Here is a 41509-nt window from a genome sequence, read left to right on the forward strand (position 1 = left end):
AAACCGGAGCAGTTCTTTCTGTACTTTTTTCTTTAATTTGCAGTGTGTTATCTTCATATTTCGAGGGTAACATATCTGCTAATCTAGTACAGCCCCTTTTTATAATGCGGTACTGTTTTATTTTGTTTTTCGGTAAACGAGTTATAATTATAGATTTATAAAAATCAGTCCCGCGATTACGGGTCTCCTGAAAGATGCAAACCATGAAGAAAGTTTTTATACGTACGTTCGGTTGTCAGATGAATGAATATGACAGCGAAAAAATGTTATCTGTTTTAGAGGAAGAGCATGGCGGTATAGAGCAGGTTGCAGAACCTGATGAAGCAGATATTATCCTTTTTAATACTTGTTCGGTGCGTGAAAAGGCGCAAGAAAAAGTATTTTCAGATTTGGGGCGAGTACGCCCGTTAAAAGATAAAAAACCAGATTTGATTATCGGTGTCGCGGGCTGTGTAGCTTCCCAGGAAGGTGAAGCAATCGTAAAACGCGCACCGTTTGTAGATATAGTGTTTGGTCCGCAAACACTTCACCGTTTGCCGCGCCTGATTGATGATAAGAAGGAAACAGGCCTTCCTCAAGTTGATATTTCTTTTCCCGAAATTGAAAAATTTGATCATTTACCACCGGCGAGAGTTGATGGTGGGTCTGCTTTCATTTCTATTATGGAAGGTTGTTCGAAATATTGTTCTTTTTGTGTAGTACCGTATACTCGAGGCGAGGAATTTTCCCGCCCCTTGAATGATGTATTGACGGAAATTGCCGGTTTGGCACAGCAAGGTGTAAAGGAAATCAATCTCTTGGGGCAGAACGTTAATGCTTATCGCGGATTGATGGATGATGGCGAGGTATGTGATTTTGCTACTTTGCTGAGAATTGTGCATGAAATTCCCGGGATTGAACGTCTTCGTTTTACGACCAGTCATCCAAGGGAATTTTCTGATGCGATCATTGAATGTTACCGCGATTTGCCCAAGTTGGTTTCCCATCTGCATTTGCCAATTCAAAGTGGTTCAGATCGTGTATTAAGTGCAATGAAGCGAGGCTATACGGCTTTGGAATACAAGTCGATTATTCGAAAGTTGCGTGCAATTCGTCCGGATTTGTGCTTGAGTTCTGATTTTATTGTTGGATTTCCAGGTGAAACTGAGCGGGAATTTGAGCAAACGTTGAAATTGGTTAAAGACATTGCTTTCGATTTAAGCTTTGTATTTATTTACAGTCCGCGTCCCGGAACGCCGGCGGCCAATCTGCATGATGATACTCCTCATGAAGAAAAAGTGCGTCGGCTGGAGGCATTAAACGAAGTTATCGAGGCTGAAACGGCACGTATCAATCAAACCATGGTTGGTACGGTGCAGCGTTGTTTGGTTGAAGGTGTGTCCAAAAAGGATCCGGAGCAGTTGCAGGCTAGAACGGCCAATAACCGTGTGGTAAATTTTGTCGGTAATCCCGAATTGATCAATCAAATGGTTGAAATCAAGATTACGGAAGCATTTACATTCTCTTTGCGGGGTGAGTTGCTTTAAATGAGCCGATTTTGAAGCATAACAGGCTGTATATGTTAGAGGCCGTCTGAAAAATATTTTTACTTCGATGAAGTTAATATTTTCAGACGGCCTTTCTCTATTTCAGTTTTGATAAAGTAGACGCTTTTCCTTTAAGTGAGGTGAAATTTCGTATATATAGCCCTACGCATAATGCCTAATACCCGCTACAATACGACCGTTAATAACTAGGCAGTTTGTCCGCAAACTGCCTGTTTTCGAAAGGATACCTTATGATTCCGAATATGGCCAAAATAAAAATATTGTCGGCTACTGTTTTGACAGCCTTTTTTCTGAGTGGTTGCGCTGTAGCACTTATCGGTGGTGCGGCTGCCGGTACTTCTTCCGTGATTGATCGTCGCACTACGGGTGCTCAGGCTGACGATCAGATTATGGAGATGAGGATTAAGAATACCGCTATTTCCTATCTGAAACAGAATAATAATTTGGAAGGCTACAATCCAAATTTGAGTATTGTCAGCTACAATCGGCATATTTTACTTTTGGGCAAGGTTGCTACAGAGGATGAACGTCGTTTTGTTGAACAAGTGGCCCGTTCCGAACAGTCTGCACAGGCCGTATACAACTATATCGAAATCGCTCCTCAAGTTCGTTCGTTTGGCAATATTTCTGCCGATACTTGGAGTACGACAAAAGTAAAAACCGTGATGTTGGGTGTGAACGGCGTTTATCCCGGTCGGGTGAAAATCGTTACTTATGACGGCGTTACTTACGTCATGGGTATTTTGACACCTGAAGAGCAGGCGGCGGTTACACAGAGGGTCAGCACAACGGCCGGTGTGCAAAAAGTTGTTACCCTTTATCAGAGTTATATGCCGAATAATTAAGCATAGCGTCAAACGATATTTGAATCGTGCAAGGAAATACTATTCGGATGCAGGCTGCTCAGTTTTGCAGCCTGCTTTTCTACGAACTTTATATAGTTTCAACCGTCCTGAAAGACGGTTTTATCCGCATTAAAAGGAAACCTGAATGAACGAAGAAAACTCATCAGAAAATCAGCCGGTTAAAAAGAAAAGTTTTTTAAGCATCGGCAAATTGTTCTGGTTCTTTATCTTTCTCCTCGCCGTTGCCGTAGCGGCATTACTGATCAATGTTTGGCTGGAGTTGCAACGTCCGCAGCCGCCGCAGAGTCAGCCTGTTCAGCAGCAAAATACAGTAGAAGTTTGGTCGCCGAATGGTGCATCAGCTGTGGCCCCGGCCAATAACGGCAACCCGCTGGTACCGCAGGCGCCGAAAAACGAACCTGCCTCCAAGCCGGATGCGCCTGATGATTCGGCGGTTGAAGCCGTTACCCCTCCGGCCAATAACAAACCGAAAGCGAAAGACAACAAAGTCAAAGACGATCAGATTAAGCAGGAAAAACTATCGCCTAATCAAGAAAAGCCGTTGGAGCCGATAAATCGATCTTCAAACAGCGGTGAAGTACCGTTGGAGCCGATCAACAAACGTCCTAAAAACAGCGAATCCGCGGTAGAGCCGGTTAACAAGCCTGCCCCTAAAGCAGACAAGCCCGCCAAGCCGGCACCCAAGCGGCAGACAACCGACATGGACAACCTGTTCTGACATTAAACCTGTAACGGCAAAAGGCCGTCTGAAAAAACAATCCGTTTTCAGACGGCCTTTGATTACATATTCTGGAAGAATACCCGTAAATCCGTTAAAATTTTGCCGTTTTCCCCCTATGGATAATTGGAAGTAAAACGTGAATAGCCCCCACAAATATCTCGCCCTTACCGCTGCCATATTGTTGGCATTGACCGCGTGCGGTAAAGAAGAAAAAAACAATGATGTTCCGGCAGTCAAACCGCAAGAGCAGGTTTTTGCCAAGCCGGTCGAGGCACAGACCGGCCAAGGGAAAGTCGATATGCTGCTACCCGACTTTACCAAGCTTATGGAGCAGGAAGGCGCGACCGTAGTCAACATCCAGGCAACCAAACAAACCGAAAATAATGCCGACCAAACCGACCACAGTCCTTTCCCCGAAGACGATCCGTTTTACGACTTCTTCAAACGCCTAGTGCCCAACGCCCCGCAACTGCAAGACCCCGATGAAGATAAAGACCAGAATTTCGGTTCCGGCTTCATTATCAGCGCAAACGGCTACATCCTGACGAACGCCCACGTGGTGGCCGGCATGAACAGCATCAAAGTGACATTGAACGACAAGCGCGAATTCAGTGCCAAACTCATCGGTTCGGATGCTCAATCAGATGTCGCCTTGCTGAAAATCGAAGCCGAAGGCCTGCCGACAGTGAAAATCGGCGATGTCAAAACCCTCCGCATCGGCGAATGGGTAGCCGCCATCGGTGCGCCGTTCGGATTTGAAAACAGCATCACGGCCGGCATTGTTTCAGCCAAAGGCCGCAGCCTGCCGAATGAAAACTACACCCCTTTTATCCAAACCGACGTCGCCATCAATCCGGGCAACTCGGGCGGCCCGCTGTTCAACCTAAACGGACAGGTGGTCGGCATCAACTCCCAAATTTACAGCCGCAGCGGCGGCTTTATGGGCATTTCCTTCGCCATTCCGATTGATGTCGCCATGAATGTGGCCGACCAACTCCGCACCACGGGTAAAGTGCAGCGCGGACGGCTGGGCGTCATCATTCAGGAAGTCAATTACAACCTGGCCAAATCTTTCGGCCTCAGCAAACCGATGGGCGCGCTGATTACCCAAGTGATGCCCGACGGTCCTGCGGCACAGGCCGGATTGAAGCAGGGCGACGTCGTCCTCAGCGTGAACGGCGAAGAAGTGCGCGCCTCCAACGACCTGCCCGTCATGGTCGGCTCCATTGCCCCCGGCAAGGAAATTACGCTCCAAGTCTGGCGCAACGGCGAAGTCATCGAACAGAAAATCCTGCTCGACAATGCCGATAAAAACAACGGCAGCCGAAGCGGCCATACCGGCGGCGGCGACGGTGCCAATCTGCAAAACCAAAGTTTCACCCTCGACAACATCGGACTGACGCTGGCCGAACAGATCACGGGCGACAAACACCGCCTGTTGGTACTACGTGCCGACAAAGTGGCGGCCCAGGCCGGACTGAAGCGCGGCGACTACATCCTGTCCGTCGGCCAAAATCCGGTAACGGACGAAGTCTCGATACGGGGCGCGTTGGAAAAAGCGGGCAACAATATCCCGCTGCTCGTCCAGCGCGGCGAGAACACCCTGTTCCTCGCGCTCAACCTGCAATAACCATCCGACCACCCGTTTCAGACGGTCTCCAGGCCGTCTGAAAAATCTTTCATACTCCGAAAACCATGATGCCGAAAACCCTGCCGCGCGGCCCCGTGATGGCCGATGTTGAATTCTTCCGACTCACCGACGAAGAAAAAGAACGCCTGCTTGATCCCGCCATCGGCGGCGTGATTCTGTTCCGCCGAAATTTCCAAGATAGAGAACAGCTGACCCTGCTCGTGCAGGAAATCAAAGCCCTGCGCCAACCGACCCTGATTGTGGCCGTCGATCACGAAGGCGGACGCGTGCAACGGTTTATCACGGGTTTTACCCGCCTGCCCGCCATGCGCGTATTGGGCGAAATGTGGGACGGACAAGGGGCGGAAGCCGCCACAGAACGGGCGGAAACGGTCGGTTGGGTGTTGGCTGCCGAACTGGCCGCCTGCGGCATCGATTTGTCGTTTACACCGGTATTGGATTTGGACTGGGGAAATTGCGCCGTTATCGGCAACCGCAGCTTCCACAAAGATGCCAACGTGGTGATTGAATTGGCGTTGGCATTACAGCGCGGCCTGAAACGCGGCGGCATGAAATCCTGCGGCAAACATTTTCCCGGCCACGGCTTCGTCGGTGGCGACAGCCATCTGACCCTGCCGCACGACTCACGCAGCTTGGACGAATTGCAGGCTGACGACCTGCGTCCGTTTGCCGCCCTGTCTGCCGCAGGCATGGCCGCCGTTATGCCCGCCCACGTGGTGTACGGACAAATCGACAGCCGCCCTGCCGGCTTTTCACCCGTTTGGCTACAAGACATTCTGCGCGGCCAGCTCAAATTCGACGGTGTGATTTTTTCCGATGATTTGACCATGGAAGGCGCGGCTGCCGCAGGCGGCATCGCGCAGCGGGCACAGGCGGCATTCCGTGCCGGCTGCGACATCGCGCTGGTTTGCAACCGGCCGGATTTGGTGGACGAACTGCGCCGCGATTTTGTCGCGCCCGACAATCCGCAGTTGGCGGCGCGTTGGCAATACATGGCCAATGGGCTGACGCCCGCGCAGGCGCAGGCCGTGCTGCAAACCGAAGCCTTCCGGCACGCCCGTATGCTGACGGAGCAACTGTCGGGCGTCAGGGATTTGGCCGGCGGCGTTCAGGTAGGCGAAGCGTTTTAAATACGATGGCGATAGAAAAGGCCGTCTGAAAGTGTGGCTGCGGTGCGGCGACAACTTTTCAGACGGCCTTTTTATGCCTGCTTTCCTGTGCGGCTGCTGTCTCGTGCGTTGGAGAACCTGCCGTGTGTTCGGTGTGCCGGGTACGTTTAAAACTGTTTCTCCACGCTGACAAACCATTGCATATTCCGCCGCGAATAGAAGCCGCCCATATTGCTGTCCACTTTCAGGTATTGCAGGTTCAGGCGCGGCACCAAGCCTTTCCACGACAATTTTTCGTGCCAGACGGATGCGCCGGCCTGATATTCGCGGTCTTTGCGCACAAATCGGTAGACCAGCGTGCCGGGCGCGTCGAAAATACGGCGGGAGTAGCGCAGATTGGCGCGCAGGCCGAGGCCGTCTGAAAAGGTTTTGAACACGCCCAGCCGAACGCCTTTGCGCACGGAAGCCTGTTCCGCTTCGCGCGTGATGTCGTGCGACCAGTCCGCGCCGCCGAACAGCAGCCAGTTTTTCGGCGCGGCATATATCAGGGTCGCGCCCGCCGACGGCATGTGGCCGTCGTAGCGTGCCGCCGTACGTTCTTCGCGATAGCGTTTCCAGATATGGCCCGCGTTAAGCGCGATGCGCCATTTGTCGTTCAGACGGCCTGAAAAGTCGGCCTGTGCGCCGAATACTTGGTTGTAAGGTTCGCCGCCGAGCCGGTTGTATTCGATAAAGGGCAGGATGCCGAACGAGCGCGTTACGGAGCGGTTTTTGTAGCCTGCGGCAAGGTGGATGCTCTGCTCGTTGTATTCGCGGCGGTCCCAATAATGTACGCCGTCGCCGTTCAGACGGCCTGCGGCGAAGTGGCGGCCGCCCAAGTTGATTTCGCGCGATACGCCCAATCCGTAGCGGATACCGTGCGCGCTTTGGGGCAGGCTGTCGGCGGTTTTCCGCCATTGCCTGCCGTCCCATTCGATGATTTCGGCTTCGGAAGCATTGTTTACATTGTCGGTGGCGGCGTATTGCAGGGAAATTTCGGGCTGCCAGCCTTGTTCTTTTTTGATGGCTGTCAGATAACGGTCGGCCAGTGCCTGCATGTCTGACTGCAGACCGGGTTTGGCGCGTTGCAGTTCCGCCGCCGCTTCGCGGTATTGTTTGTTTTCAAACAGCATGACGCCCAAATCGAAGCGCGGATAGGCCAAGTCCGGCTGTTGCGCCAAAATGCCGCGATACAGTGCGACGGCTTCGTCATGGCGGAGTTGGGCGCGGCGGAGCGCGCCGAGTGCGTAGTCGTGGAGGACGGGGTCGCGCGCGGGCAGGGTTTGGTATTTTTGCAGCAGTTTTGTCAGGCGCGGCCAGTCTTGTTCGGTCAGTGCGCGGCTGATTTGCGCTTCCGGGGTGCTGCCGTTGTCGTCGGTAAGGACGGCGGCGGGCGGTGCGGGTTGGGGCGGCGGCTCGGGGCTGATGGGTGTTTCCGGCAGTCGGTCGAATGAAACCGGTGCGGGAACGTGCACGGTTTCGGATACGGCGTGGAAGGGTAAAAGCAGCAGGAGCAGGGGGGCTATTTTCATGGCGGTATCGATGGGAGGGGGATAGAGGCCGTCTGAAAACACCGGCCGGCGGCGATTATAGCGGAAATGCTTTGGCAGGACGGAATATGGCGGTTGATGCGGGGTGCGATGATATGGCCGCAGTCTTGGCGGAATTTCTGAATGGCTGATGCCGTTTGCGTCCGTATCCGAGTTGGAAATGAAAAGGCCGTCTGAAATGGTTTTCCGTTTTCAGACGGCCTCTCGAGCATCTTATCCTGTGTACGGCTTAATCGTCGTTGCCGGCCAGTGAAAGCAGGATGTGCAACAGGCTTTGGAAGATGTTGTACAGTGAGATGAAGATGGTCAGTGCCGCGCTGATGTGGCTGTCTTCGCCGCCTTCGATGACGGTGCGCACTTGCCACATGATGACCAGCGAGCTGAAGAAGACGAATGCGCCGGCAATGGCCAGTCCGAAGACAGGCATTTGCAGGAACAGGTTGGCCACCACGGCAATCATCAGGATGACGCCGCCGACGGAGAGGAAGCGGCCGAGGGCGTTGGTGTCAACGTTGGCTTTTCGCGCCATCACCGACATGACGCCGAATACCGCCGCAGTCATCAGGGCTGCGGTGGCGACGAGGTTCGCGCCGCCGGGAATGCTCAGGCTGTATTGCAGCAGCGGGGAAATCAGCGCGCCCATGCCGAAGGTGAAAACCATCAAAAGGCCTGCGCCCACGTTGCTGTAGCGGTTTTTCTCAATCAGGAAAACCATGCCGTAGAAGAAGGCGAAGAAGGCGATGATGCCCGCCCAGCGGTTGCCGGTGAGGCTGAAGAGGTTGAAGCCCGTGGCGGCAGCGGCGAATGCGCCCAGCGCACAGGGGATGAAGGACACTGCCAAGAGGCCGTAGGTTTTGCGCAAAACGCTGTTGCGCTGCACGCCCATGGCCGGGTTGGTATAGTCGTAAACATCATGTTGCATGGTGTCGTTCCTATGTGTGGGTTGGTGAATAAGGATGCGGATTGTAACAGTAAGTCTTGAAAATGCGAAGGTTTTACTTTGTTTATTCAAAATAATGGCGAAGAGGCCGTCTGAACAATCCGTTTTGGGAGGCCCGGTGTTCCGATTCTGCCGGAAGCGGTCTTTCAGACGGCCTTTTTGCGGTTTAGCGTTTCCCGTTCAGGCGGCTGTAAACGGCAAGGATGGCGACGGCCGCAATGGTGGAGACAATCCAGCCTGCGGGTTGGCCCGGCCCGTACCAGCCGAGCGTCTGTCCTGCCCAGCTGCCGAGCACCGAGCCGCCGATGCCGAGCAGGGTGGTGAAGATGAAGCCGAGTTTGTCGCGGCCGGGATAGAGGAATTTCGCCAGAACGCCGATGACGAAACCGATAAGGATGGTGGCCAGCATGTTTTTTCCTTTGTTTAGGTGTGTACAGGGCGGCAATATGCGGCAAGGGGGGTGGATTTAAAATGCCGTTTGCAGGATTTGATGTTTTTTGATGCTTGTTTACATGGAGGCCGCCTGAAAAACCGGTTTGAACGGTTTGTGATGGGTGTTCGCGCGCTTAGTGCCTGCCCGAACGCCAGATGGACCAGATAATCCACAGGCTGTTGGCAAAGGCCAGCAGGTAGCCGGTCAGGCCGAGGAAGCCTGGGGCGTTGTCCACGCTCATGACGATGGAGGAGCCGATAATCAAGGCGGCGGTAACGATGCCCATGGTCAGGCGGTTGGTGGCGCGGTCGAGCTGGTGGCTGAGGTCGTCCAGCCGTTTGAGGTCGAGGTCGAGGCTGAATTGTCCTTTTTGCAGCCGCCGCGACAGGCGGATGAGGGTTTGCGGCAGTTCGTCGGCGGTTTGCAGCAGGGTGTTCAGCTGCCTGCGGCTTTTCCGTACGATGTAGTCGGGCGAGGCGAGGCGTTTCAGTTCGGCCAGTACGATGGGTTTGGCCTGTTCCAGCAACTCGGTCGAGCCGTCCAGCCGTTTGACCACGCCTTCGAGGGTAATCAGGGTTTTGAACAGCATCACCAAATCGGCGGGCAGCGTCAGGCCGTGGCCGCGCATGATTTGGGTGATGTCGTTGATGACTTGGCTGATGCGTAAGTCGCTGACGGGCGTGTTTTCGTAGTTCAACAGCATTTCCAGCACGTCGGCACCCAGCAGGTTTTCGTCGGGCAGTTCGCCCTGCGCCCAGTTGCCCAGCACATATTGCATGGTAAACGGGTCGCGCTCCGCCAGGGCTTTGATGAGGGAAAGGATTTCGTGCCGCCTCGGGGCGGAAAGGTGGCCGACCAGGCCGAAATCAATCAGGCTGATCCGCCCGTCGTCGCGGATGAAGATGTTGCCGGGGTGCGGGTCGGCATGAAAGAAGCCTTGCTGCAAAATCATGGCAAACAAGGTGTCGGTAATGCGCCGTGCCAGCATGGCGCGGGTTTCAGACGGCATCCGGTCGATATCGGCATGGCGCAGGAGGGTGCCGCCGACATATTCCTGCACTAGAATCTGGCGGTTGGAATACTCGGCATAGACCTTGGGAATGTGGACGAAAGGATGGCCGGAAAAGGCATTGGCGAAACGTTGCATATAGCGCAGTTCGAACGACAAATCGGTTTCCCTGGCCAGGCTGCGGGCAAAATACTGAACCATCTGAACCGGCCGGTAGCGGCGGGTTTCGGGGATTTCCGTTTCGATGAGGGCTGCCAGATGGTTCAAAATACGCAAATCCGCGCGTATGCTTTTTTCAATGTCCGGCCGCTTGATTTTAACCGCCACCCGTTCGCCGTTGCGCAAAACCGCGCCGTGCACCTGTGCGATGGACGCGCTGCCGACCGGTTTGCCGTCTAACTCGGCAAACACTTCGTCCATCGACCGGCCGAGCCGTGCCTCAATCAACGCGCCGATGTCTTCCGTGGCAATCGGCGCGACGTTGCATTGCAGCTGTTCGAATTCCTCTATCCACTCGGCATTGAAAATGTCCACCCGCGTGGACAAAATCTGCCCCAGCTTGACAAACGTCGGCCCCAGTTCCTCGAAAGCCAGGCGGAAACGGCGCGGCGTAGGGATGTAGCGGCTGTCCGCATCGGGGTTTTCAGACGGAGTTTTGCCCGACAATTTGATACGCTGCACAAACTCGCCCAGGCCGTGTTTGGTCAAAATGGCAATGATTTCGCGCAGCCGCGAAAAATCGCGCATAGCGAGTAAAGTTGGTATCATCATGGCGGTTATGTGGTATCTTTCGGCTCGACAGATGCCCAGCATAGCATATTTTTGCGCGCGGACGGCACAGGAGGCCGTCTGAAAAAAAATGGTTACCAACACCGTCGGCAGGCTGCCGGAGAGCAGGGCCGACAAGCAAGCGAAACAACAGCATGACCCATTTGAAACAAATCCTTACCTACTTCTTTACGGTGTTTGCCCTATTGATGGCAACCCTTCCCGCCGCCTACGCCGACAATAAGAAAACGGCCAAAAAAGAAACCGTCAAAAAAGACGCAGCTAAAAAAGACAACGCCAAAAAAGAGCCGGCCGACAAGAAAAAAGACGATAAAAAGAAAGACGGGGCAAAGTCGGAAAACAGCAAAAAAGACAATGCCAAAGGCGGCAAAAAACAGGAAAAAGAAAAGAACAACGCCAAAAAAGAAACCCCAAAAGAGGCTGCCAAAAACAGCAAAGAAAAAAAAGATAATAAAGACAGTAAAAATAAAAAAGAAGCTGGCAAAGATAAAAAAGAAAACAAACAAGCAGCACAAACAGGCGGCAGAAACCAAGAAAATCAAAAGAAAGACGGCAAACAAAAGGACAAAAATGCCGATGCCGCCAGACAGGAAACCCTGAAAAAGCAGGAGGCCGCGAAAAAAGAAGCGGAACGCCACGAGGCGGCAAGAAGGGAAACCGCCCGCCAAGAAACTGTACATCGAGAGGCTCCGCCAGCCCCGCCGCCTCCGGCTGCCCCCCCTCAGCCTTATGACGAAGACGGCATGCAGGCACTGGTCAAACAACAGTCGGAAAAAGAACGGCGGCAGGAAGCAAAGGCACCTCCTGTTCCTTCTCCAAAAGTGGAATTCTCCGAGCCTGCCTCAAGCCAATCTTCTTCAAAACGTACCGCAGCCCTTTCCCGCCGCGAAGCAGACGAATTGATCGGTAACGCGATGGGATTACTCGGCGTCAGCTACCGTTTTGGCGGATCGTCCGTCAGCAGCGGTTTCGACTGCAGCGGCTTCATGCAGCACATTTTCCGCAAAACCATGCAAATCAACCTGCCCCGCACATCGGCAGAGCAGGCGAAAATGGGTGTTGCGGTCAGCCGCAGCGAACTCCAGCCGGGCGACATGGTGTTTTTCAGCACTTCGCGCGGGCGCATCTCGCACGTCGGCCTCTACATCGGCAACAACCGCTTCATCCATGCCCCGCGCACCGGCAAAAGCATCGAAATCACCAGCCTGGGCAACAAATACTGGAACAGCAAATACGTTACCGCCCGCAGGGTGAAACGCTACGATTCAGGTCGTTTTACCAGATAAACCATAAGGATAGAGGAGTCTGAAATATGGCCATGCCCGACATGCCGAAATGGTACGGCGACGACGGCAGCATCGTTTCCTGCACCGAAAAAATCAAAGTCATGAACGAAAACATGACCGAACTCTTCCAGCTGGCGCAAGATGCGTTTGAGGATGCCCTGCTGATGGGCTGCGGAGAGGAACAGCTGCGCGAATACCTTGCCGCCTTGGTGGCCGGAGTGGAAAACCCGTACCAAGGATAAAGGTATTCGCAGCCTGCAAGCAGAGGCCGTCTGAAAAGCAGAGTATTGTTTTTTCAGACGGCCTCCTTCGTTTTTTTATTGCGACATAACATCTGAGGAATTTGTCATGCGCCGTTTCTGCATGGTTTTACTATTTGTCCCCCTTTTGAGTGTTGCGGCGCAGCCGGAAGGCTTGGCCGTAGTGGCCGACCCGGACGGCCATGCCAACCTGCGCGCCCGTCCCGACTTGAAAAGTAAAGTATTGGCCAAGCTGCCCAACGGTACGCCGATTTATTGCCTTTCCGACGAAGCAGGCGACGGCGGCGCGCAGTTTTGCGACGCGAGGCTGCAAACGCCGTCTGAAGGCGGCTTCGTCCATCACAGCCGATTGGTTTTCCCCAAACGCGGCGGCGGCTTTGTCCCCCTTCGGTTGCGGCACAACGGTTCGGACGGCATAACGTTGTCCGCCGCAGGGCAAACCATCCGCATTACCGCCGCCCGTTTCAAGCCGAACAAAGCCGATTTTTCCGGCATCGACAAGCAGGGGTATACGGCCCGCCGCTATCGGGGCCATCCTTTCTATGGTACGGACAACATGATTCCCGACGAAGTCTTCGTGCCTGCAAGCATCACGCTGAACGGCCGCCCCGTACCCGCTACCCAGTTGCAGGGGCTGTTTCATCCCGTTTATGCCGCCAACCCGCAAGCGGGCAATTTTTGGCATACTTGGGAAGCCTATTACCGCCCGGACAGCGGAACCGTTTATCTCTATGCCTCATTGGGGGCGGACGGCGCACCTTTCGGCGTTACCTTCGTGTTTGAAAAAGGCCGGTTTGTCCGCCGTTATTTGTGGGGGGAGGCGGTTTAAAGCGGAATCGGGCTTGGACTGCCGCTTTCGTTACATTTGAATAGAAAAAAGTTCAAGGTGTTTGTTTATGAAGAAATATTTTCCGATTTTTGTTTTGTCCGCCCTCTCGGCATACAGCGTGCAGGCGGCCGATACGGCGCAGCAGTTGCGGAAACGCGATCGTGTTCAGCTGCCCGTATTGAAAATATTGCCGACCCAGGACGGCGCGGCGGGCGGAGAACTGGTCATGCTGCTCGATATAGACGAGAAGGGCAGGGTAAAACGCCGCGTGTGGCAGGAAGGGAAGTCGGGCAATCCGGCATTGCGCAGGCAGGCCGTTGCCGATGCGGGGCAGCCGCAGTTTACGCCGCCGAAATCGTGTGAAATGGCAGAGGATGGGCAAACAGTCTGCAAACCGGTGAAATCTTATGCCGAATATGTTTATTGGTTTTACGGCCCGGGCGACAACCGCGCGGGCAAGGCCTATGTCCTGCCGGCTCCGCACTATCCTGCCGCATCGGCCGATGAGGGCGAGGAGGGGACTGTCCGCATAGCGGTGCATATCTCGCCGGAAGGGAAGATCGATTCGGCAACAGTCCTGTCTGATTCCCAAATGGAAAACAGGCCCATCAGGTTGGAGAGGGCTGCCCGCAAGGCGGCATTGCTGGGAATTTATCTTCCTACCATACGGGACGGGAAGCCGGTAGATACAAGACTCCTCCTTCCATTTAAGTTTATTTTGCCACAGGATAAGCCGTCTGAAAGTGCGGCTTCGGCAGAGTGAAAACGGTATGGCCGTCAAAACGGAACGAAACGCCGGTAAAAGTTAAAACCGGCAAGGCCGTCTGAATTTTCAGACGGCCTTTGTTACAATGCGGCCTTCCGCCGTTCGGCTTTTTGAAATTCGCAACATGAAACAATCTTCCAGCTGGCTGCATGCCGCCGCCGTTTATACCGACCCGCGCGCCGTCGTGCTGTTTTCCCTCGGATTTTCCGCCGGTGTGCCGATTATGCTGATTTTTTCCAGCCTGTCGTTGTGGTTGAGCGAGGCCGGCGTGTCGCGCGATATGGTAACGATGTTCAGCTGGGCGGCTTTGGCTTATTCGTTCAAATTCGTTTGGGCACCGCTAATCGATTCGTTGCCGCTGCCTGTTTTGGGAAAGTTGGGTTGGCGGCGTTCCTGGCTGCTGTTGTCGCAGGCGGCCGTGGCGTCGGCCATCGTTTGGATGGCGATGGTTGATCCGGCGCAGCCCGGGGCTTTGGCGATGATGGCGGCGGCGGCGGTGCTGCTCGGCTTTTCTTCGGCCACGCAGGACGTTGTTATCGATGCCTACCGCATCGAGGCGGCGGGGGACGATACGGCGATGCAGTCGGTAACGTCGGCCACTTACAATGCGGGATACCGCGTCGGCATGATTGTTTCCGGCGCGGGCGCGCTGTATGCGGCGGAAACGCTCGGGTCGAAGACGGGGCATTATGTGTATGCCGCGTGGCAGCAGACGTATTTGCTGATGGCGGCGGTGATGGCGGTGGGCATGGCGACGGTTTTGCTGATGCGCGAGCCGGAGGTGGCCGCCCGTGCGGACAAACGGCGCAGTTTGGCGGACAGCCTGCGCCTGATTGTGCTGTTCCTCGGTTCCGTGTCGGCATTTGCGGCAATGTTTTCCTGGTTCGGCGGTTTGTTTCCGAAGCAGGAGGACGCGCTGTTGGGCTTACTGGTTGAGGCGGCCCGCCTGACGATGTCGGTGGGTGCGGCGGGGCTGGCCGGTGCGTTTTTGGTGTGGCTGAAAATCGTGCCCAAGCAGTTGGCCGTCGATACCTGGGTAACGCCCGTGGCCGATTTTTTCCGGCGTTACGGCCGTTCGGCCCTGCTGCTTTTGGCTTTAATCGGGCTGTACCGCATTTCGGATATTGTGGCCGGGGTGATTTCCAATGTGTTTTATCAGGAAATGGGGTTCAGCAAAAACGAAATCGCGGCGGCGGTGAAAACCTTCGGCGTGGTGATGGCGGTGGCGGGCGGTTTCCTCGGCGGGCTGCTGTCGCAGCGGTTTTCGCTGATGAAGATGATGATGGCCGGCGCGGTGCTGGCTTCGGCCACCAATCTGCTGTTCGTCACGCTGGCTTATCGCGGGCACGACGTGGTATTTATGTATTTGGCGGTCGGTTTCGACAATTTGGCTTCGGGGTTGGCGGGCGCGGTGTTCGTCGCCTTCCTCTCTTCGCTGACGAATATCCGTTTCACCGCCGTACAATACGCCATTTTCAGTTCGCTGATGACCTTGCTGCCGAAAACGCTGGGCGGCTATTCCGGCACGATTGTGAGCAAAATCGGCTACCCGGGCTTTTTCCTGTTTACCGCGCTGATCGGCCTGCCGGTGCTGTTGCTGGTGTATTGGGTTGATAAGAAAATCTACCGTCAGGCTGAGGCCGTCTGAAAACCGTCTGCAAAGGAAAGACATGACTTCCGTTTCGCAATACGCCGTGTTCGGCAATCCGATTGCCCACAGCAGGTCGCCCGAAATCCACCGACTGTTTGCCGCCCAGGAAGGGGTGGAAATCGAATACGGCCGTTGTTTGGCCGACATCGGCGGCTTTGCGCCGGCGGTGCGGGCGTTTTTCGCTTCGGGCGGCGCGGGGGCGAATGTTACCCTGCCGTTTAAAACTGAAGCCTTCGCATTGGCCGACGAGTTGTCCGAACGCGCCGCAGCGGCAGGTGCGGCCAATACGCTGATACGGCTTTCAGACGGCCGTCTGAAAGCCGACAACACCGACGGAGTCGGTTTGGTGCGCGACATCGCCCGCCAAAACGTTTCCCTGCGCGGCAAACGGATTTTGGTGCTGGGTGCGGGTGGCGCGGTGCGCGGCGTGCTGCAACCGCTGCTGGCGCAAGAACCTGCCGCCGTTACCGTCGCCAACCGCACGCCGTCCAAAGCGCATGAGTTGGCGGAACAATTCGGCGTGCTGTCTTGCGCTTTGGCAGACGCGGCGGAAGGCTTCGATATCGTCATCAACGGCACGTCGGGCGGTTTGAACGGACAAGCCCCCGATATATCTCCCGCCGTTTTCGAACATTGCGAACTGGCCTACGATATGGTTTACGGCCGCGAACCGACCGCCTTTATGTTGCTGGCACGCCGAAACGGCGCGCACAAGGTTTCAGACGGCCTCGGCATGCTGGTCGGCCAGGCCGCCGAATCCTACCGCCTGTGGCGCGGGTTTTCGCCCGATGTCGAACCCGTTATCGAAACCTTGAGAAAGGCCGTCTGAAAATGTTGAAATGGTTGATTGCATTACCTTTTGCCGCCTTCATCCTGTTTAACGCCTATGTTTACGGCAGCATACTGACCTACCGCGCCGTCGCCCCGCACCACAGCGCGTTTATGACCATGCGGATGAACGAATTCCGCAGCGAAGGGCGGGAAGTTGCCTTGGACTACCGCTGGGTTCCCTACAACCGCATCTCCGTCAATCTGAAAAAGGCACTGATTGCCTCGGAAGACGCGGCCTTTGCCGAACACGGCGGCTTCGACTGGAACGGCATACGCAACGCCATGCGCCGCAACGAACAAAGCGGCCGCATCAAAGGCGGAGGCTCGACCATCAGCCAGCAGCTTGCCAAAAACCTGTTCCTTAACGAATGGCAGAGCTACATCCGCAAAGGCGAGGAAGCCGCCATCACCGCCATGCTCGAAGCCACCACCGACAAAGACCGCATCTTTGAACTCTACCTCAACGTTATCGAATGGGATTACGGCGTATTCGGCGCGGAAGCCGCCTCGCAGCGTTTTTACCGCAAACCCGCCGCCACCCTGAGCAAACAACAGGCCGCCGCCCTGGCCGCCCGCGTTCCCGCCCCGTTGTTCTACGCCGATAACCCGAACAGCAAACGCCTGCGCGCCAAAACCAACATCATTTTGAAACGCATGGGTTCGGCGGAACTGCCGGAAGAATAGGAAGAGGCCGTCTGAAAGCTGTTTTCAGACGGCCTTCCCGCCGCAGAACCGATACAGGGTATAGTAAGGCCGTACCGCTATTCCCGCGCAGGCGGGAATCCGGATTTAGGTTGCCGGAAATATGCAGGACTGCCGCAAGCCGATGGCGGCAATCGGATATTGGCCGTTTCAATTCACCGCAGAAGGAGCAGGCATCATGCTGACGCCGAAACACAGCGAACTGTTCGACATTCCGTTTTACCAGTTTTCCCAGTTGAAAAAATACCAGCCGGAGTCGATTCCGCAAATCAAAGCCGACTACAAGGCGGCGTGGCAGGATTGGCAGGCCTTGATTCGGCAGGTGGCGGAAGATTTGGGTGCGCCGTTCGCTCCGCCGCACATCGAACGCTGGTGCAACGGCTGGCAGGTACGGGCGCATTTTTTCGCCTATTTCAAATACACGCAATACAGCGATGCGGCGGCGATTTTGTCGGTGTTGCTCAACCGCCGCCGCCTGACCGTCAGCCTCGACTGGCATTGCTACAAGGCCGATGTTTCGCCTATCGCCCTGCCGCAGTACAACCGCTGGCTGGATGTTTTGGAAGCCGAACGTTATGCGGCTTTCGATATTTGGCACGGTGCGGACGACGAATACGCCAATTATCCGACCGTGGCGCAAAGCGGCGTGCCCGTATTGGACGGCAAAGACGATTTCTTCTGCATCGGCCGCCACATCGAACGCGCCGATTTGGGCAAAACCGACAGCGCGGCCTGGATTGTGGATACGGTGCGCGCGCTGCTGCCGCTGTATGAAGCCTGTTTCGATGATTAAAAAGGATGCCGGAAAGATGGAGGCCGTCTGAAAACACATTTTCAGACGGCCTTTTGACGATTAGGGAACAGTGCCGGCTGCTACGATGGTGCCGGGCAGGCGGGAATTACATCAATTCTTCCACCCAGCCGACACCGACGGCATCGGGGCCGAGGTGCGCGCCGATAACGGGCGAAATCGGAAAGCCGGTTATTTTCAAGCCGGTTTTGTCCTGCAGCTTTTGCGCCAGCTGGTCGTAAAGACCGCGGTTGCCGCTGTAGAGGCCGTAGGCGCGGACATGTTTGCCGTGAGTCTGCTTTTTGACGGCTTCGACCAAGGCGTCCAAGGTGTTTTCGGTCTTTCTGCCGACATCGAGCCGTGAAAATTCACCGTCGCGGAAACGCAGGACGGGCTTCAGGTCCAGCAGTCCGGCAAAGAATTTCTCGGTCGGATTCAGATGGCGTTGGCGACGCAGTTGGCGTGTGTTGTGCACGCTGAATATGATTTCGGCGGTGGGCTTCAATCGTTCGAGGTGCGCCACGACGTCGGCGGGGGCAAAGCCCAGGTGCAGCAGTTGCAGCGCTTCGAGTGCGAAATGGCCTTCGGGCATGCAGGCCGTGCCGGTATCGACGACGTAAACGGTAATCTCGCGCGCCATTTCCACCGCCACTTTGCGGATGATGTCGGCCGCGCCGCTGATTTTGCCGCTTAAGGTGGTTACGATGACTTCGCGGTAGCCGAGGTCGCGCAGTTCGGCAAACTGCCTTCTGACGGTTTTTTCCGCCGGCGGCGAAGTGGTGGCCGCGTCGTCGGGCGTTTCGACTTGCCAGAGGTAGAAGGCATCGGGGTGCAGGTCCAGGCCGTCTGAATAGACGATGCCGTCCATATGGATGTTGAGGCGCAGGATGTAGAGCAGGTCGTCATCCGATGCGATTTCATCAAGGGAACTTGTAGACGTGGCTACGACGGCGCAACGGGCCGGCAGCCGGTAATTATCGAGCATGGCTGTTGTGGTAGTGTGTGATACTGAAAAAAAAGGGCGGATGGTAAGGGATTGTGCGGGGAAAGTCTAGTATAAAAACGGGTGTAAACCGTTAAATTTTCAAAATAAATATGAATATCACATTTCTGCCTGCTTATTGTGCAGATGACAGGGTTTCGTTGAGGAACGCGAGGGCGAAATCGACGGCCTGCCGCCGTATTTCGTCGCGGTTGCCGCTGAAGCGGGCGGTGCGGGCGTAGGTGGTTTGACGGTCGGCAAGGCCGAAGCAGACGGTGCCGACGGGTTTTTCGGCGCTGCCGCCGCCCGGGCCGGCGATGCCCGAAATGCTGAGGGCGTAGTCGGCATCCGCCGCCCGCCTTGCCCCCGCCGCCATTTCGTGTACCACGGTTTCGCTGACTGCGCCGTATTGCCGCAGGCTGTCGGCGGAAACGCCCAACAGCCGTTGTTTCGCTTCGTTGCTGTAGGTAACGAAGCCTGTTTCAAACCAGGCGGAACTGCCGGGCAGGCGGGTGAATTCCGCCGCCAGCAGGCCGCCGGTGCAGGATTCGGCGCAACTGACGGTAAGGCCTCGGGCGGCGAGGCGGGCGGTCAGCAGATGGAGGACGGAGTCGGGTGTTTGGTTTGGCGTCATGGTTTCAGCCTCGTGGTGTTTTTATTGTGCCGGAACGGCGTTCGGCTATGCGGGTCGGGTGCTTTCAGACGGCCTGTGTGCCGGTGAAGGGCTTGGCCGCGTGCGGGGTCGGGTGTTTGCCCGTTTCGGGACGGTTGTCCGCCGTTCGGCGGGCGGTTGGGTTTAGGCAAGGGCTTGCCGTGATGGAAAGGCCGTCTGAAAAACAGGTTTCAGACGGCCTCAAACCGTTTAGCGGCGGCGCAGCGAGAACATGCCTTTGCGGTCTACGTCGAACACGAAACGTCCGTCTTGAACCGCGCCGTAAGCGCGTTGTTCCGACACAGGCTGCAAACCGCCGTGGCTGAGTAGGTAGTTGCCGATAACGTCGGGTTTGGCGGTTACGGCGGCGGTCAGTTTGTCGAATAGGTCGCGGCAGACGCCGCCCTGCGCCCAGCCGGCAGCGGGGTCTTCCATGCACCGGCCGTTAACCGCATGCATGTTTTCCGGGAATTTGCCGCTGATTTCGACAAAATTGTCTTCCGGCAGGCCGTTAATCGGATAGCGGTAGGTTTTTTCGCCGTCCTGCCCTTCGCTGATTTTCGGCTCGCCCAAAGGCAGCTTCGGCACCAGCACCGAAATATCGAGGAATTTGGCGGTAAATTCGGGTTTCGGCGGCTGTTCGACATTTTCGGCAGGCTGGCCGCCGCAGGCGGACAGGGCGGCAAGCAGCAAAACCGGCAGGTATTTCTTCATGGGGCTTTCCTTTCGGGGATGTGGGTGCGGGTATCAAGCCGCGTCATTATAAAGAAACGGCAGGCCGTCTGAAACCGTCTTTCAGACGGCCTTGCGCGTTCTGTTTCGGGCGGCGGCAAATAACGGTACAATCCGCCGTTTCGAAACACAAACGGGCCGACCAAACCATGAGCGCACATATTATCGCCATTGCCAACCAAAAAGGCGGCGTGGGCAAAACCACCACCGCCGTCAACCTTGCGGCTTCGCTGGCCGCCGACGGCCGCCGCGTCCTGGTGGTGGACCTCGACCCGCAGGGCAACGCCACCACGGGCAGCGGTGTGGACAAAACCGCCATCCGGCACGGTGTCTACCATGTCTTGCTGGGCGAGGCCGACGTGAAAACGGCGGTCGATACCGGCGGCAGCGGCGGCTATCACGTCTTGGCCGCCAACCGCGCGCTGGCCGGGGCGGAAGTCGAGCTGGTGCAGGAAATCGCCCGCGAAATGCGGCTGAAAAACGCGTTGGCCGAAGTGGCGGACGATTACGACTTCATCCTCATCGACTGCCCGCCCACGCTGACCCTGCTGACCCTGAACGGGCTGGTGGCCGCCGACGGCGTGATCGTGCCCATGGTGTGCGAATACTACGCGCTCGAAGGCATTTCCGACTTGGTGGCCACCGTCCGCAAAATCCGTCAGGCCATCAACCCCAAGCTCGACCTGACAGGCATCGTCCGCACCATGTTCGACAGCCGCAGCCGTCTGGCGGCGGAAGTCGGCGAACAATTGCAACAGCACTTCGGCGGCAAACTCTTCGCCACCACCATCCCGCGCAACGTGCGGCTGGCCGAGGCACCCAGCCACGGCATGCCCGCGCTGGTGTACGATGCCAAAGCCAAAGGCACGCAGGCCTACCGCGAACTGGCGGCGGAACTGCAACGGCGGCTGGCTTGAAAGCCTGAATAAAAGGCCGTCTGAAAGCACGAATAACACATCGGTTTGACCAAAACCGCGCTTTCAGACGGCCTCAACCGCATTCGGGCGGTACGCCGCCATTCAGACAGTCAAACAAAAACACATCCTCCGAACACATGAACAAAACCTCCCCCCTCATCGCCCTGTGCGCGGGCGAAGCCTCGGGCGACCTGCTCGGCGCGCACCTGATGGAAGCCATCCGCGCCCGCTGTCCGAACGCCCGTTTCACCGGCATCGGCGGCCCGCGCATGACCGCGCTCGGTTTCGAAAGCCTTTACGAACAGGAAAAACTCGCCGTGCGCGGGTTTGCCGAAGTCGTCAAACGCCTGCCCGAAATCCTCTCCATCCGCAAAGGCCTGATTGAAAAAATGCGCGCCGCACGGCCGGACGTGTTCGTCGGCATCGACGCGCCCGACTTCAACCTCTACGTCGAAGAAAAACTCAAACAGTCGGGCATCCCCACCGTCCACTACGTCAGCCCTTCCGTTTGGGCATGGCGGCGCGGGCGCGTCAATAAAATCGTCCGCCAGGCCAACCGCGTCCTCTGCCTCTTCCCGATGGAACCGCAGCTCTACCGCGACGCGGGCGGGCGGGCGGAATTCGTCGGCCATCCGATGGCGCAAACCATGCCGCTGGAAGCCGACCGCGCTGCCGCCCGGCAGAGAATGAAACTTGACGGCGACACCCCCGTATTCGCCCTACTGCCCGGCAGCCGCGTCAGCGAAATCGACTACATGGCACCGATGTTTTTTCAGACGGCCAAACTCATACTGCAACGCTACCCCGACGCCCGCTTCCTGCTGCCCGTCGCCACCCACGCCACACGCAACCGCCTGACCGCCCTGCTGGCCGAAGAGCGGTTCAAACACCTGCCCATACAACTGATGACCGCCCATGCCGACCTGGCCTGCACCGCCGCCGATGCCGTATTGGTAACCAGCGGCACCGCCACCCTCGAAGTCGCCCTGTGCAAACGCCCGATGGTCATCAGCTACAAAATCTCTCCGCTGACCTACGCCTATGTGAAGCGGAAAATCAAAGTGCCGCACGTCGGCCTGCCCAACATCCTGCTGGGGCGCGAGGCCGTGCCCGAACTGCTGCAAAGCCGCGCCAAACCGCAACTGCTGGCCGACGCGCTGATCAAATGGTACGAATCGCCCGAAGACTGCGCCGCCCTGCAGCGCGATTTTCACGAATTGCACCACATGCTGCGCCGCGACACGGCCGAACTCGCCGCCCAAAACGTACTCGAAGAGGCAGGGGCTTTATAAAGAAAGGCCGTCTGAAAAGTGGCTTAACCCTTCAATACACACATAAAAAAATATATGAAAAAAACTTTCAGAGTCGGTATGTTGGCATTTGCTTGTGCCTTTTCGCTAGCCACTCTCGCTGCCACAGCCCCTCCACTTGCCCTTGAGATGCCTGCTCAAAAAAAACGGTTATGCATCCGGCGCGGAAGGTAAAACGAAACTGACCGAAAATCAGGCAGAGGAAGCCGTATCGGCAAAACATACAGCCAATGACGCTTCTCTCAAAACATTTGGCCAAAGGGCAGCTTACGCATTGGGCATGGCTAACGGCGAAAGAATGAGATTGATAAAAGAGATGGGTCAGGAAATCGATATGGACGCCATGGCTGAGGCCATATTGGCCATTTACAAAGGCGAGCCGACCAAGATGACCGAAAAACAAGCCGAAGCGATTTGGGAAGAATGGGTATACACACCATCAGAAAACAAAGAACAAAAAAAGGCGCGTTCGACACATAAGCAGGCCAAACGGAAAGCAGGCGGAAAAAATGCCGCCGCGTCCGCCGCAACAAACATTACCCCCTTTTCCATGCCTGTCCAACGATACGGTTATGCAAAAGGTGTCATATTCGGCATGATTTGGAAAGAGACGAGCGAAGCAGTGGGGGAAATCGATATTGAAAATTATATTGAAGCTTTGCAGACGGCCTACGAAGGCTGCGAAACCAAGATGACTCGTGAAGAAATGCAAAAAGCATTCTACGAGATTCGAGATAGGTAGTCTGAAAAAAGCGAGAAATAACGGCAGGCGGAAACCGAAATCAAATCGGAAAAAACGAAGCCTTCCTGAAAGGATGCCGCCAAAGATAACGTCCCAACCACTGCCGAAAAAGGACAGCGGCCGATAGGCTGAAAACAGCGATTCCGTTATGATTGAATACTAATTCTGCGAGATTCATGGGTCCTGCTTTGATCGAATAGGGACATACGGCAGATTTGATGTTTGATGCGAAACTGGTAAAAATCAAAAAAGCACACAAGGAGGTAAGTCTGCCTCTAGTCACTCGATTCAGCCAATTTAGCCCGCCTGTTCCTGTCATTCCCCTATCCAAACCGATTGCAGGCATTTCCGATTGAAAAGGCCGTCTGAAAACCCAAACAATGGTTTTCAGACGGCCTTTTTGAATTTGATTGCTTCAGCCGTCATAAGGTGTGCGGAAGGCATGCCATACGGGGCGGCAGCGGTCGGGCAGGGCGGGGCATGCGCCTAGGATGCCGCCGCCGTAGTCGCCGGGGCGGTGGAAATCGCTGCCCGCGCCGGCCAGCAGGCCGTGGCGTTCCGCCAGCAAGGCGTAGTTGTGGCGGTCGTTGGCGTTGCTGTTGCCGCTGTGTACTTCGATGGCGCGCCCGTCCAGGGCTTTGAATTCGTCGAACAGGTTGCGCTTGGCGGTGGCGGACAGGTTATAGCGCATGGGGTGGGCGATGACCGCGATGCCGCCCGCGCCGTTTATTGCGCCCACGCAGTCGGCCAAGTCGGTCCATTGGTGGGGGACGGAGCAGGATTTGCCTTCGCCGAGGTATTTGGTGAAGGCTTGCTGTTTGTTGCGGACATGGCCGTTGTCGAGCAGGAAGGAGGCGATGTGGGTGCGGCTGACCATTTCCGGGTTGGCCGCCCGTTCCAATGCGCCTTCGTATGCGCCGAAGATGCCTTTTTTTTCGAGTTTGGCGGCAATGGCTGCGAGTCTTTTCAGACGGCCTTTTCGGACTTCGGACAGTAGGTTTTGCAGCGGGGCGTGGTGTTCGTCGAAGTCGAGGCCGACGATGTGGATGGTGCGTTTGCGCCAGGTAACGGAGATTTCCACGCCGTTGATAAAACGGATGCCGAGGGTTTCGGCTTCGGCACGGGCTTCGGCCAAACCGCCGGTGTGGTCGTGGTCGGTCAGGGCGAGCAGGGTGCAGCCGTTGGCGCGGGCGAGGCGGACGACTTCGGCCGGAGTGAGTGCGCCGTCGGAGACGGTGGAGTGGCAGTGGAGGTCTATCATGTTTGTTGGGGGTAAGGTTCTTTCTTTCAGACGGCCTCACATGCTTTTGAGGCTGCTTTGGTAGGCGGTTACTTGTTTGACGCCGATGTCGTCCGCGCCGTCGAGTTTCAGGCGCATGTGTTCGACGACGACGAAGTCTTTTTTCAGGAAGGCCAGGTAGAGGAAGCGGGCAATCCAAAGCTGCAGGCGGTGCAGGGGTGCGCCGTGCGGGATGCCGATGGCGGCAAAGGCCTGCGTGCTGCGTTGTTCGGGAGGGTGTCCGGCGGGGTTTTCGGGCAGGAGGGCGAAAACGCCCGTCGTGCGGAAACGGCCGACGCGGCTTTGCACCATGATGCTGCTGCCGATGCAGGTGTGGATTAAGTCGATATGCCCGCCCGACAGCCGCTGCATTAGCCAGCTGGAAAAGCCGCCTTTGGGCAGGATGCGGGTGCGGTAGGTCATTTTGAGGCCGCCTTCGGGCAAGGGTTCGAACTTCGGGTCGCCGTCTACGGTGCGTTGGTGCACCATCACCATGTGCGAGAGGTCGAAACCGTTGCAAATCATGGCGCGCCAGTCGGCGCAGATGCGGCGCGGGCCTGCGGTCAGCCAGTGATGGCCGTTGCCGTCAAACGGCGGGGGAGGGGGTTCGGCGGTCGGCGGGTGCAGCCAGACCAGTCCGAAGCGTTCGATGCAGTGCCAGGCCTGTGCGCCGATGCGGCAGCCTTTGCCGATGGGCGGCAGTTCGGTGTCGGTTTGTTGCGCGGGGTCTACCAGGCAGCCGTGCAGGCCGCATTCTAGGGAGCAGCCGTCTACGCGCGCGCTTTTCAGGTGTGCGCCCATGTGGGGGCAGAATGCGTCCGTGGCGCGGAAAACGCCGTCTTCTCCGCGGTAAAGCACCCATTCGCGGCCGCACAGGTGGCCGTTGTGTACTTTTCCGGGTGCAAAGCGGGATACGCGGGCGACGGGATACCATGCCTGCGGCCAGTGGTGCCAAAGGTGTTCTGTCGGGTCGTGGTCGTTCATATGGTTCGGATGATGGGGGGTTGTCAGGCCGTCTGAAAATATTCAGCCGAAGAAGCGTTTCAATAGGCCGGAAAATTCGGCGGCATGGCTGAGGAAGGGGGCGTGTGCCGCTTTTTCGATAATCTGCAATTCGGCAAACGGCAGGTGTTGTTCCAGGTATTCGCCCATGCGCGGCGGGGTGATGCTGTCTTTCCCGCCGTAAACCAGTAAGACGGGTTGGCGGATTTGGCGCAGGAAGGGGCGTGCGTCTGCAAGTGAGAGCGCGTCAAGCGCGGCCTTCAGGGCGGCGGGCGCGCCGTTTTTCACCATGTCGGGCAGGACGGAGGCGATGATTTCCTCGCCGTCCGGCGTGTTCAGCAGTTGCAGTTGCAGAAACTGGCGCATATATTTCGGGTAGTCCTGTTCGAACAGGCCAATCATTTTGTCCAATGCCGTTCGGCTCTGCCCTTGCGGGTAGTCGGATGCGGCGAGGAATTTGGCAAACGACGAGGTCAGGCACAGGCGGCGGACTTTGTGCGGATGGCGGATGGCGAGATGGAGGGCGACCAGCCCGCCGAGCGACCAGCCCACCACATCGCCGTTGTCGGGCATTTCGGCCGCCAGCGCATCGGCGGCGGCCATGATGTCGAACGTGCCATCCGAAGGCGCGTTACCGTGTCCGGGCAGGTCGGGCGTATGCACCCGCCAGGTTTCGGGCAGCAGCGGGCGGAGGCCGTCGAATATACGGCCGTTTGCCGCCCAGCCGTGTATCAGGTAAACAGAATGAGGAAGATGCTTGTTCATGAATATCCTTTCCCGATGGTTGCATTTGTGTGCGCCGGAATGCTGCTTATTATGCCACGCTTCGGCTTCAGGGGGCATATGCCGCGACTGCCTGGACGATTTGTGCCGTTCGGCCGTTGCCGGCAGCCAAAGCTGCCCGCGCTGCGGCGGCATCGGCGACGGCATTTCCCCCTGCGGCGGCTGTCAGCGCAAACCGCCGCCGTTTGAAAAATTATGGTCGTCGCTGCATTACGAACCGCCCGTCAGCGGCCTGTTGCACGAATTCAAACACCTGCGGCAGATAGCCTTGAAGCGTTTGTTGGCAGAACTGATGGCCGCCCTGCCGCCGCCCTGGCTGCACGATGCCGGTATAGACGGCATCCTCGCCGTACCGCTGAGCCGCGAGAGGTTAGTGGAACGCGGCTTCAACCAATGCGGCGAACTCGCCCGCCTGCTGTCTGTCCGATACGGCCTGCCCCTGCTGCCCGAAGATACCGTTTTCAGACGGCCTGCACCGCCGCAAAGCACACTGCCGTATGCGCGGCGGAAGAAAAATGTGGCAGGGCTGTTCCGCGTGGCGGGCGATGTTAAAAAACGCAATTTGCTGTTAATCGACGACGTTGCGACCACAAACGCAACATTGGCCGAACTTTCCCGAATGCTAAAGCAGGCGGGGGCCGGAAACCTATACTGCTGGACGCTGGCCCAGGCCAAAATGCAAAAATCTTGACGACCGCGCCGCATAGGGGCATAGTGCCTCCCGTTTTAAGTGACTGATTTTATGTTTACTGTCGTTTTATACCAGCCGGAAATCCCGCCCAATACGGGCAACATCATCCGGCTGTGCGCCAATACCGGTGCGGATTTGCACCTGGTCAAACCGCTCGGTTTCCCGCTTGATTCGAGCAAAATGAAACGTGCCGGGCTGGACTATCACGAATTCGCCAGCCTGACCGTGCATGAAAACTTCGCCGACTGCCTGTCCGCCCTTTCCGGCCGCCGCATTTTCGCGCTGACCACCAAGGGCAGCACACGTCCCGACCAAGTATCATTCCGGCCGGGCGACGTTTTCCTGTTCGGTCCGGAAACCCGCGGCCTGCCTGCCGAAATCCTCGACAGCCTTCCGGCGGGGCAAAAAATCCGCCTGCCGATGAAAGCAGGCAGCAGAAGCATGAATCTGTCGAACACCGTGGCCGTCGTCGTTTTCGAAGCGTGGCGGCAAAACGGTTTTTCAGACGGCCTATAAGCTGCCATACAGACAGGCCGTCTGAAAAACAGGCCGTAAAGGAATTTGCGGCCGCCAACCTTATCAACTCCGGAACAGGATTTAGTTTTGATTCAAACCAAACCAAACTTATTCGTCGGCCTGGTTGCCGCCTTCTCACTCAGTGCCTACGCCTCTCCCGCCGCAGACACTTCGGTTCAAGCCGCGGCCACTGCCCAACCTGATGTAGTCGTCCAAACCGAGCCGCTGCACAAAACAGCCAACCTCAGCTACAAAGTAGCCGGCAAACGATACCAGCCGACCAAAAAAATCGAAAGTTTCAGCCAAACCGGCAAGGCCTCATGGTACGGCCCCGGCTTCCACGGCAAAAAAACCTCCAGCGGCGAACGCTTCGACATGAACACCCTCTCCGCCGCACACCGCACGCTGCCCATCCCCAGCTATGCGCGCGTAACCAACCTCTCCAACGGCAAAAGCGTCGTCGTCCGCATCAACGACCGCGGCCCCTTCCACGGCAACCGCGTGATGGATGTGTCTAAAGCCGCCGCCAAAGAACTCGGCTTTATCCACACCGGCACGGCCAACGTGAAGGTCGAACAAATCCTTCCCAACGGCAAAGGGCAGAAACAGCAAAACCGCCGAGACGGTATCGTTACCAGCGTAAAACCGAAAACGCAGACCGAAATCTAAGCCGATTCCGTCTGACAATAAACAGAATTCAAACAGAGGCCGTCTGAAAAATATTTCAGACGGCCTTTTCTTTCAAATACATGCCCAAAAACATGGCAAACATCCTATACAAGCCTCCTTTGCGCATCACCATCAAAAATGCAGGCAATCGCCATGCAAGGCGGAAACGCGTTGTAATACCGTTTGCCCGCCATCCGGTTTGCCTTCAGACGGCCTGAAAGCCCTATCACGATGTGGCATAATCCGCCTTTTGCTTTTTCAGACGATCCCTAATCGCGAATTACTCTATGAATTATCTGCAAAATATCGCTACCCTCTATCACCTTGACCACCTACCCTGCGGTCTGCTCGAAGCCGAAATCATCGCTGCCGAACAACGCCTAGGCATCTGCTTCCCCGCCGTGTTGCGTGAATATCTGCTCACACTGGGCGGCAGCGAGGCAGTCAATCAGTCGTTTAACCGATTGTTGCTATTGGAAAAGATGGATTTTGACGGCGATTATCTAGTGTTGATAGAGGAATACCAAGGCGTGTTTCTGTGCGGCATTGCCAGAGCCGATTTGGCGCAAGACAACCCGCCCGTCCATATCGGCTTTTACACCGATGAAACCGAAAGCTACAAATGGCAGCCGCACCTGCCCGATACCCGCACCCTACTGCTGGAATTGGCTTACACCAACGCCGCCATGGGCGGTCTGTACTACTGCGCCAACATCATGGACGAAGAATCAGCCGATACCCAAGCCGTGCAGTTTATCCAACAAAACCGCACCGAAATCATAGAACTCCGTCAAGAGAATCAACGCTTCTACACCGACGGCTTTCACGAAATCATCCTGCTTTGCTTCGCAAAAAACGGCAACACAAGCGGCGTATTTATCGGCACCGCCGACCAAGACCGCTTCGATACGCTGCTCGAACTGTTCGGCTGGGACAGTTGGCTCTACACTTCTTATGACGAAGAAGATGAAGATGAAGATGACGAAGAATGTGATGAGGAATAAACCGGCAATATTTTTCAGACGACCTTTACCTGCAAACGGGGAAAACCCATGTCCGACATCCTGATTTACCAAACTGAAGATGGCCGCACCCAAGTAAACCTGCTGGTGCAGGAACACACCGTTTGGCTCAATCAAAGCCAACTTGCCGAACTTTTTGACACCTCCGTGCCAAACATCGCAACGCATATCAAAAATATATTGGAAGACAAAGAGTTGGTTGAGGATTCAGTTATTAAGGATTTCTTAATAACTGCCGCAGACGGCAAGCAATACCAAGTCAAACATTATGCTTTGGAAATGATTTTGGCGATCGGCTTCCGAGTACGCAGCAAACGCGGCGTGCAGTTCCGTCGTTGGGCTAACGAGATTTTGACGGGCTATTTGGAAAAAGGCTTCGTGCTGGACGACAAACGCCTGAAAAATCCCAACGGACGCGTGGATTACTTTGACGAACTGCTGGAAAGAATCCGCGACATCCGCGCCAGCGAAATGCGGTTTTATCAAAAGGTGCGCGAACTGTTCAAACTCTCTGCCGACTACGACCCCACCGACAAAGCCACACAGATGTTTTTCGCCCAAGCGCAAAACAAATTGATTTACGCCGTAACGCAGCAAACCGCCGCCGAACTCGTCTGCAACCGTGCCGACGGCAACGCCCCCAATATGGGGTTGACATCATGGAGCGGCGAACGCGTGCGCAAAGCCGATATCGTCATTGCCAAAAATTACCTGACCGCCGACGAAATCGACACGCTCAACCGCCTGACCGTCATCTTTCTGGAAAGTGCGGAACTACGCGCCAAAAACCGGCAAGGCCTGACGCTTGCGTTTTGGCAAAGCCGCATAGACAGCATCATCGCCGACAACGGCTTCGCCGTATTGGAAGGCAAAGGCACGCGCAGCCACAAGCAAATGGAAGCGTTTGCCGGTGAACAATACGGGCTGTTCAGGAAAAACCGTTTGGCACACATGGCGCAGCAGGCGGAAGTGGAAGATATTGCCGAACTGGAAGCGTTGAAACGATAGTTTCAGGCCGTCTGAAAGGAAAATACCATGCAAAATTTTTTGTCCGGATTGCTGAACAAATTGGGTTTCGTGTCATCAAGCCAAGCCGAAAGCCAAGCTGCAAACCAAACTGCGATGCCCGACATCCACACACAGCCCGACCGGCCGCTGTCATTCGGTTTCAAAACCAATTGGCTGGCGGTCAAATCCAATTCGCCCGAAGCCGTATTGGAAAAGCTGCCGTTGCAGAATATACGGCCGGCCAACTGGCAAAGCAGTTTTCAAATCATAGAAGCGGCGGACTATCAAAGCAGCCTGCAGCCCGTTTTCGTATCGCCCTGCATTCGCGGCTGGGTGTTCGTTGCCAGCCATCTGGCTCTGCCGTGCCTCCATCCGGAACGCCCGTTCAATATGCTGACAAAGCCGTTATTAGACCGATCAAAGAAGTACAATATTTCGGTTCTTACCGTGTAACGGATTATCTGGCATGGGCAAAAGCGGAGGATGGAAAATGGATACGGCGTTTTGAAACTTCCGACAGCTGTATCTTGGAAAACTTCGGAGGGCAAACCGCCGCCGAAAAATCCTTAAACCTTATATCTGTCGAATCCGAAGAAGAATTTGAACAAGAAGGCGTATTTGAAAAATGGATAGCCGCGCAAGATGAAGAAACGCCCGCCCAACTGGCGGGTTTGTGGAGCATCAATACTCTAGAATTGGAAAATATGGATTTGCCACCTTCTACCGGCTATCTGGGCTATTTTGAGAAACGGATGAACCTGTAATCTTGCAGGCTGCCTGAAGGCCTTGCCAAACCATTCCCCTTCCAATCCATAAATAACCCCAAATACATCGCCCCCTACCGTCAGCCGATATTACCGCCGCCGAAAGACTACCCTAAATGACTGCCACCCCAAGTGCCTTAACCGAATTCATCCAACAAAACTGGACAGAACAACTGCCCGTTATCAACGGCATCCTGTTTGCCGACGGCACATTGCTGGAATGGGAAACAGACTGCCTTGATGCCGATACCGATTGGCTGCCCGTGCGGCGCACCATACTGGCCGAGCCTGATGATTTGAAATGGTGGGTAACAACCGAATTATCACCCATGACTTGGGCAATGAACGGTTATCGGCTGATGAAGCTTGATAGCGAAATGGGCAGCTTCGCCGTCTCTGCAACCGGCGGGAAAATCAACTGGATACTGCATTTTTCCCTGTTTCATGCCAATGAATTTGAAATAATGCACAATATGCTGCATTACCACGATACATGGCTCACTAATCAGAAACTGGTGATTCCGCCGGACAAAATCACGCTATCGCATGATTTCCAAGAAATGAAAATCCCTATCCGCTTCAAACCTAATCCCAAACTTACCGTTCAGAAAACCGAAAAATCATCACGCTACCCGCTCGCCGCCCCGCTGCCCAGGCAAAACACGCACAATCTGATACTGGATTGCTGCCGCGATATTCCGTTTTATACCGACATGGGCAGAATGATGTCCATCCTTGGCTGGGATACTTGCCGTGATTATGATTGGCTGATTACGGATATTGAAGGCGGTTGGGAAGCAGCCTTGCCCGACCCCTGCCGGCTGACAGGCGCACAGTTGGAGCAGATATTGCGGCGCCACCCAAACGAGCAATACATTTGGGGGGTATTTTCCGCCTTCGCACCCAATACTGCGGCATTGCAGATTGATTCGCACCCCCTGCCCAGCGCGGAAAGCCCTGATTTTTGGCAGGACCATGCCAAGCCGCAGCATCCACAGGCATTGTTTGAAATCGTCTGCTGGGACAGCACCTACACGCTATTTATCGGGCTGCCCGATAAGTTGGCACAACGGCTGGTAGCCGCCTTTCCCGATTGCCGCCGCCTGAAAAAGCTTTAAATGCCATTCAATCCAATCAATCCTGCCCAATGAAACAATACAGAATAACCCGCCGATATTTTCAACTTCGCAGAAACGCGGCCTTAGCTTTGCCAAGACATCGTTTTAGCTAACGCAGAAACTCAGCCTTGGCTTTGCCAAGACATCGTTTTAGCTAACGCAGAAACTCAGCCTTGGCTTTGCCAAGACATCGTTTTCAGGTAGCCTCAAAAGCAGCCTGCACCCATCCAAAGGACCCCTATGAACATCACCCAAATCCTCTCTCAAGAACTCTCCGCCACTGCCGCGCAAATCACCGCCGCCGTCGAGCTTTTGGACGACGGCGCGACCGTGCCGTTTATCGCCCGCTACCGCAAGGAAGCCACGGGCGGGCTGGACGATACGCAGTTGCGCCAGCTTGCCGAGCGGCTGCAATACCTGCGCGAGTTGGAAGAGCGCAAAGCCGTTGTTTTAAAGAGCATTGAAGAGCAAGGCAAGCTCACGCCCGAATTGCAGGCTGCCATCGAAGCCGCTGATAACAAAACCGCACTGGAAGACCTGTATCTGCCCTACAAGCCCAAACGCCGCACCAAAGCGCAAATCGCGCGCGAACACGGTTTGCAGCCGCTGGCGGACATGTTGCTTGCCGAGCAGCCGCAGGATGTTGAAGCCGCCGCGCAAGGCTACCTGAACGAAAACGTCCCCGACACCAAAGCCGCGCTGGACGGCGCGCGTGCAATTCTGATGGAGCAGTTTGCCGAAGATGCGGAACTCATCGGCACACTGCGCGACAAGCTGTGGAACGAAGCCGAAATTCACGCGCAAGTCGTTGAAGGCAAAGAAACCGAAGGCGAAAAATTCAGCGATTATTTCGACCACCGCGAACCCGTCCGCGCCATGCCCAGCCACCGCGCGCTGGCGGTTTTGCGCGGCCGCAACGAAGGCGTGTTAAACATCGCGCTCAAATACCAGCCCGACGACACGCCGATTACGCAGCAAAGCGAATACGAGCAAATCATCGCCCGCCGTTTCAAGGTTTCAGACGGCCACAAATGGCTGCGCGACACCGTGCGCCTGACTTGGCGCGCGAAAATCTTTTTATCGCTGGAACTCGAAACCTTAGGCCGTCTGAAAGAAGCCGCCGACACCGACGCGATTACCGTGTTCGCCCGCAATCTCAAAGACTTGCTGCTCACCGCGCCCGCCGGACGGCTGACCACTTTGGGTCTCGACCCAGGCTACCGAAACGGCGTGAAATGCGCCGTGGTGGACGACACGGGCAAGCTGCTGGATACCGTTATCGTCTATTTACATCAAGAAAACAATATGTTGGCAACGCTTTCGCGCCTGATTAAGCAGCACGGCGTGAAGCTCATCGCCATCGGCAACGGCACCGCCAGCCGCGAAACCGACAAAATCGCGGGCGAACTGGTGCGCGGAATGCCGGAAATGGGGCTGCACAAAATCGTCGTTTCCGAAGCCGGCGCGTCGATTTATTCCGCATCCGAACTGGCGGCGCGCGAGTTCCCCGACTTGGACGTTTCCCTGCGCGGCGCAGTGTCTATCGCCCGCAGGCTGCAAGACCCGCTTGCCGAGTTGGTCAAAATCGACCCCAAATCTATCGGCGTGGGCCAGTATCAGCACGACGTGAACCAAAGCCAGCTCGCCAAATCGCTAGACGCGGTGGTCGAAGACTGCGTGAACGCCGTCGGCGTGGACGTGAACACCGCCTCCGCCCCACTCTTGGCGCGGATTTCCGGTTTAAATCAAACCCTTGCCCAAAACATCGTCGCCTACCGCGATGAAAACGGCGCGTTCGACAGCCGCAAAAAATTGCTGAAAGTACCGCGTTTGGGCGAAAAAACCTTCGAGCAGGCGGCAGGCTTTTTGCGAATTAACGGCGGCAAAGAACCGCTGGACGCGAGTGCCGTCCACCCCGAAGCCTATCCCGTCGTCGCCAAAATGCTGGCGCAACAAGGCATTACCGCCACCGAACTCATCGGCAACCGCGAGCGCGTGAAGCAAATCAAAGCATCCGACTTCACCGACGAACGCTTCGGCCTGCCGACCATTCTGGACATCCTGTCCGAGCTGGAAAAACCTGGCCGCGACCCGCGCGGCGAGTTTCAGACGGCCTCCTTCGCCGAAGGCATCCACGAAATCAGCGACTTGCAAGTCGGCATGATACTCGAAGGCGTGGTCTCCAACGTCGCCAACTTCGGCGCATTCGTGGACATCGGCGTCCATCAGGACGGCTTGGTGCACATCTCCGCCCTGTCCAATAAATTTGTCCAAGACCCGCGCGAAGTCGTGAAAGCCGGCGACGTGGTGAAAGTGAAAGTGCTGGAAGTCGATGCCGCCAGAAAACGCATCGCGCTGACCATGCGGCTGGATGACGAAGCGGGCGCAACCAAAGGCAACAGGCCGTCTGAAAGCAAACACTCCGAACGCCGCGACCGCAAACCCCAACGCAACGACCGCGCCCCGACCAATTCGGCGATGGCGGATGCGTTTGCGAAGTTGAAGCGGTAACAGTAGTCTGAAGTGCTATTTAAATTAAAACCGTTTTGAAACAAATAAATAAAATTAAATTGTAAAAAAAATCCCGTTTTTTTATCATATCGAAGCGATATAGCAAAAAAACGGGATTTTTTTATCATTTAACCGAAACCCTAAAATGTACTCGATCGAACAATTCCCTCCCGAAATAGATTTCGAAACGGTCGCCGTCTTGAAAAAACTGGCTTCCACCTATCGTTATCTGGCCGAATTAAAAGGCATCTGCCGCAGTATTCCCAACCAAGGCATTCTGATTAACACGCTGTCTTTGCAGGAAGCCAAAGACAGTTCCGAAATCGAAAATATCATTACCACCCATGACGAACTGTTCCGCGCAGGAATATCAGCAAGCCCGTCTAGTCCTGCCATCAAAGAAGTGCAGAATTATGCTTCAGCACTGCATTGCGGCTTCGGCCTTATCCAAAAACACGGAATGCTGACCAACAATCATATTTTGACGATACAGGCCGAGTTGGAAAAGAACCGTGCCGGATTCCGCAAACAGTCGGGGACGATGCTGAAAAACGACCGTACCGGCGAAACCGTCTATACTCCGCCGCAACATATGGACGACATCATTCGCCTGATGAGCAGATTGGAAGCATTTATCAACGACAACAACACAGAAAAACCTATCGACCCGCTTATCCGCATGGCGCTGCTCCACCATCAGTTTGAAAGTATCCACCCGTTTTACGACGGCAACGGCAGAACAGGCAGGATTATCAATGTGCTGTATCTGGTTTTAACCGGATTGCTGGATATTCCCGTCTTATACCTCAGCCGCTATCTGGTGCGGAACAAAAGCGAATATTACCGCCTGCTGCAACACGTACGCGATACGGGTGAATGGGAAGGTTGGCTGTTGTATATGCTGGAAGCCGTGGAACAAACCGCCAAGGACGGCATCGATACCGTACAACACATCCATCGGGCGATGCTGGACTACAAACACCGCATCAGGCAAAACTTCAGCTTCTACAGCCAAGACCTGATTAACCACCTGTTCAATCATCCCTACACAAAAATCGATTTCCTGATGAAAACGCTGAACGTTTCCCGCCCCAGTGCCGCCAAATATCTGGACGAACTGACGGAAGGCGGATTCCTGCACAAAGAAAAGATAGGCAGAAGCAACTACTATATCAATATCGCTTTAATGAAGATTCTGCTGCCGCAGGAAACAGCCCGTTAACGTTATCGAGGCCGTCTGAAAACCGTTTTCAGACGGCCTCTAATCCGACCGGATAAACATTTGCCGCTATAATCCCGCTTTTTTCAGACGGCCTTCCACCATGCACGACCCTTACGCCCGCTTTCATGATTTAAACGACCCCGAAACCCGCCGCTTTGCCGCCGAAGCGCATGCCGAAACACTAGCGCAGTTTGCCGGCTCGGTCGAATTTTCCGCCCTGCGGGACGATATTTTCGCCCAATTGCAGGACGAGAGGCAGATTCCTTTTTGTCAGGAACACCGCGCCCGCATGTACCATTTCCATCAAAGCGAGGAATTTCCCAAAGGCGTGTACCGCTTCTGTTCGGCCGCGTCTTACCGTGCGGGGATGCCCGATTGGGAAATCCTGTTTTCCGTGGCCGATTTCGATGAAATTTTGGGCGACGACGTGTATTTGGACGGCGTGTCGCACTATGTCGAACAGCCCCTGCAAGCCCTGCTGACGCTGAGTGCGGCAGGCGGCGACGCGGCATATACCGTCGAATTCGATTTGGCCAACCGCCGCATCGTCGCAGGCGGCTTTCATTTTCCCGCAGGCAAAAACCACATCGCCTGGCGCGACGCGGACAGTGTGTGGGTCTGCCCCGCGTGGGACGAACGCCAGCTCACCGCGTCGGGTTATCCGCGCGAAGTGTGGCTGTTGCGGCGCGGACAGGAATTTTCAGACGGCCTGCCGGTTTTCCGCATGGAGGAAGACGGCGTGATGGTGCAGGCCTGGCGTTATCTCGACGGACTCGGTTCGCCCGTCGATTTAATCGAAGCGGCCACGGGTTTTTTTACCAAAACCTATTATCAAGTCTTTTCAGACGGCCGCACCGCCGCACTCAAACTGCCGCCCGATTGCGAAATCGCCGGCTACATCGCCGGACAGCTTTTAATCAAACTTGTGCAGCCGTGGCATCGTGCCAATAAAAGCTACCCCGCCGGCGCGCTTGTGGCGGTCAAACTCAACAAAGGCGAACTGGGCGAGGCCGCCTTGCTGCTCGCCCCCGACGACGCGCAGGCGGTAGAAAGCGTGGAAACCACCAAACGCTTTATCGCCGTTTCCCTGCTCGATAATGTCAAAGGCCGTCTGAAAGCATGGAAATGGACGGGCAAAACATGGCAGGAACAAACCCTGCCCGAACTGCCGCAAGGCGCGCTGGAACTGACCGACCAGCCGTGGGGCGGCGACTTGCTCTACATCGCCGCAAGCGACTTCACCACCCCGCTGACCCTGTACGCACTCGACTTGCAGGTAAACGAACTGAGCGTCCTGCGCCGCCAGCCCAAACAATTCGACGCAGACGGCATCGCCGTACGGCAACTTTGGGCGCGTTCGGCAGACGGCACGCAAATACCGTATTTCCACGTCGGCAAAAACAGCGGTGCCGACACCCCTACGCTTGTTTACGCCTACGGCGGCTTCGACGTGGCCGAACTGCCGCACTATCTGGGCAACATCGGCCGCCATTGGCTGGCGCAAGGCAACACCTTCGTCTTGGCCAACATACGCGGCGGCGGCGAATACAAGGGCTGGCACACTGCCGCCCAGCGCGAACACAAACACCGCAGCGTGGACGACCTGCTGGCCGTCGTGCGCGACTTGGCCGAACGCGGCCTGAGTTCCCCGCCGCACATCGCCATACAGGGCGGCAGCAACGGCGGCCTGATAACCGCGTCCGCCTTTGTGCGCGAACCGCAGGCCTTCGGCGCGCTTGTGTGCGAAGTCCCCCTGACCGACATGCTGGCTTATACGCAACTCTCCGCCGGCGCAAGCTGGATAGAGGAATACGGCGACCCGAACGACACCGAAATGCGCCCGCACCTGGAAAGGCTTTCCCCCTATCACAACCTTTCAGACGGCCTAAACCACCCGCCAGCACTCATTACCACCAACCTGTCCGACGACCGCGTACACCCCGCCCACGCCTTGAAGTTTTACGCCAAACTGCGCGGCATCTCGCCTAAATCCCGGCTCTACGCCCCCGACTGCGGCGGCCATACCGGCAACGGCACACAGGAAGAAGCGTCGGAAGAATTGGCACTGGTGTTGCGGTTTTTAAACGAGACCGTGTGCAACTAATCGGGCGCGCACAGCTGCGGTGCAGAATAAGCCTTGGAAAAAACAGCGGAAAACGCCCTTGTCGGCAAAATCCGGCCTATGCTAATATGCCCGCGTTTCGCACCTGCGGCGGCCGCCTCCGAAGGCCGTCTGAAAGGCAAACATATCATTAGATGGAAAACTCTAAATCAATCGGGTACAATGCCACCGTTTTGAGTTTTCACATTAACCACCGCCGCAAGGCTTTAAATTAAGGACGAAAGAATATGTCAAACATTGAACAACAAGTGAAGAAAATCGTTGCTGAGCAACTGGGTGTCAGCGAAGCCGACGTGAAAAACGAATCTTCCTTCCAAGACGACCTGGGCGCAGACTCTCTGGATACCGTAGAACTGGTTATGGCTTTGGAAGAAGCCTTCGGTTGCGAAATTCCTGACGAAGAAGCCGAAAAAATCACTACCGTTCAATTGGCCATCGACTACGTGAACGCTCACCAAGGTTAAGCACGGCCTTTGCCCTATTCCGGCCTCTGCGCGCGGGCTTGCCTGCACACAGGGGTCGTTTCTCATTAACAGCGGCTCGGAACAAACCGCCCCCGCAAGCGCGTTCCGGCTTCCGAATCCCATTTTACAGCGAGCAGACTATGAGTCAGAGAAGAGTAGTCATCACCGGCCTCGGACAAGTTTCCCCGGTCGGCAACGACGTACAAACCGCTTGGAATAACCTATTGTCCGGCAAAAGCGGCATCGGCCTCATCACCCGTTTCGACGCATCCGACATCAACAGCCAAATCGCCGGCGAAGTGCGCGATTTCGACATCGGCCAATACATCAGCGGCAAAGAAGCCCGCCGCATGGACGTGTTCATCCACTACGGCATCGCCGCCGCACTGCAAGCCATCAGCGATTCCGGCTTGGACGACGCGGAAAACCTCGACAAAGACCGTGTCGGCGTGAACATCGGCTCGGGCATCGGCGGCCTGCCCAGCATCGAAGCCACCGGAAAAACCGTACTCGAAGGCGGCGCGCGCAGAATCAACCCCTTCTTTATTCCCGGTTCGCTGATTAACCTGATTTCCGGCCACGTAACCATCCTCAAAGGCTACCGTGGCCCCAGCTACGGCATGGTTTCCGCCTGTACCACCGGCGCACACTCCATCGGCGACTCCGCCCGACTGATTAAATACGGCGACGCGGACGTGATGATTGCCGGCGGTGCTGAAGGCGCCATCAGTACTTTGGGCGTGGGCGGCTTTGCTGCGATGAAAGCCCTTTCCACCCGCAACGACGACCCCGCCACCGCTTCCCGTCCGTGGGACAAAGGCCGCGACGGCTTCGTTATCGGCGAAGGCGCGGGTGTGCTGGTGTTGGAAGAATTGGAACACGCCAAAAAACGCGGTGCGAAAATCTACGCCGAAATCGTCGGCTTTGGCATGAGTTCCGATGCTTACCACATCACCGCTCCAAACGAAGAAGGCCCTGCGTTGGCAGTTACCCGTGCGTTGAAAGATGCCGGATTGAATCCCGAAGACGTCGATTACGTCAACGCGCACGGCACCTCCACTCCGCTGGGCGATGCCAACGAAACCAAAGCGCTCAAACTTGCGTTGGGCGATCATGCCCGCAAAGTCATCGTCAATTCCACCAAATCCATGACCGGCCACTTGCTCGGCGCGGCGGGCGGCGTGGAAGCAGTGTACAGCGTGTTGGCGGTACACGAGCAAAAATCCCCGCCGACCATCAACATCTTCGAACAAGACATCGAAGCAGGCTGCGATTTGGACTACTGCGCCAACGAAGCGCGCGACGCGAAAATCGACGTTGCCATCTCCAACTCCTTCGGCTTCGGCGGCACCAACGGCACGCTGGTGTTCAAGAAATTCTCCGGCTAAACGTTCCGTCGGGATGACAAGAGGCCGTCTGAAAGCTGCTTTATCGTGTAAAGCCTGCTTTCAGACGGCCTTACCTGTTTATAAAGCCGGGGTTTAGCGCGTATAATGCGCGCCGTTTATCCACGTTCTCCCAGCCGAAAGGAATCCCACATGACCCCGCAAACCAAATACAAACGAATCCTGTTGAAACTGTCCGGCGAAGCCCTGATGGGCAATGATGCCTTCGGTATCAACCGCGAAACCATCATGCAGATTGTCGGCCAGGTAAAAGAAATCGTCGAACTCGGCGTACAGGTCGGCATCGTCATCGGCGGCGGCAACATCTTCCGCGGCGTTTCCACGCAGGCCGACAACATGGACCGTGCGACGGCCGACTATATGGGCATGATGGCCACCGTCATGAATGCCTTGGCTTTGAAAGACGCATTCGAATCCGCCGGCGTGAAAGCCCGCGTCCAATCCGCACTGCCTATGCAGCAGATTGCCGAAACCTACGCCCGTCCGAAAGCCATCCAGTATCTGAGAGAAGGCAAAGTCGTGATTTTCGCCGGCGGTACCGGCAATCCCTTCTTCACCACCGACACCGCCGCCTCGCTGCGCGGCGCGGAAATGAACTGCGACGTGATGTTGAAGGCCACCAATGTCGATGGCGTGTACACTGCCGACCCGAAAAAAGACCCGTCCGCCGTCCGCTATGAAACCATCACTTTCGACGAGGCTTTGAGCAAACGACTGAAAGTCATGGATGCCACCGCCTTCGCCCTGTGCCGCGAACGCCAGCTCAACATCGTCGTGTTCGGCATCGCCAAAGAAGGCGCGCTCAAACGCGTGGTTTGCGGTGAAAACGAAGGTACGCTGGTTCACTGCTGATGCGGTCTGCCGTATAGGAAACAGCATAAAAGGCCGTCTGAAAACCTGAAAATCGGTTTTCAGACGGCCTTTCTGTATTTCAATGCGGCGTGTTAGGACAGCCGTTGCGCCATGGTTTCGCCCATCCGCGTTTCCACGCCTGCTTGCAGGCGTTCGTTTAAGCGGACGCTGCCGTGCGGGAAAAGGTTGATGACGGTGGAGCCGAGGCGGAATGCGCCCATTTCTTCGCCTTTGCGCAGGACGACCGCGCCGTCGCCCGATTCGGGATAGTCCCATTGGCGCACGGCGGCGGTGCGCGGCGGATTGACGACGCCCGCCCACACCGTACTGATGCTGGCGGTTACGGTGGCGCCGACCAAAATCTGCACCATGCTGCCGAATTCTGTATCAAAGAGGCAGATGAGGCGTTCGTTGCGGGCAAACAGGTTGGGGACGTGTTCGGCTAGGAAGGGATTGACGGAAAACAGTTCGCCCGGCACATAAATCATGCGGCGCAAAGTGCCGTCGCAGGGCATGTGGACGCGGTGGTAGTCGCGCGGGGAAAGGTAGGTGGTGAGGAAGAGGCCGTCTGAAAAACGTGCGGCCAGTCCTTCGTCGCCTGCCAGCAGTTCGGCGGCGGTAAAGCTGTGGCCTTTGGCCTGCAACAGTCGTCCGTGTTCAATGGTGCCGCATTCGCTCACGCGGCCGTCGGCGGGCAGGCAGAGGTTTTGCCCGTCGCCGTCTATCGGCCTTGCGCCGTCCTTCAGCGGGCGGATGAAGAATTCGTTGAAACTGGCGTAATCGGCGGGATTGCTGCGGGCCGCTTCGTCGAGGTTGATGCGGTAGCGGGCGGCAAAGGCGCGGATGATGAAGGTGGTCAATACGCCCCAGCGGCGTTCGGCCAGCCAGCCTGCGGCACGGGTAACGGCCAGTTGGGGCAGCAGGTAGTGCAGGGCGATTTGCAGGCGTTGGCGGTAGTTCGGGGCGGGATAGGGGC

42 protein-coding genes and 1 pseudogene are annotated in these 41509 nt (G+C 56.1%); 30 read left to right on the forward strand and 13 right to left on the reverse strand.

What is annotated here, in order from left to right; genetic code table 11:
• Positions 1-205 (reverse strand): annotated as a pseudogene (locus ACTHSL_RS06440) (hypothetical protein); the annotation flags it as partial.
• Here ACTHSL_RS06440 and miaB point away from each other — a divergent pair.
• The 5 genes from miaB to nagZ all read left to right on the forward strand — a co-directional run bounded on the left by miaB (position 204) and on the right by nagZ (position 5915).
• On the forward strand, positions 204-1526 hold the full coding sequence (gene miaB / locus ACTHSL_RS06445; protein WP_049248933.1) for a tRNA (N6-isopentenyl adenosine(37)-C2)-methylthiotransferase MiaB: 1323 nt from the start codon (positions 204-206) through the stop codon (positions 1524-1526). The pseudogene ACTHSL_RS06440 and the gene miaB overlap by 2 nt on opposite strands.
• 251 nt (positions 1527-1777) lie before the next feature.
• A complete protein-coding gene (locus ACTHSL_RS06450) occupies positions 1778-2392 on the forward strand; it encodes a BON domain-containing protein (protein WP_440380785.1) in 615 nt (204 codons plus the stop codon).
• 145 nt (positions 2393-2537) lie between these two features.
• On the forward strand, positions 2538-3131 hold the full coding sequence (locus tag ACTHSL_RS06455) for a hypothetical protein (protein WP_440380786.1): 594 nt from the start codon (positions 2538-2540) through the stop codon (positions 3129-3131).
• A 139-nt stretch (positions 3132-3270) separates the two neighbouring features.
• Positions 3271-4764 (forward strand): DegQ family serine endoprotease, encoded by a 1494-nt coding sequence (locus ACTHSL_RS06460; protein WP_440380787.1) that lies wholly within the window; start codon positions 3271-3273, stop codon positions 4762-4764.
• Between the two features lie 68 nt (positions 4765-4832).
• Positions 4833-5915, forward strand: coding sequence for a beta-N-acetylhexosaminidase (nagZ, locus tag ACTHSL_RS06465; RefSeq protein ID WP_440380813.1), 1083 nt, complete (start codon positions 4833-4835; stop codon positions 5913-5915).
• A gap of 146 nt (positions 5916-6061) precedes the next feature.
• Here the strand turns inward: nagZ and ACTHSL_RS06470 are convergent, their stop codons facing one another.
• From ACTHSL_RS06470 to ACTHSL_RS06485, 4 genes are all read right to left on the reverse strand, one after another.
• Positions 6062-7465, reverse strand: coding sequence for a surface lipoprotein assembly modifier (locus ACTHSL_RS06470; RefSeq protein ID WP_440380788.1), 1404 nt, complete (start codon positions 7463-7465; stop codon positions 6062-6064).
• A 247-nt stretch (positions 7466-7712) separates the two neighbouring features.
• Positions 7713-8405, reverse strand: a complete 693-nt coding sequence (locus ACTHSL_RS06475) for a Bax inhibitor-1 family protein (protein WP_107994015.1) — start codon at positions 8403-8405, stop codon at positions 7713-7715.
• A gap of 184 nt (positions 8406-8589) precedes the next feature.
• Positions 8590-8832 carry a GlsB/YeaQ/YmgE family stress response membrane protein gene (locus ACTHSL_RS06480; protein ID WP_074897454.1) on the reverse strand — a complete coding sequence of 81 codons (243 nt, stop codon included), beginning with the start codon at positions 8830-8832 and terminating at the stop codon, positions 8590-8592.
• Between the two features lie 157 nt (positions 8833-8989).
• The gene (locus ACTHSL_RS06485; protein ID WP_440380814.1) at positions 8990-10636 is read right to left on the reverse strand and encodes an ABC1 kinase family protein; all 1647 of its coding nucleotides are present in this window, start codon (positions 10634-10636) and stop codon (positions 8990-8992) included.
• A 761-nt stretch (positions 10637-11397) separates the two neighbouring features.
• Between ACTHSL_RS06485 and ACTHSL_RS06490 the strand changes: the two genes are divergently transcribed.
• From ACTHSL_RS06490 to ACTHSL_RS06525, 8 genes are all read left to right on the forward strand, one after another.
• The gene (locus ACTHSL_RS06490; protein WP_440380815.1) at positions 11398-11940 is read left to right on the forward strand and encodes a C40 family peptidase; all 543 of its coding nucleotides are present in this window, start codon (positions 11398-11400) and stop codon (positions 11938-11940) included.
• A gap of 26 nt (positions 11941-11966) precedes the next feature.
• Positions 11967-12182, forward strand: coding sequence for a hypothetical protein (locus tag ACTHSL_RS06495; RefSeq protein ID WP_003772629.1), 216 nt, complete (start codon positions 11967-11969; stop codon positions 12180-12182).
• Positions 12183-12288: 106 nt separating this feature from the next.
• Entirely contained in the window at positions 12289-13029 is a 741-nt protein-coding gene (locus tag ACTHSL_RS06500; protein WP_440380789.1) for an SH3 domain-containing protein, read from the forward strand.
• Positions 13030-13096: 67 nt separating this feature from the next.
• Entirely contained in the window at positions 13097-13792 is a 696-nt protein-coding gene (locus ACTHSL_RS06505; RefSeq protein ID WP_440380790.1) for an energy transducer TonB, read from the forward strand.
• A 127-nt stretch (positions 13793-13919) separates the two neighbouring features.
• The gene (locus ACTHSL_RS06510) at positions 13920-15443 is read left to right on the forward strand and encodes an AmpG family muropeptide MFS transporter (protein WP_440380791.1); all 1524 of its coding nucleotides are present in this window, start codon (positions 13920-13922) and stop codon (positions 15441-15443) included.
• A 22-nt stretch (positions 15444-15465) separates the two neighbouring features.
• On the forward strand, positions 15466-16275 hold the full coding sequence (aroE, locus tag ACTHSL_RS06515) for a shikimate dehydrogenase (protein ID WP_440380792.1): 810 nt from the start codon (positions 15466-15468) through the stop codon (positions 16273-16275).
• A 2-nt stretch (positions 16276-16277) separates the two neighbouring features.
• A complete protein-coding gene (gene mtgA / locus ACTHSL_RS06520) occupies positions 16278-16961 on the forward strand; it encodes a monofunctional biosynthetic peptidoglycan transglycosylase (protein ID WP_003772640.1) in 684 nt (227 codons plus the stop codon).
• A 196-nt stretch (positions 16962-17157) separates the two neighbouring features.
• Complete coding sequence (locus tag ACTHSL_RS06525; RefSeq protein WP_440380816.1) at positions 17158-17772, forward strand: HI_0552 family protein; 615 nt, start codon at positions 17158-17160, stop codon at positions 17770-17772.
• Positions 17773-17878: 106 nt separating this feature from the next.
• Here the strand turns inward: ACTHSL_RS06525 and ACTHSL_RS06530 are convergent, their stop codons facing one another.
• From ACTHSL_RS06530 to ACTHSL_RS06545, 4 genes are all read right to left on the reverse strand, one after another.
• On the reverse strand, positions 17879-18754 hold the full coding sequence (locus ACTHSL_RS06530) for a DegV family protein (protein WP_440380793.1): 876 nt from the start codon (positions 18752-18754) through the stop codon (positions 17879-17881).
• A 133-nt stretch (positions 18755-18887) separates the two neighbouring features.
• Complete coding sequence (locus ACTHSL_RS06535) at positions 18888-19385, reverse strand: CinA family protein (protein ID WP_440380794.1); 498 nt, start codon at positions 19383-19385, stop codon at positions 18888-18890.
• Between the two features lie 228 nt (positions 19386-19613).
• The gene (locus ACTHSL_RS06540) at positions 19614-20117 is read right to left on the reverse strand and encodes a hypothetical protein (RefSeq protein ID WP_440380795.1); all 504 of its coding nucleotides are present in this window, start codon (positions 20115-20117) and stop codon (positions 19614-19616) included.
• Complete coding sequence (locus ACTHSL_RS06545; protein ID WP_440380796.1) at positions 20114-20296, reverse strand: hypothetical protein; 183 nt, start codon at positions 20294-20296, stop codon at positions 20114-20116. Before ACTHSL_RS06545 ends, ACTHSL_RS06540 begins: the two co-directional genes overlap by 4 nt.
• Between ACTHSL_RS06545 and ACTHSL_RS06550 the strand changes: the two genes are divergently transcribed.
• The 3 genes from ACTHSL_RS06550 (at position 20285) to ACTHSL_RS06560 (ending at position 23104) form a co-directional block, all read left to right on the forward strand.
• A complete protein-coding gene (locus ACTHSL_RS06550; RefSeq protein ID WP_107994063.1) occupies positions 20285-21052 on the forward strand; it encodes a ParA family protein in 768 nt (255 codons plus the stop codon). The two genes, ACTHSL_RS06545 and ACTHSL_RS06550, sit on opposite strands and share 12 nt — an antisense overlap.
• A 137-nt stretch (positions 21053-21189) precedes the next feature.
• Positions 21190-22344 carry a lipid-A-disaccharide synthase gene (gene lpxB / locus ACTHSL_RS06555; RefSeq protein ID WP_440380797.1) on the forward strand — a complete coding sequence of 385 codons (1155 nt, stop codon included), beginning with the start codon at positions 21190-21192 and terminating at the stop codon, positions 22342-22344.
• A 142-nt stretch (positions 22345-22486) separates the two neighbouring features.
• Positions 22487-23104: an FKBP-type peptidyl-prolyl cis-trans isomerase N-terminal domain-containing protein gene (locus ACTHSL_RS06560; RefSeq protein WP_440380798.1), complete on the forward strand. Its 618-nt coding sequence runs from the start codon at positions 22487-22489 to the stop codon at positions 23102-23104.
• A 415-nt stretch (positions 23105-23519) separates the two neighbouring features.
• Here ACTHSL_RS06560 and ACTHSL_RS06565 read toward each other — a convergent pair whose 3' ends face one another.
• The 3 genes from ACTHSL_RS06565 to bioH are packed head-to-tail and all read right to left on the reverse strand — an operon-like array spanning position 23520 to position 26150.
• Positions 23520-24365: a PHP domain-containing protein gene (locus tag ACTHSL_RS06565; protein ID WP_440380799.1), complete on the reverse strand. Its 846-nt coding sequence runs from the start codon at positions 24363-24365 to the stop codon at positions 23520-23522.
• Positions 24366-24401: 36 nt separating this feature from the next.
• Positions 24402-25367 (reverse strand): Rieske 2Fe-2S domain-containing protein, encoded by a 966-nt coding sequence (locus ACTHSL_RS06570; RefSeq protein WP_440380800.1) that lies wholly within the window; start codon positions 25365-25367, stop codon positions 24402-24404.
• Between the two features lie 42 nt (positions 25368-25409).
• The gene (gene bioH / locus ACTHSL_RS06575; RefSeq protein WP_440380801.1) at positions 25410-26150 is read right to left on the reverse strand and encodes a pimeloyl-ACP methyl ester esterase BioH; all 741 of its coding nucleotides are present in this window, start codon (positions 26148-26150) and stop codon (positions 25410-25412) included.
• Between bioH and ACTHSL_RS06580 the strand changes: the two genes are divergently transcribed.
• The 14 genes from ACTHSL_RS06580 to pyrH all read left to right on the forward strand — a co-directional run bounded on the left by ACTHSL_RS06580 (position 26149) and on the right by pyrH (position 40533).
• Positions 26149-26859, forward strand: coding sequence for a ComF family protein (locus ACTHSL_RS06580; protein WP_440380802.1), 711 nt, complete (start codon positions 26149-26151; stop codon positions 26857-26859). The two genes, bioH and ACTHSL_RS06580, sit on opposite strands and share 2 nt — an antisense overlap.
• A 51-nt stretch (positions 26860-26910) precedes the next feature.
• Positions 26911-27375, forward strand: coding sequence for a tRNA (uridine(34)/cytosine(34)/5-carboxymethylaminomethyluridine(34)-2'-O)-methyltransferase TrmL (trmL, locus tag ACTHSL_RS06585; protein WP_003772370.1), 465 nt, complete (start codon positions 26911-26913; stop codon positions 27373-27375).
• Positions 27376-27495: 120 nt separating this feature from the next.
• Positions 27496-28044, forward strand: coding sequence for a septal ring lytic transglycosylase RlpA family protein (locus ACTHSL_RS06590; RefSeq protein ID WP_428847278.1), 549 nt, complete (start codon positions 27496-27498; stop codon positions 28042-28044).
• Positions 28045-28331: 287 nt separating this feature from the next.
• Positions 28332-29048, forward strand: coding sequence for an SMI1/KNR4 family protein (locus ACTHSL_RS06595; RefSeq protein ID WP_440380803.1), 717 nt, complete (start codon positions 28332-28334; stop codon positions 29046-29048).
• A 48-nt stretch (positions 29049-29096) separates the two neighbouring features.
• Positions 29097-30074: a virulence RhuM family protein gene (locus ACTHSL_RS06600; protein ID WP_440380804.1), complete on the forward strand. Its 978-nt coding sequence runs from the start codon at positions 29097-29099 to the stop codon at positions 30072-30074.
• Positions 30075-30101: 27 nt separating this feature from the next.
• Positions 30102-30527 carry a hypothetical protein gene (locus ACTHSL_RS06605; protein ID WP_440380805.1) on the forward strand — a complete coding sequence of 142 codons (426 nt, stop codon included), beginning with the start codon at positions 30102-30104 and terminating at the stop codon, positions 30525-30527.
• A 74-nt stretch (positions 30528-30601) separates the two neighbouring features.
• Positions 30602-30838 carry a hypothetical protein gene (locus ACTHSL_RS06610; protein ID WP_440380806.1) on the forward strand — a complete coding sequence of 79 codons (237 nt, stop codon included), beginning with the start codon at positions 30602-30604 and terminating at the stop codon, positions 30836-30838.
• Between the two features lie 116 nt (positions 30839-30954).
• Positions 30955-31956, forward strand: a complete 1002-nt coding sequence (locus ACTHSL_RS06615; RefSeq protein WP_440380807.1) for a hypothetical protein — start codon at positions 30955-30957, stop codon at positions 31954-31956.
• Between the two features lie 240 nt (positions 31957-32196).
• The gene (locus ACTHSL_RS06620; RefSeq protein WP_440380808.1) at positions 32197-34467 is read left to right on the forward strand and encodes a Tex family protein; all 2271 of its coding nucleotides are present in this window, start codon (positions 32197-32199) and stop codon (positions 34465-34467) included.
• 145 nt (positions 34468-34612) lie between these two features.
• Positions 34613-35689: a Fic family protein gene (locus ACTHSL_RS06625; protein WP_440380809.1), complete on the forward strand. Its 1077-nt coding sequence runs from the start codon at positions 34613-34615 to the stop codon at positions 35687-35689.
• 100 nt (positions 35690-35789) lie between these two features.
• Positions 35790-37793: a prolyl oligopeptidase family serine peptidase gene (locus tag ACTHSL_RS06630; RefSeq protein ID WP_440380810.1), complete on the forward strand. Its 2004-nt coding sequence runs from the start codon at positions 35790-35792 to the stop codon at positions 37791-37793.
• Between the two features lie 245 nt (positions 37794-38038).
• Complete coding sequence (gene acpP, locus ACTHSL_RS06635; RefSeq protein WP_003772398.1) at positions 38039-38275, forward strand: acyl carrier protein; 237 nt, start codon at positions 38039-38041, stop codon at positions 38273-38275.
• Positions 38276-38415: 140 nt separating this feature from the next.
• Complete coding sequence (fabF, locus tag ACTHSL_RS06640) at positions 38416-39663, forward strand: beta-ketoacyl-ACP synthase II (protein WP_107855014.1); 1248 nt, start codon at positions 38416-38418, stop codon at positions 39661-39663.
• Between the two features lie 150 nt (positions 39664-39813).
• Complete coding sequence (gene pyrH, locus ACTHSL_RS06645; protein WP_440380811.1) at positions 39814-40533, forward strand: UMP kinase; 720 nt, start codon at positions 39814-39816, stop codon at positions 40531-40533.
• Positions 40534-40625: 92 nt separating this feature from the next.
• Here pyrH and asd read toward each other — a convergent pair.
• Positions 40626-41509: archaetidylserine decarboxylase (asd, locus tag ACTHSL_RS06650; protein ID WP_440380812.1), on the reverse strand; the 884-nt coding region annotated here is incomplete at its 5' end.

This window comes from Neisseria sp. P0008.S010 (assembly GCF_051962715.1).
GTDB classification, from domain to species: Bacteria; Pseudomonadota; Gammaproteobacteria; order Burkholderiales; family Neisseriaceae; genus Neisseria; species Neisseria elongata.

Bases quoted from the DNA above. Each gene is read 5' to 3' on its own strand.
- acpP (WP_003772398.1), top strand. From the start codon at position 38,039: ATGTCAAACATTGAACAACAAGTGAAGAAAATCGTTGCTGAGCAACTG.
- ACTHSL_RS06510 (WP_440380791.1), top strand. From the start codon at position 13,920: ATGAAACAATCTTCCAGCTGGCTGCATGCCGCCGCCGTTTATACCGAC.
- ACTHSL_RS06530 (WP_440380793.1), bottom strand. From the start codon at position 18,754: ATGCTCGATAATTACCGGCTGCCGGCCCGTTGCGCCGTCGTAGCCACG.
- ACTHSL_RS06595 (WP_440380803.1), top strand. From the start codon at position 28,332: ATGAATTATCTGCAAAATATCGCTACCCTCTATCACCTTGACCACCTA.
- nagZ (WP_440380813.1), top strand. From the start codon at position 4,833: ATGCCGAAAACCCTGCCGCGCGGCCCCGTGATGGCCGATGTTGAATTC.
- ACTHSL_RS06580 (WP_440380802.1), top strand. From the start codon at position 26,149: ATGAATATCCTTTCCCGATGGTTGCATTTGTGTGCGCCGGAATGCTGC.
- ACTHSL_RS06605 (WP_440380805.1), top strand. From the start codon at position 30,102: ATGCAAAATTTTTTGTCCGGATTGCTGAACAAATTGGGTTTCGTGTCA.
- ACTHSL_RS06540 (WP_440380795.1), bottom strand. From the start codon at position 20,117: ATGAAGAAATACCTGCCGGTTTTGCTGCTTGCCGCCCTGTCCGCCTGC.
- ACTHSL_RS06615 (WP_440380807.1), top strand. From the start codon at position 30,955: ATGACTGCCACCCCAAGTGCCTTAACCGAATTCATCCAACAAAACTGG.
- ACTHSL_RS06480 (WP_074897454.1), bottom strand. From the start codon at position 8,832: ATGCTGGCCACCATCCTTATCGGTTTCGTCATCGGCGTTCTGGCGAAA.
- ACTHSL_RS06620 (WP_440380808.1), top strand. From the start codon at position 32,197: ATGAACATCACCCAAATCCTCTCTCAAGAACTCTCCGCCACTGCCGCG.
- ACTHSL_RS06570 (WP_440380800.1), bottom strand. From the start codon at position 25,367: ATGAACGACCACGACCCGACAGAACACCTTTGGCACCACTGGCCGCAG.
- pyrH (WP_440380811.1), top strand. From the start codon at position 39,814: ATGACCCCGCAAACCAAATACAAACGAATCCTGTTGAAACTGTCCGGC.
- ACTHSL_RS06600 (WP_440380804.1), top strand. From the start codon at position 29,097: ATGTCCGACATCCTGATTTACCAAACTGAAGATGGCCGCACCCAAGTA.
- ACTHSL_RS06525 (WP_440380816.1), top strand. From the start codon at position 17,158: ATGCTGACGCCGAAACACAGCGAACTGTTCGACATTCCGTTTTACCAG.
- ACTHSL_RS06630 (WP_440380810.1), top strand. From the start codon at position 35,790: ATGCACGACCCTTACGCCCGCTTTCATGATTTAAACGACCCCGAAACC.
- trmL (WP_003772370.1), top strand. From the start codon at position 26,911: ATGTTTACTGTCGTTTTATACCAGCCGGAAATCCCGCCCAATACGGGC.
- miaB (WP_049248933.1), top strand. From the start codon at position 204: ATGAAGAAAGTTTTTATACGTACGTTCGGTTGTCAGATGAATGAATAT.
- lpxB (WP_440380797.1), top strand. From the start codon at position 21,190: ATGAACAAAACCTCCCCCCTCATCGCCCTGTGCGCGGGCGAAGCCTCG.
- ACTHSL_RS06475 (WP_107994015.1), bottom strand. From the start codon at position 8,405: ATGCAACATGATGTTTACGACTATACCAACCCGGCCATGGGCGTGCAG.
- bioH (WP_440380801.1), bottom strand. From the start codon at position 26,150: ATGAACAAGCATCTTCCTCATTCTGTTTACCTGATACACGGCTGGGCG.
- ACTHSL_RS06450 (WP_440380785.1), top strand. From the start codon at position 1,778: ATGATTCCGAATATGGCCAAAATAAAAATATTGTCGGCTACTGTTTTG.
- ACTHSL_RS06490 (WP_440380815.1), top strand. From the start codon at position 11,398: ATGCAGGCACTGGTCAAACAACAGTCGGAAAAAGAACGGCGGCAGGAA.
- aroE (WP_440380792.1), top strand. From the start codon at position 15,466: ATGACTTCCGTTTCGCAATACGCCGTGTTCGGCAATCCGATTGCCCAC.
- ACTHSL_RS06485 (WP_440380814.1), bottom strand. From the start codon at position 10,636: ATGATGATACCAACTTTACTCGCTATGCGCGATTTTTCGCGGCTGCGC.
- fabF (WP_107855014.1), top strand. From the start codon at position 38,416: ATGAGTCAGAGAAGAGTAGTCATCACCGGCCTCGGACAAGTTTCCCCG.
- ACTHSL_RS06625 (WP_440380809.1), top strand. From the start codon at position 34,613: ATGTACTCGATCGAACAATTCCCTCCCGAAATAGATTTCGAAACGGTC.
- ACTHSL_RS06495 (WP_003772629.1), top strand. From the start codon at position 11,967: ATGGCCATGCCCGACATGCCGAAATGGTACGGCGACGACGGCAGCATC.
- ACTHSL_RS06500 (WP_440380789.1), top strand. From the start codon at position 12,289: ATGCGCCGTTTCTGCATGGTTTTACTATTTGTCCCCCTTTTGAGTGTT.
- ACTHSL_RS06535 (WP_440380794.1), bottom strand. From the start codon at position 19,385: ATGACGCCAAACCAAACACCCGACTCCGTCCTCCATCTGCTGACCGCC.
- ACTHSL_RS06550 (WP_107994063.1), top strand. From the start codon at position 20,285: ATGAGCGCACATATTATCGCCATTGCCAACCAAAAAGGCGGCGTGGGC.
- ACTHSL_RS06565 (WP_440380799.1), bottom strand. From the start codon at position 24,365: ATGATAGACCTCCACTGCCACTCCACCGTCTCCGACGGCGCACTCACT.
- ACTHSL_RS06455 (WP_440380786.1), top strand. From the start codon at position 2,538: ATGAACGAAGAAAACTCATCAGAAAATCAGCCGGTTAAAAAGAAAAGT.
- ACTHSL_RS06470 (WP_440380788.1), bottom strand. From the start codon at position 7,465: ATGAAAATAGCCCCCCTGCTCCTGCTGCTTTTACCCTTCCACGCCGTA.
- ACTHSL_RS06505 (WP_440380790.1), top strand. From the start codon at position 13,097: ATGAAGAAATATTTTCCGATTTTTGTTTTGTCCGCCCTCTCGGCATAC.
- ACTHSL_RS06545 (WP_440380796.1), bottom strand. From the start codon at position 20,296: ATGTGCGCTCATGGTTTGGTCGGCCCGTTTGTGTTTCGAAACGGCGGA.
- mtgA (WP_003772640.1), top strand. From the start codon at position 16,278: ATGTTGAAATGGTTGATTGCATTACCTTTTGCCGCCTTCATCCTGTTT.